Here is a 57,671-nt window from a genome sequence, read left to right as displayed (position 1 = left end):
CCGGGATGACCTGCATGGCGCCGACGGCGTTGGCCACGGAGACCTTGTCGTGCTGGAAGCCGGTCTCCTGCCAGCTCACGGCGAGGGCGAGCGCCGGGTCGACCCCGTACGAGCGCGCGGTCGAGGCGATGAGGTCGCGCACCGCGTCGCGCGAGGGCACCCCGGCGGACTCGAGCGCGGCGCGGTTCCGCGCGGCGGCCGCGACGACGTCGTCCGGGTACGTCCGCCCGGCGAACGTGGTCGCGGACTCCTGCCGCGGCGCCGCCTGCCCGCCGGCGCCCAGCCGCAGGACCTGCCCCGGGCGGATCGTGTCGCCGCCGAGGCCGTTGGCGCGGCGCAGCGCCGTCACGGTCGTGCCGTGCGCCCGCGCGACGGACCACAGCGTGTCGCCCGCGCGGACCGTGTGCGAGGGGCCCCCGGACGCGCGCGGGGCGGCGGACGCGGGGGCGGCGGCGGGGGCGGCGGCGCGGGCGCCGGCGCCGAGGCGGAGCACCTGCCCCGGCTGCAGGGTGTTCGAGCGCAGGCGGTTCGCGGCGACCAGCGCGCCGACGGTCGTGCCGCGCTCGCGGGCGATGCCCCACAGCGTGTCGCCGGCACGGACCGTGTGCGTCGCGGGGCGCGCCGGCGCGGTGGCGGCACGGCGGGCGGGCCCGCCGGAGGGCACCTGCACGACCTCGCCGGCGCGGACGTACCCGCCGCCCGCCGGCAGGCCGTTGGCCCGCACGAGGGCGTCGACGCTCGTGCCCGAGCGGGTCGCGATGCCCGAGAGCGTCTCGCCGGGCTGCACGCGGTACGAGGTCCAGCCCGGGGCCGAGGCGGTCGCGACGGCCGCGATGACCGCGGGGACCGCGACGGCGCGGGCGGTGCCGCGGGCGAGCGCGGCGGCGTCGTGCTGGGCGGGGGCGGCGTGGCGCGCCCGGGGGCGGCGCGACGGGCTGCTCGGCACGGGTGGCTCCTGTCGGTCGGTCGTCCGGTCGCGCTCGGTGCGGGTACGGAGTGCCCACGGTAGGCAGGCGGTACTCCTGCGTCCAGTGGGGCGTGCGGGACTGCTGTGACGTGGGGGACCACGGGGACCCTGGGACGGCGTGGGGGGGCGGTGACCGGGCCGGGCCCGTACGGGCGTCGCCCGCCCCCTCTGGCAGGCTGGGCGCGTGAGCGACGCAGACGAGCTCGAGCGGCTGGTCCCGGCCTGGCTGACCCTCCCCGACGTGGCCGAGGCGCTCGGCGTCGAGGTGACCCGGGTCCGCCAGCTGGTCAAGGAGGGCGCGCTGGCGGCGGTGCGCCGCGGCGAGCGCCGGGTGCTGCAGGTGCCCGCGGCCTTCGTGCAGGACGGGCAGGTGCTCAAGGGCCTGCAGGGGACGCTGACCGTCCTGGGCGACGCGGGCTACACGACGGAGGAGTCCCTGCGCTGGCTGTTCACGCCGCAGGACGACCTGCCGGGCAGCCCGGTCGACGCGCTCGTGGCCGACCGCAAGACCGAGGTGCGCCGCCGGGCCCAGGCCCTGGCGTTCTGAGGGCGGCGGGTCCGGTGCGGCGCCCGGTGCTGACCGAGCGGATGCGGGGCTTCGGCACGACCGTGTTCGCCGAGATGAGCGCGCTCGCCGTGCGCACCGGCGCGATCAACCTCGGCCAGGGGTTCCCCGACACCGACGGGCCGGCCTCGCTGCTGGAGGACGCCGTCGCGGCGATCCGCGCCGGCGCCAACCAGTACCCGCCGGGTCCCGGCGTGCCCGAGCTGCGCCGCGCGGTGGCCGCGCACCAGCAGCGCTTCTACGGCCTCGACGTCGACCCCGACGACGTGCTGGTCACCGCGGGCGCGACCGAGGCGGTCGCGGCCGCGCTGCTCGCGCTGTGCGAGCGCGGCGACGAGGTCGTCGTCCTCGAGCCCTACTACGACGCGTACGCGGCGGGGATCGCCCTGGCCGGCGCCGAGCGGCGCACGGTCCCGCTGCGCTTCCCGGGCTTCGCGCTCGACCTCGACGCCCTCCGGGCGGCGGTCACCCCGCGCACGCGGGTGCTCGTCGTGAACAGCCCGCACAACCCGACCGGCACGGTGCTGACGCGCGCCGAGCTCGAGGCGGTGGCGGCGCTGGCCCGCGAGCGCGACCTGCTCGTGCTCACCGACGAGGTGTACGAGCACCTGGTCTTCAGCGGCTCCGAGCACGTCCCGCTGGCGACGCTGCCGGGCATGGCCGAGCGGACCCTCACGGTGTCCTCGGCCGGCAAGACCTTCTCCGTCACCGGCTGGAAGGTGGGCTGGGTGCACGGCCCGCGCGAGCTGGTCGCCGCGGTCCGCACGGTCAAGCAGTTCCTCACGTACGTGGGCGCGGCGCCGTTCCAGCCGGCCGTCGCGCGCGCCCTGGGGCGCCCGGACGAGGACTACGCCCGCGAGGCGGCGGACCTCGAGCAGCGGCGGGACCTGCTCGTGGCCGGGCTGCGCGCCGCCGGCTTCGCGACCAGCGTGCCGCAGGGCACGTACTTCGTCGTCGCCGACGCGGCGCCGCTGGGCTTCGAGGACGGGTACGAGCTGTGCCGCCGGCTGCCCGAGCTCGCCGGCGTGGTGGCCGTGCCGCTCGCCCCGTTCCACGACGACCCCGCGCTCGGGCGCTCGCTCGTGCGGTTCTGCTTCTGCAAGCGGCGCGAGGTGCTGGAGGACGCCGCCACCCGGCTGGCCCGGCTCGGCGGCTGAGCCGGGCCCGGGGGCGGGTCGCTCAGGGCAGGTGGCGCGCCGGGCGGCGCACGAGCTGCCAGGCGGCGCTCACCGCGAACAGGACGGTGATGGCGGCGAACACCCACCACACGTCCTGCGCGGCGGGCAGGCTGACGCCGGCGACGCTGGCGCTGGTGCCGCCGAGGGTGGTCTTGGCTCCGTACACGGTGGTGCTCCTGTCCTGCGGTGGGAGTGGTGGAGGTGGTGGGGACGTCAGGCGGCGGCGCGCTCGGCGGCGTACTGCAGCGCCCAGCGGTCGCGGGTGCGCCCGGTGAGGCGGGCCTGCAGGCACTCGCCCCAGGCCTTGAGGAACCAGCCGGCGCGCATCCAGGCGAACGCCTCCTGCGGCAGCAGCAGCGCCGCCAGGAGGACGTCCTTCGCGTCGCGGTGCGGCACCCGCAGCGACTGCTTCACGTCGTTGGCGATGAACAGCAGCGGCACGAGGAACCAGAGCAGCTGCACGTGCAGCGAGCCGGCGAGGGCGAAGGCGAGGGTCGTGAGGAGCCAGCCGACGCGCACCGCGGCGGCGCACAGGCCGAGCAGCTGCTGCCCCCAGTCGCGCAGGGTCAGCCGGTTCACGCCGAAGGCGAGCAGGTCCTCGACCGTGCCGCCCTGCCACTTCATGCGCTGCGCCCAGAGGGCGCCGACCTCGACCATGGGGTCGGTGTAGGCGCGGACCTCGTACGACACCTTGGTCGCGTGGCCGAGGCCGCGCAGCCGGTAGGTCAGCTCGAAGTCCTCGACGTGGGACGCGTACGACCAGGGGCCGGTGTCGACGCCCTCGCCGCGGCGCTGCTCGTGGACCTCGTCGAGGGCGGAGACGCGCAGCATGCAGGCGGTGCCGGCGAGCACGCTGGTGTGCCCGCCGCGGTTCAGCGCCGTGTCGGTCCAGCGGGCGAACTCCGCCTTCTGCAGCCGGGCCCACGTGTTCTGGCGCCAGCTGCGGCCCTCCTGCGGGAGCATGGTGAAGCGCGCGGAGACCCCCGCGGTGCCCGGCTCGGCCTCCATCTGGCGCACCCACTGCGTCACGGACTCCGCCGGCAGGATCGTGTCGGCGTCGATGCAGGCGAAGTAGTCGACCTCGCCGCGCAGCATCCGCCACGCCGCGTTGAGCGCCCCGGACTTGCGGTGCGCGTTGCCCACGGTCTCCACGACGGTGACGCCGGGGACCGAGCGGGCGATCTCGACGGTGCGGTCGGAGCAGCCGTCGGCCACCACGAGGACCGCCACGAGCGGGTGGTCCTGCGCGGCGGCGGCCCGGCAGGTGGCCCCGATGGCGGCCTCCTCGTCGTGGGCCGCGATGACGACCGCCACCCGCGGCGTCGTGACGTCCTGTGACTGCGCGTTCTCCATGTGCAGGAGTCTGCGCGGCTGTCGTCACGCTGCGTGGCTTCTCGCCGCGTCGAGCACCCGGGCGACCGGTCCCGAGCACGCAACGTGACGACTAGGAGGACGCAGCGTCCGCGTCGAGGCGGTGCCAGCGACGCTCCGTGCGCCGTACCCGCTGCGCGTGCAGCAGCCGGGGCCCCGCGACCCGCAGCCGGCGGGGGAGCGGCACGCGCACCCGGCGGGTGAGCACGTCGTAGTCCGCGTCCTCCACGGCGCGCAGGATGCCGCCGTACAGCTCGAACGCCGTGCGGATGCAGTCCCGGCTCGTCGGGTGCAGCAGCGCGATCCCCGGCTCGGCGTCCCGGTAGAGCGCGCGCGTGCGCTCCACCTCGAACGCCAGCAGCTCGCGGACCCGCCGCGTGACGATGCCGAGCTCGAGGTCGACCCGGGTGACGCCGAACGCGTGCAGGTCCTCCATGGGCAGGTACACCCGCCCCCGCTGCAGGTCCTCGCCGACGTCGCGGATGAAGTTGCTCAGCTGGAACGCCTCGCCGAGCCGGCGGGCGCAGTGCTCGGCCTCGGCCTCGTACCCCGCCAGCGGCTCCAGCACGGGCACCATCTGCAGCCCGATGACCGCCGCCGAGCCGTACATGTACTTCTCGAGGTCCTCGTACGTCGGGTACTCGGTCACCGTGATGTCCATGGCCATCGAGCCGAGGAACGCCTCGAAGTGCTCCTTCGGGATGCCCCAGCGGCGCGCCGTGTCGATCGCCGCGCTGTACACCGGGTCCTCGGAGCGCCCGGTCTCCCAGTCGCGCAGGAACGCGTCCGACCACCGCAAGAGCGCGTCGGGGTCCGGGTGCTCGAAGGAGTCCACGAACTCGTCCGCGTAGCGCGCGAACCCGTACAGCGCGTGCACGTACGGCCGCTTCTCCGGCGCGAGCAGCAGCGTCGCCAGGTAGTACGTCTTGCCGTGCTCGGCGTTGAGCGCGCGGCACCTCTCGTACGACGCCCGCAGGCGCGGGTCGACGATGCCCGCGGCATCGAGCTCTCGGCTGCTCATCGCGCCGATCCTGCCGCCTCGCCCGCCCGCGGCGCCAGCCGGGCGGCTCCTGCCGCCGCGGCGGTCCGTGCCCGCGGGCAGCGGTGCCGCGGCGCACGCGCCCCGACCCGCCCACGCCGCGCGGCGTGCCGGCTGCGCGCGCCCGACGGGTGCTCGGAGCCGGCGTGTCGCGGGGTCCCGGGCACGGGGGTGCCCGGTTCGCGCACCCGACGGGTGCCCGGAGCAGGCGTGTCGCGGGGTCCCGGCCGCGACACGCCGCGCGCTGAGTGCGCGAACCGGACCGTCGGACCGGTCCGGCACGAGCGGGGCCAGGGGTGTCAGGCGGAGCGGGAGCGGTGCGCGGCGGGAGTCGCCGCCTCGCGCAGCAGGCGCAGCGTCCGGGCCCGCCGGTGGACGAGGTCCTCGTACGTGAGCCGCAGCAGCGGCAGCCCGCGCCGGACGAGGGCGTTGGCCCGCCGGCGGTCCTCCCGGAACTCGGCGCGACGGCTGTGGTGCTCGAACCCGTCCGCCTCGACGACGAGCCGCCCGTCGACCAGTGCGTCGACCCGGCCGACGCCGTCGAGGTCCACCTGCAGCTCGTACGGCAGCCGCAGCTCGAGCAGGAGGGTCCGCAGCACCGTCTCGAGCACGGACTCGCAGCGCGGGTCGACGAGGCGCGCGACCTCGCGGGCGCGACGGGCCCCGGGCCCGCTCAGGGCGGCCGCTCCGCGCAGCACGTCGTCGGGCGTCACGAGCCCGCGGTGGGCGGCGGCGTCGGCGACGGCCAGCCCGTCGAGGAACGGCAGGCGGCGCGCGCAGTCCAGGACGGTCGCCAGGGGCGTCGTCACCGGCGGGCCGTCGAGCCGGTGCTCCGGCGGGACGGTCCGGCGCACCACCTCGGCCCCGGGCAGGGCGCGCCGGCTCGTGCCCCGGCCCACCGCCACGCTCGTGCTGCGCGGCGCGGTAAGCACCGGCAGGTCGTGCCACCGCGCCGCCGAGGCGTCGCACAGGACCCCGCGCAGGCGCCGGGCGACGACGACGTCCGGGGCGGCGCCGGGCAGGGCCACGACCCAGCCGGGGTGCGCGACGAGCAGGCCGCGGTCGAGCGCCCAGGCGAGCAGGCCGGGCCCGTACCCCGCCTCGTGCAGGTCCGCCCGCCGGTCGGCTCCGCCGCGCGCGGCGAGGTGGGGGAGCAGTCGCACGCCAGGAGGGTGCGGCGGCCCCGGGTGCGCCGTCCCGGCGCCCGCTGCCCGCTGTGGACGACGGGCTGCCCAGTGCTTGTGGACGCCGCTCGTGCGCACGGCGGATGCCCGGTTCGCGCAACGGACCGTCGGCGTGTCGCGGCCGGAGGCCGTGAACACGCCGCCCCTGGAGCACCGTCGGGTGCGCGAACCGGGCACATCGTGCCCGCGCGCCGTCGACACGCCGGCCCCGGAGTGCCGTCGTGTGTGCAAACCGGGCACATCGCGCGCGCAGGCCGACGGCACGCCGCTCCCGGCGCGCGTCGTGGGTGCAAACCGGGCACGCGCGCCCGGCCGCCTCCTCAGCGCAGCGCGCGGGAGCGGTACGCGGGGTCGGGGCCGGTGATGCGCTCGGCGGCGAGCCGGCCGCTGATGAGGACCATGGGGACGCCGACGCCGGGCTGGGTGCCGGAGCCGGTGAAGACGACGTTGTCGCCCCAGACGTTCTTGGGGCGGAACGGGCCGGTCTGGCGGAAGGTGTGGGCCGCGGCGAACGGGGCGCCGGCCTCCATCCCCGCGGCCTGCCAGGTGAGGGGGGTCCAGGTGTGGACCTCCTCGAGGCTGTCGCCGAAGCCGGTCCAGCCGCGCTCCTGCATGGTGCGCAGCACGTGCTCGCGGTAGCGCGGCTCCTCGATCCGCCAGTCCAGGCCGCTGCGCGCGCCCGCCTGCAGGTTCGGGGTGGGGAAGAGGACGTAGTAGATGTGCTTGCCCTCGGGGGCGAGCGCGGGGTCCGAGTACGTCGGGTTGGTCACCAGCACCGAGGGGTCGCTCATGACCCGGCCCTCGTCGATGATCTCCCGGAACACGCCTTCCCAGGACGCGCCGAAGGAGATGTTGTGGTGCACGGCGTGGTCGTAGCGCCGGTCGGAGCCCGCGTGCAGGACGTAGCAGGACGGGGAGTAGGTCAGCCGCCGCACCTTGGCCGGCGTGAAGCCCAGCAGGTCCCGGTACGCGACGGGCAGGTCGGGGTTCAGCACGACGACGTCGCACGGGATGCGCTCGCCGTCGGTCGTGAGGACAGCGGTTGCCCGCTGGCCGCGGAGCTCGACGCGGGACACCTCGGTGCCGTACCGGATCTCGACGCCGTGCTTCTCGGCGGCACCGGCGAGGGCGCGCGGCACCGCGTGCATCCCGCCCTCGGGGAAGTAGACGCCGGCGACGGAGTCCATGTACGCGATGACCGCGTAGAGGGAGAGGGCGTCGTAGGGGGACAGGCCGGCGTACATCGCCTGGAACGAGAACACCCGCTGCGTGCGGTCGTCGCGCAGGAACTGCCCGACCTTCGGCGCCAGCCGGCGGAAGCCGCCGATGCCGGCGAGCCGCGCGAGGTTCGGGGTGACGAGGTCGAGCGGGGAGTCGATGTTGCGGTCGATGAAGTCGCGCATCTCGTAGCGGTAGACCTTCGACACGAAGTCGACGTAGCGCCGGTACCCCGCGGCCTCGTCCGGCCCGACGACGGCCTCGATCTCGGCGGCCATCCGGTCCGCGTCGGGGTGCACGTCGAGCTGCGAGCCGTCGGCGTACGTCGCCCGGTAGAGCGGCTCGACGGGCTTGAGGGCCAGCCAGTCGGACATCTCCTCGCCCACGCTGTCGAGGGCGTCGGCGATGAGGTCGGGCATGGTGAGCACCGTCGGGCCGGTGTCGAAGGCGTAGCCGCCGCGCCGGACGACGCCGGCGCGCCCGCCGGGCTCGTCCTCGCGCTCGAGCACGGTGACCCGCCGCCCGGCCCCGGCCAGGCGCAGCGCGGCCGACAGCCCGCCGAGGCCCGCCCCGACGACGACGACGTGGTCCGTGGGACCGGTGACCTGGCGCATCTGTGCCTTCCGTGCCTTCCGTGCAGGGGTCGGGCGGTCAGACCGAGCGCGCCGTGGCGGCCCCGACCAGGCCGGTGAGGACCGTGCGGGCGTCGTGCTCGAGCGCGGTGCCGTCGAGCGCGGCGTGCGCGCGGGCGGTGAGCTCCTCGATGAGCGCCTCCACCCGGGCGAGGGCGCCGGTGTCCACCAGCACCTCGCGCAGCACGGCGACCCCGTGCGCGTCGAGGTGCGGGTCGCCGAGGTGGCGCTGCACGGCCGCGGCCTGGGCCGGCGAGGCCTGCTCGAGCGCCATCGCGACGAGGACGGTGCGCTTGCCCTCGCGCAGGTCGTCGCCCGCGGGCTTGCCGGTCTCGGCGGGGTCGCCGAACACGCCGAGGACGTCGTCGCGCAGCTGGAACGCCTCGCCGAGCGGCAGGCCGTACGCGGAGTAGGCCGCGAGCTGCTCCGGCCCGGCGCCGGCGAGGGAGCCGCCGAGCACGAGGGGGTGCTCGACGCTGTACTTCGCGCTCTTGAACCGGATGACCCGGCGGGCCCGCTCGACCGAGGAGCCGTCGGTGGCCGCGCGCGCCTGCTCGAGCATGTCGAGGTACTGCCCGCCCATGAGCTGGGTGCGCATGAGGTCGAAGGTCGCCCGGCCCCGGCGCAGCTCCTCGTCGCCGAGCCCGCTGGCGACGAGGACCTCGTCGGACCAGGAGAGGAACAGGTCGCCGAGCAGGATGGCGCCGGCCTCGCCGAAGCGGTCGGCGCTGCCCACCCACGCGTTGCCGCGGTGCAGCGCGGCCAGGCGCCGGTGGGCGGCGGGCATGCCGCGGCGGGTGTCGCTGCCGTCCATCACGTCGTCGTGCACGAGCGCCGCGGCCTGGAAGAGCTCGAGCGCGGCGGCGGCCTGCACGATGCCCGTGCCGTCGGCGCCGCCCGCGCCCCGCCAGCCCCAGTAGCAGAACGCCGGGCGGAGCCGCTTGCCCCCGCTGAGCAGGGCCGTCGCCGCCTCCACGAGCGGGGCCAGGTCGACGCTGACGTCCTCCAGCGCGGCCGCCTGGCGGGCGAGGACGTCGTCCAGGGCCTTCTGCACGCGGGTGCGCAGGTCCTCCCGGTCGAGGACGGGGTCGGCGGGGCTCACCCCGCCACCGTAGAGGCTGGGCCCGCGTCCGGCAGGTCGAGCGGCCGCGGGCGCCTAGGCTGGGCGCATGGTCGCCGGCCCCGCCCTCCACCGCCCCGCCGCCCCGACGGTGCGCGACCTGCTGCGCTCGGGGCGCCGCTCCTTCTCCTTCGAGTTCTTCCCGCCGAAGACCGACGAGGGCGAGCGCCAGCTCTGGACGGCCATCCGCCGGCTCGAACCGCTGCGCCCCAGCTTCGTGTCCATCACCTACGGCGCGGGCGGCTCGACCCGCGACCGGACGGTCGCGATGACCGAGCGGGTCGCCACCGAGACGACGCTGACGCCGGTCGCGCACCTCACCGCCGTCGGGCACTCGGTCGCCGAGCTGCGCCGCGTCGTCGGCTCGCTCGCCGCCGCGGGCGTGCGCAACGTCCTCGCGCTGCGCGGCGACCCGCCCGGCGACCCGCAGGGCGAGTGGGTGCGCCACCCCGAGGGGCTCGAGTACGCCGAGGAGCTCGTGCGCCTCGTCCGCGCCTCCGGCGACTTCTGCGTCGGCGTCGCGGCCTTCCCCGAGCGGCACCCGCGCTCGCCGGACTGGGACAGCGACATCCGGCACTTCGTCCGCAAGTGCGAGGCGGGCGCGGACTACGCCATCACCCAGATGTTCTTCCGCGCCGACGACTACCTGCGCCTGCGCGACCGGGTCGCGGCGGCCGGCTGCGAGGTGCCGATCATCCCCGAGATCATGCCGGTCACGAACGTCCGGCAGATCGAGCGCATGGCGCAGCTGTCCGGCGCCGCGTTCCCGGCGGACCTCGCGGCCGCGCTGCACGCGGTCGAGGACGACCCGGCGGCCGTCCGCGCGGTCGGGGTCGAGCACGCCAGCCGGCTCTCCGAGCGGCTGCTCGCCGAGGGCGTGCCGGGGCTGCACTTCATCACCCTCAACCGGTCCACGGCGACCCTCGAGATCTACCAGCGGCTCGGGCTGGGGCGGGAGCGCGCGTGAGCCTGCAGGACGGCGTCGTCGTCACCGGCACGGGCAGCGCCTCGGCGCCCACCGACGTCGTCCGGGCCGCCCTGGGCGCCGAGTCGCGCGGCGCGGGCGTCGCGGCGGCCCTCGGCGAGGTCGTCCGCGCCGTGGAGGCCATGCGCGCCGCCCTCGCCGCGGCCGGGGTCGCCGACGCCGACCTCTCGGTCGAGAGCACGAGCGTCAACCACGAGCCCTGGGAGGAGGCCGCCCGGCCGTACGTCGCCCGGGCCGGGCTGTCCGCCACGCTCCGGGACCCCGCGGGGGCCGGGGCCCTGGTCTCGGCCGTCGTCGACGCCGGCGGCGACGCCGCGCGCCTGCACGGGCTGGAGCGCGCCCTGGACCGCCCGGAGGCCCTGCTGCCGCGGGCCCGCGAGGCCGCGGTCGCGGACGCCCGGGCCCGCGCGGAGCAGCTCGCCGGGCTGGTGGGCAGGGACCTGGGGCGCGTGCTCGCGGTCGCCGAGCACGCCGGGGGCGGACCGCGGCCGTACGGGGTCGCGACCCTCGAGCGGGGCGCCGCCGCAGCGGGCCCCGGCCCGCTGCCGTACGAGCCGGGGTCGGCCTCGGTGACGGTCGTCCTGCAGGTCCGCTGGGAGCTCGTCTGAGCCGCGAGGGCCGCGAGGCGTACCTCGACCTCTGGTCGCGGCTGCACGGCGGCTACGACCCGAGGACCTCGTTCTGGTCGTGGCGCTGGCTGACGCTCGCGTACTGGTCCGCCCGGCCCTTCGTCGCCGCCCGCGTGGCCCCGGACCTGGTGACGCTGCTGGGCGTCCTCGTCAGCGCCGGCGCCACCGGGCTCGCGGCGCTGCAGGGCCGGTGGGTCGTCGCGGCCGCCGCCGTGGTCGTCCTGTCCGCCCTGCTCGACAGCCTCGACGGGGCGGTGGCCCTGCTGACCGGGCGCACGTCCGCCTGGGGCAGCGTGCTCGACAGCGTGGTGGACCGGGTCAGCGACGGGCTCTACCTCGTGGCGCTGTGGCTGGTCGGCGCGCCGCCCGGCCTCTGCGTCGCCGCCGGCGCGCTGACCGTGCTGCAGGAGTACGCCCGCGCCCGCGCCGCGGCGAGCGGCATGCAGGACATCGGCGTGGTCACGGTGTGGGAGCGCCCGACCCGGGTCGTCGTCACGTCGCTGTTCCTCCTCGGCGCCGGGCTCTACGTGGGCGCCGCGGCGACCTGGGCGGCCCTCGGGGCCGCCGCCTGGGTCGGCCTGGGCGTGGTGGGTCTCGTGCAGCTGCTCGTCGTGGTCCGCCGCCGCCTGCGCTGACGCCCCGGGGCGCGCCTCACGGCGCCGCCGGGGCGCCGTCAGGACACCGTGAAGCACCCCTCCCGGCACCGTCACGCGCCGGAAACACGCCCTGCCTAGCGTCGAGCGCGTCGGTCCCCGCCAGCCCCTGGAGCCCGCGTTGAGCGCCCCGGTCCCCACGCACTGCCCGTACTGCGCCCTGCAGTGCGGCATGCACCTCGTGCCCCTGCCGGGCGGCGGGGCGGAGGTCGCCGCGCGGGACTTCCCGACGAACCGCGGGGGGCTGTGCCGCAAGGGCTGGACGTCGGCGGCGCTGCTCACGAGCCCCGAGCGGCTCACCACGCCCCTGGTCCGCGAGGGCGGCGACCGGCGCCGCCCGCTCGTCCCCGCCAGCTGGGACGAGGCGCTCGAGCGCGTGGTCGCCGGGATCCGCAGGGCGCAGGCGCACAAGGGCCCCGACGGCGTCGCGGTGTTCGGCGGGGGCGGCCTGACGAACGAGAAGGCGTACCAGCTCGGCAAGTTCGCCCGGGTCGCCCTCGGGACCAGCCAGGTCGACTACAACGGCCGGTTCTGCATGAGCAGCGCGGCGGCTGCGGGCACCCGCGCCTTCGGCGTCGACCGCGGGCTGCCGTTCCCCCTCGAGGACCTCGCAGCCGCCGAGGCGGTGCTCCTCGTGGGCAGCAACGCCGCGGACACCATGCCGCCGTTCCTGCAGCACCTTGCCGCCCAGCGCGAGCGCGGCACCCTCGTGGTGGTCGACCCGAGGGCCACGCCGACGGCGCAGGCCGCGGCGCTGCACCTGCAGCCGGTGCCCGGCACCGACCTCGCGCTGGCGCTGGGGATGCTCCACGTGGCCGTCGTGGACGGCCTGGTCGACGCCGCGTACGTCGCGGAGCGCACCACCGGCTGGGACGAGGTGCGCCGGCTCGTCCTCGGCGGCTACTGGCCCGAGCGGGTCGAGCGCCTCACCGGCGTCCCCGCGCCCGACCTGCGCCGCGCGGTGCACCTGCTCGCCGGCGCCCGCACCGCGATGGTCCTCACCGCCCGCGGCGCCGAGCAGCACAGCAAGGGCACCGACACGGTCAGCGCCTTCGTCGACCTCGCGCTCGCGCTGGGGCTGCCGGGGCGGCCCGGCTCCGGGTACGGCTGCCTCACCGGCCAGGGGAACGGCCAGGGCGGGCGCGAGCACGGGCAGAAGGCCGACCAGCTGCCCGGCTACCGCAGGCTCGACGACCCGGCGGCCCGCGCGCACGTGGCGGCGGTCTGGGGCGTCGAGCCCGCGTCGCTGCCCGGGCCGGGGCGCTCGGCGTACGAGCTCCTCGACGCCCTCGGGACCCCCGAGGGCCCGTCGGTGCTCCTCGTGCACGCGAGCAACGTCGTGGTCAGCGCCCCGGACGCCCGCCGGGTCGAGCAGCGGCTCGACGCGCTCGACCTGCTCGTCGTCACCGACCTCGTCCTCAGCGAGACCGCGCGGCGCGCGGACGTCGTGCTGCCGACGACGCAGTGGGCCGAGGAGGACGGCACCATGACCAACCTCGAGGGCCGGGTGCTGCGCCGCCGGCGGGCGCTCGACCCGCCGCCCGGGGTGCGCAGCGAGCTGGAGGTGCTCGCCGAGCTGGCAGCCCGGCTCGGCGCGCACCGGTTCAGCGCCGACCCGCGCCGGGTGTTCGACGAGCTGCGCCGGGCCAGCGCGGGCGGGCCCGCCGACTACGCCGGCATCACCTGGGAGCGGGTCGAGGCCGGGGACGGCGTCTTCTGGCCCTGCCCCGACGAGGACCACCCGGGGACCCCGCGCCTCTTCCTCGACCGCTTCGCGACCCCCGACGGGCGGGCCCGCTTCGTCCCCGTGCACCACCGGCCCGTCGCGGAGGACCGCGACGCCGAGCACCCGCTCTACCTGACGACCGGGCGGGTCCTCGGGCACTACCAGAGCGGGGCGCAGACCCGGCGGGTGCCCGAGCTCGCCGCCGCCGACCCGGAGGCCTTCGTGGAGCTGCACCCCGACCTCGCGCTGCGCCTCGACGTCCAGGAGGGCGAGGAGGTACGGGTCGTCGGCCGCCGCGGCGCGGCGGTGGGCCGGGCCCGGGTCACCCCGACCGTGCGCCCCGACACGGTCTTCATGCCCTTCCACTGGGGCGGCGCGGGCCGCGCGAACCTGCTCACCAACCCGGCGCTCGACCCGGTCTCGCGGATGCCCGAGTTCAAGGTGTGCGCGGTCCGCCTGGAGCGGGTCGGCGCGCACGTGCCGGCGCACGTCCCAGTGCAGGGGGCGGGGGCGTGACGCGGGTCGTCGTCGTCGGCAACGGCATGGCCGGGGCGCGGCTGGCGCAGGAGGTGCTCGCGCGCGACCCCGGCGGGCGGGTGCGCCTGACCGTGCTCGGCGCCGAGGAGCACCCCGCGTACAACCGCGTCCTGCTCTCCGACGTCGTCGCGGGCAAGGTCGTCCTCGAGGACATCGCGCTGCCGCGGGCCGAGGCGCCGCACGTGGTCGTGCGCACGGGCACGACGGTCACCGCCCTCGACCGCGACCGGCAGGTCGTCGTCGCCGGCGGCGAGGAGGTGCCGTACGACGTCCTCGTCCTCGCCACCGGGAGCCTGCCGGCCCTGCCGCCCGTGCCGGGGCTGCGCGACCCCGGCGGGGCGCTCGCGCCGGGGGCCCTCGCCTTCCGCACCGTGGACGACGGCCGGGCGCTGCTCACCGCCTCGGGCGCCGCCACGCGCGCCGTCGTCCTCGGCGGCGGGCTGCTCGGCATCGAGGCGGCCCGCGGGCTCGTCGCCCGCGGCGTGCCCGTCGAGGTCGTCCAGGCGGCGCCGCACCTCATGGACCGCCAGCTCGACCCGGACGCCGGGCGGGTCCTCGCGCGCAGCCTGGCCGACCTCGGCATCGGCGTGCGCGCCGGCGCCCGCGCGGTCGAGGTGCTGCGCGGTCCCGACGGGCGGGTCCGCGGCGTGCTGCTCGACGACGGCGCCACCGTCGAGGCCGACCTGCTGGTCCTGTCCGCCGGGGTGCGCCCGTGCACCGCCCTGGCCGAGGCCGCCGGGCTCGCCGTCGACCGGGGCGTCGTCGTCGACGACCAGCTGCGGTCGGTGACGGACCCGCGGGTCCACGCCCTGGGCGAGTGCGCGCAGCACGACGGGCGCGTGTACGGCCTCGTCGCCCCGGCCTGGGAGCAGGCCGCGGTCCTCGCCGGCGTGCTCACCGGCACCGAGCCGTCGGCGCGCTACACCGGCTCGCACGAGGTCACCCGGCTCAAGGCGTCCGGCCTGCACGTCGCGGCCATGGGGGAAGCGCTCGCCGGGGAGCACGAGGCCGAGGTCGTCCGGTTCCACGACCCGGCGCGGCGCACGTACAAGAAGCTCGTCATCCGCGACGACCGGCTCGTCGGGGCCGTCCTGCTCGGGGACCTCGCGACGGTCGGCACCCTCACCCAGCTCCTCGACCGCCGCGACCCCGTGCCCGCCGACCGGCTGTCCCTGCTGTTCGCCGGCCGAGCGCCCGCCGCACCGGCGGACGACGACCCCTCGCACCTGCCCGACCGCGCCACCGTCTGCCGCTGCAACGGGGTGACCAAGGGCGCCGTCACCGCCTGCTGGCTCGCCGGCGCCCGCAGCACCGCGGACGTCGCCGCCCGCACCCGCGCCACGACGGGCTGCGGCGGCTGCCGCGACACCGTCGACGGCCTCGTCGCCTGGCTGCGTGCCGGCGACCCCGAGAGCACCGACGCAGCACCCGCCACCCCCGCCCGAGGAGTCCCCGCATGACCCAGACCCTGGTCGTCGCCGGCGCCGGCATGGTGGGCCACCGGCTCGTCGAGGCGCTGCGCTCCCGCGACACCGCCGGCGCCTGGCGCGTCGTCGTGCTGGGCGAGGAGCCGCGCCGCCCCTACGACCGCGTGGCCCTGTCGTCGTACGCCGGCAGCTGGGACGCCGGCGCCCTCGCGCTCGGCGACGCCCTGTACGACGACCCGCTCGTCGAGCTCCGCCTCGGCACCGCCGTCGCGGCCGTGGACCGGGCGGCCCGCACGGTCACGACCCGGGCCGGGGACGTCGTCGCGTACGACGCCCTGGTCCTCGCGACCGGCTCGCGCCCCTTCGTGCCGCCCGTCGAGGGCCGGGACCTGCCGGGCGTGTTCGTCTACCGGACCGTCGAGGACCTCGACGCCCTGCGCGCCTGGGTCGCCCGGCTGCGCGCCGCCGGGCGGGCCCCCCGCGGGGCCGTCGTGGGCGGCGGGCTGCTCGGGCTCGAGGCGGCCGGGGTGCTGCGCGCGCTCGACGTGGGCACCACCGTCGTCGAGCACGCGCCGCGCCTCATGCCCCTGCAGGTCGACGAGGGCGGCGGGCACGCGCTGCGCCGGCTCGTCGAGGGCCTCGGCGTCGAGGTCCGCACCGGGGCCATGACGAGGCGGCTCCGGGCCGGCGCCGACGGTGCCGTCGCGGTCATGGAGCTCGCGGAGGAGGAGGCCGGTGCGGAACTGCCGGTCGACGTGGTCGTCGTCGCCGCGGGCGTGCGCCCCCGGGACGAGCTCGCCGCTGACAGCGCTCTCCCGCTCGGGCCGCGCGGCGGCGTCCTCGTGGACGCCGCCGGACGCACCCCGGACCCGGCCGTCTTCGCGGTGGGGGAGTGCGCGAGCGTCGAGGGGACCGTGTACGGCCTCGTCGCGCCCGGCTACTCCCTGGCCGAGGTCGTCGCGGACCGCCTGCTCGGCGGCGACGCGACGTTCCCCGGTGCGGACCTGTCGACGAAGCTCAAGCTGCTCGGCGTCGACGTGGCGAGCTTCGGCGACGCGCACGCCGCGTCGCCCGGCGCCCTGGAGCTCGTCTGGTCCGACCCGGTCGCCGGGGTCTACACCAAGCTCGTCGTGTCCGACGACGCGCGCACGCTGCTCGGCGGGGTCCTCGTCGGCGACGCCTCGGCCTACGCCTCGCTGCGCCCGCTCGTGGGGACCACGCTCGACGTCGAGCCCGCCCTCCTCGTGCTGCCAGCCCGCGAGGGCGGCGCGCCGGCGCTCGCGGTGCCCGACGAGGCGACGGTCTGCTCCTGCCACAACGTCACCCGCGGGGAGGTCGCCTGCGCCGTCCGGGAGCACGGCCTGGCCGACGTCCCCGCCGTCAAGGCCTGCACGAGGGCCGGCACCGGCTGCGGGAGCTGCGTCCCCCTGCTGCGGCGGATCCTCGACGACTGCGGCGTGGAGCAGAGCAGGGCGCTCTGCGAGCACTTCGACCTGACCCGCGCCGAGCTGTACGAGGTCGTGCGCGCCACCGGGACCTCGACCTTCTCCGAGCTCGTCGCCCGGCACGGGCGCGGGCGCGGCTGCGACGTCTGCAAGCCGACCGTCGCCTCGATCCTCGCGACCCTCGCCGGCGGGCACGTGCTCGACGGGGAGCGCGCGTCGCTGCAGGACACCAACGACCACCACCTGGCCAACCTGCAGAAGGACGGGACGTACTCGGTGGTGCCCCGGGTCCCCGGGGGCGAGATCACCCCGGAGGGGCTCATCGCCATCGGCGAGGTGGCGCGCGACTTCGGCCTGTACACGAAGATCACCGGGGGGCAGCGGATCGACCTGCTCGGCGCCCGCGTCGAGCAGCTGCCGCTGGTCTGGCGCCGGCTGGTCGACGCCGGCTTCGAGAGCGGGCACGCGTACGGCAAGGCCCTGCGGACGGTGAAGTCGTGCGTCGGCTCCACGTGGTGCCGGTACGGCGTGCAGGACTCGGTCGCGCTCGCCATCGCGCTCGAGCTGCGCTACCGGGGCCTGCGCGCCCCGCACAAGCTCAAGTCCGGGGTCTCCGGCTGCGCCCGGGAGTGCGCCGAGGCCCGCGGCAAGGACTTCGGGATCATCGCCACGGAGAACGGCTGGAACCTCTACGTGGGCGGCAACGGCGGGGCGACGCCGCGCCACGCGGAGCTGCTCGCCCAGGACCTCGACACCCCGACGCTCGTCCGCTACCTCGACCGCTTCCTCATGCTCTACGTCCGCACCGCCGACCGGCTGCAGCGCACGGCGCCGTGGATCGAGGCGATGGAGGGCGGCCTGGACCACCTGAGGGCGGTCGTCGTGGAGGACAGGCTGGGCATCGCCGCCGACCTCGAGGCGGCGATGGAGCGGCACGTGGCGTCGTACAGCGACGAGTGGAAGGACGTGCTCGACGACCCGGCGAAGCTGGCGCGCTTCGCCTCCTTCGTCAACGACCCGTCCCGTCCCGACCCCGACGTCGTCTTCGTGCGGGAGCGGGGGCAGCCGCGCCCCGCCACGGCGCAGGAACGGGCCGTCCTCGTGGCAGGCCCCCGTCTGGAGGTGGCACGATGACCGCAGTCGCCGAGAGGCTCGAGCAGGACGGGACGGAGGTGGGCTGGGTGCCCGTGTGCCCGTACGACGCCCTCGTCCCCGACCGCGGCGCGGCCGCGATCGTCGACGGCGACCAGGTCGCGCTGTTCCGCACCGCGGACGGCGCTGTCCACGCCGTGGGCAACCGCGACCCGTTCAGCGGGGCCAACGTCCTGGCCCGGGGCATCGTCGGCGGGCGCGGCGACGTGCCCACGGTCGCCTCGCCGATGTACAAGCAGGCGTTCGACCTGCGCACCGGCCGCTGCCTCGACGACGCCGCGGTCGCGCTCCCGGTGTGGCGCACGCGGGTCCGCGACGGGCTCGTCGAGGTCCTCGCCCCCGGCCGGGGCCGCCGGTGAGCGTCGCCGAGGTCCCGGCCGCCCCGGCCGCGGGGCCCCTGACGGGCTTCACGGTCGCGGTGACCGCTGCCCGGCGCCGCGACGAGCTCGCGAGCCTGCTGGAGCGGCGCGGGGCGCGGGTCGTCAGCGGGCCCGCGATCCGGCTCGTCCCGCTGGCGGACGACACCGAGCTGCACCGCGCCACGCTGCGGTGCCTCGAGGAGCCCGTCGACGTCGCCGTCGCGACCACGGGCATCGGCTTCCGCGGCTGGGTGGAGGCCGCCGACGGCTGGGGGCTCGGCGAGCGGCTGCTCGAGCGGCTCGGGGCCGCCGAGCTGCTCGCGCGCGGGCCCAAGGCGCGCGGCGCGATCCGCGCCGCCGGCCTGCGCGACGCGTGGTCCCCGGACTCCGAGTCGTCGACGGAGGTGCTCGAGCACCTGCTCGCGCGCGACCTCGAGGGCCTGCGGGTCGCCGTGCAGCTGCACGGCGAGCCGCTGCCGGACTTCGTCGAGGCGCTCGAGGCCGCCGGCGCCACCGTGGTGCAGGTGCCGGTCTACCGCTGGACGCTGCCCGAGGACGTGGCGCCGCTGCGCCGGCTCGTCGACCTCGTCGCCGCCCAGCAGGTGGACTGCGTGACGTTCACCAGCGCCCCCGCCGTCGCCTCGCTGCTGCGGGTCGCCGACGAGCGGGGGCAGCGCGACGCGGTCCTCGCGGCGCTGCGCGGGCGGGTGCTCCCGGCGTGCGTCGGCCCCGTGACCGCGGGCCCGCTCACCCGCCTGGGCGTGCCGTCGCTGCAGCCGACCCGCTCGCGGCTCGGCTCGCTGGTCCGCGAGGTCGCCGACGCGCTGCCCGCGCGCACCCGGGCCCTGCCCGTGGCCGGGCGCGAGCTCGAGGTGCGGGGCCACGCGGTGCTGCTCGACGGCGCGGCGGTCTGCCTGCCGCCCGGGCCGATGGCGGTCCTGCGCGCCCTCGCCGAGCAGCCCGGGCGGGTGCTGGCCCGCCCGGCGCTGCGCCGGGTGCTCACCGGCGACGGGGCCGACGACCACGCGGTGGAGATGGCCGTCGCGCGCATCCGCACCGGGCTCGGCGACCCGCGGATCGTGCAGACCGTCGTCAAGCGCGGCTACCGGCTCGCGCACGACCCCCGCCCGCACGGCGAGGACTGCCACGAGGAGGAGACGTGACGCAGGGCCACGTGGCGATCGTCGGGGCCGGCCCCGGCGACCCCGAGCTCATCACGCTCAAGGGCGGGGAGCTGCTCAAGCAGGCCGACGTGGTGCTCGTCGACCACCTCGCGCCGCAGGACCTCCTGCGACGGCTGCGCCCCGACGTCGAGGTGGTGCACGTGGGCAAGTACCCGCACCGCCCGTCGACGACCCAGGAGGAGATCGAAGCGCTGCTCGTCGAGCGGGCGCTCGCCGGGCTGCGCGTCGTGCGGCTCAAGGGCGGCGACCCCTTCGTCTTCGGTCGCGGCGGCGAGGAGGCGCTGGCCTGCCTCGAGCACGGCATCCCCTTCGACGTGGTGCCCGGCGTCACCAGCGCCGTCGCGGTCCCGGCCTCGGCGGGCATCCCCGTCACCCACCGCGGCGTGACGCAGGACGTGACCGTCGTCTCGGGGCACGTCGCGCCCGACGACCCCCGCTCGAGCGTGGACTGGGAGCGGCTCGGCGCCGGCACCGGCACGGTCGTCGTGCTCATGGGCGTCACCCACCTCGACCGGTTCGCCGCGGCGCTGCAGCGCGGCGGCCGCGCCGCCGGCACCCCCGCCGCGGTGGTCGAGAACGGGACGCTCCCCGGCGAGCGCACCGTCGTCGGCACCCTGGCGACGATCGCGGCGGACGTCGAGGCGGCCGGGCTGCGCCCGCCCGCGGTGCTCGTCGTCGGCGAGGTCGTCGCCCTGCGCGCCCGGCTGCGCCCGGGGAGCGCGTCGTGACCCCCGTGCTCGTCGCCGCGGCGCACGGCACCCGCGACGCGGCGGGCATCGCCGTGGTGCGCGCCCTGCTCGACCGGGTCCGCGCGCTGGCGCCCGGGGTGGACGTGCGCGAGTCGTACGTCGACGTGCTCGGGCCGAGCCTCGCCGACGTGCTCGCGGGCCTCGACGCGCCCGCGGTCGTCGTGCCGGCGCTGCTGTCCACCGGCTACCACGTCGCCAAGGACCTGCCCGAGGCCGTCGCTGGCTCGCCCGTGCCGGCCGTCGTCGCCGCGCCCCTGGGTCCGGCCCCGGAGCTGGCCGACCTCGTGCTGCGCCGGCTCCGCGAGGCCCTCGCCGCGCCCCGCACCGGGCACGCCCCGCTGCCGGACGTGCCCGTCGAGGCCGAGGGGCTCGACGCCCTCGTCCTCGCGGCCGCGGGCTCGTCGGACCCCGCGGCCGCCCGCGCCGTCGAGGCCGTCGCCGCCGCGCTCTCCGAGCGGACGGGCCTGCCGGTCTCCTGCGCGTACGCCAGCGCCGCCCGCCCGACCGTCGAGGAGGCGCTCGCCGCGCTGCCGGACCGCCGCGTCGGGGTGTGCACCTACCTGCTCGCGCCCGGGTTCTTCGCCGACCGGGTCGCGGAGTCCGCGTGCCTGTCCGGGGCCGCGGTGGTCTCGGGCCCGCTCGGAGCCGACGACGCGATCGCCCGGCTCCTCCTGCGCCGCTTCGCCGCCGCGCCCGCCCCCGCCGCCTGAGCCCCGCCCGCCGCCGACGGCGCACGACCGCTGCGGGGACGCCCGTCCCTGCGCCCCCCTCCCGCCCTGATCGTGCGCGGACGGTTCAGGCGGGGCCCACGAGGTCGGCGACGATCGCGGCGCTGAGGCCCACCAGCGGCAGCCCGCCGCCGGGGTGGGACGAGCCGCCGACGAGGAACAGCCCCGGCACCGGCGAGCGGTTCGCCGGGCGCAGGAAGGCGCCCCGGGCGCCGTTGCTCGACGTGCCGTAGATCGAGCCGCCGGGGGAGCGGGTGGCGCGCTCGAGGTCGGCCGGGGTGCGCACCTCCCGCCACAGCAGGCGCCCGCGCACGTCGAGACCGCGGCGGGCCATCGCGGCGAGGACCCGGTCGGCGTACGCGTCCGCCAGGCCCTCGGCGTCCCAGTCCACCCCGGCGCCGGGCGCGTGCCGTGGGGCGTTGACGAGCACGAACCACGCCTCGTGGTCGTCGTCCGGCCGCAGGGCGGGGTCGTCGGGTGCGCTGACGTAGACCGTCGGGTCGTCGACCGGGCGCTGCGGGCCGCGCCGCCCGAACACGGCGTCGAACTCGGCGTCGTAGTCGTCGGGGAACAGGACCGTGTGGTGGGCCAGCCCCGGGGTGCGCCCGCGCAGGGCGAGGAGCAGCACGACGCCGCTGAGCGACGGGGTGGCCCGGCGCAGGGAGCGGGCCGCGGACGGCGCGCGCACCAGGCCGCCGTACAGCTGCGCGGCGTCGACCCCCGAGACGACGACGTCCGCCGGCACGGTCCGCCCGTCGGCCAGGCGCACCCCCGCGGCCCGCCCGCCCTCGACGAGGACCTCGACGACCTCGACCCCGGCCTCGACGCGGGCCCCGCGCTCCACGGCCCGGTCGCGGACCGCGTCGCCGAGCAGCCGCAGGCCCCCGCGGACGTACCAGGAGCCGAAGACCTGCTCGACGTAGGGGACCGTCGCCAGCGCGGCCGGCGCGCGGCGCGGGTCCGACCCGGTGTAGGTGGCGTAGCGGTCGAGGAACATCCGCAGCCGCGGGTCGCGCAGGTGCTGCTCGCCGAGCCCGCGCAGCGACCGCCACGGCGCGACGGTGCGCACGGCGTCCCAGGAGCGGGCGAGCCCGGCGAGGGTGCGCCAGCCGTCGAGGGGCGACTCGAGGAACGGCTCGCGGGTGAGGTCCCAGATGCGCCCGGCCCGCTGCAGGAACGACGTCCACTGGGCGCCGGCGCCGGCCCCGAGCGCCTCGTCGAACGCCCGGGCCACCCCGCTGCGCGAGGCGTTCGGCACGTCGACCTCGGTGCCGTCGGGGAAGCGGTAGTGCGCCGTCGGGTCGACCGGCACGAGGTCGAGCACCGTCTCCAGGGCGTCGCCGGTCGTGAGGAACAGGTCGCGGTAGACCGCCGGCAGCGTCAGCAGCGAGGGGCCGGTGTCGAAGACGAACCCGTCGCGCGCGTACCGGCCGAGCTTGCCGCCCACCTCGGGCGCCTGCTCGAGGACGGTGACCGCGTGCCCGAGGGCCGCCAGCCGCGCCGCGGCGGACAGCCCGCCCATCCCCGCACCCACCACGACGACCCGAGCCACTCGCGGAGGGTAGCCGGTGCCGGCGAGCGTCACCCGTCCGGCGCAGCCTGCGGCGGTGGACCCGCGGGGACACCTCCTGCAGGCCGGGTGGTCCGGCCGACGAGGAGGTCGTCATGCGCATCGGCAGCTCGGTGCTCCTGCTCGCGGTGGGCGCCGTCCTGGCCTTCGCCGTCGCGGACCGCGTCGACGGCGTGGACCTGCAGGCGGTCGGCTGGATCGTCATGGGCGCCGGCGCGCTCGGCCTGCTGCTCACGCTGCTCACCACCGGCCGGGCGTCGCGCACCCGGATCGAGGAGCGCACCGTCCGCACCCCCGACGGGGACGTGCGCCAGCGGGACATCCGCTCCCGCTGAGCCGCGGACCCCCGCCGGGGGGCTCGGGGACCGGGGGGCGCTCAGCCGACCGGCCTGCCCTTCCAGGCCAGCCCGCCGCGCCGGCGCAGCCGCCAGGACCGGGCCGTGAGCCAGCCCAGCGCCAGCACCGACACCGGGTGGGCCAGGCTGTCCGGCCACACCCGCCCGCCGGTGCGCCGGGCGACCAGGGCGCGCCCGGCCACGGCGGCGGCGTACCCGAGCGCCCCGGCGCGGGAGCCGCGCAGCGCCGCCAGCGGCGGCACGACGTAGAGCAGGCCGAGCGCCCCGAGGGTCGCGGCCGCCGCCGGGAGGGACCCCGTCGCGGACCAGAGCGACTTGCTGTAGCCGTCGCGCAGGTCGAGCCAGCCGTCGTACATGCGGCAGGAGGCAAGCGCTGTCCCGTCCGCGACGACGCCGCGCCCCCCGGAGCGCTTCACCGCGCGCAGCAGGGCGATGTCGTCGAGGACCTGGTCGCGGACCGCGGCGTGCCCGCCCGACCAGCGGTACGCCAGCGCGTCGACCGCCAGCAGCTGGCCGTTCGCCGCCGCGAGCGAGCTCCGCGGGGAGCGCTCGGCCAGGCGCAGCGGCAGCGTCGTGAGCCAGGACCACTGCAGCAGCGGCTGGACGAGCCGCTCGGCGGGGGAGAGGGCGACCTGCCGCGGGTACGGCGACACCAGGTCCAGCCCCGTCGAGCGCAGCAGCGCCACCGTGGACGCCACCGCGTGCGGGGCGAGCACGACGTCGGCGTCGACGAAGACGAGGACGGTGCCGCGGGCCAGCCCGGCCAGCTGGTCGCACGCGTGGGGCTTGCCGAGCCACCCCGCGGGCGGGGGCGCGCCCCCGACCACCCGCAGCCGCGGGTCGCCGCCCGCGGTCCGGCGCACGACGTCGGCCGTCCCGTCCCGCGAACCGTCGTCGAGCACCAGCACCTCGAGGTCGGGCACCCCCTCCTGGGCCAGCAGCGCGGCCACGCACGGCCCCACCCGGTGCGCCTCGTCGCGCACCGGCAGCAGGACCGAGACCGGGTCCGCCACCGGCGGCGGGTCGGCAGGGGGCACCCGCAGCAGCCGCAGGTTGAGCACCGTGTGGGCGGTGAGCGCCACCGCGCCGGCGGAGGCGGCGCGGACGAGCCGGCTCACCGGCGGCGCAGCGAGCGCAGGAGCGGGACGGCGACGCAGCCCATGGCGACGGCGCCGTACAGCGCGCTCACCGGCCGCCCCATGAAGACCGCGGCGCCGAGGGCGTAGCCGGCCCAGGTCCAGAGGAACAGCGCCACCGGCTGGCGGTCGTCCGCCCCGGGGGTCCTCGGCAGGCGGTCGAGCAGGGCCATGACGACGACGGCGACGAGGACCCAGCCCGCGTAGTTCGTCAGCGGGATCCCCGGCAGCCCCGGCAGGGCGGGGTCGGGGTGCTCCCACACCCAGTGCCCCGCCTCGACCATCTGCGGGTCGAGGTAGAGGTCCCACGACGCCAGCGCCAGGCCGCCGACGAGCGGCACCCACCGGCGGGCCAGCCGCCGGGCCACGACGAAGGCCGGGTAGGCGAACATCAGCCACGCCAGCGGCACCAGCAGCGGCACCCCGGCCAGCTGCGGGCCGAGGGTGCCGGCGTACTCGTACCGCCCGAAGGGGAAACCGGTTGCCACGCTGAGGACCTCGGCGGACAGGGAGACCCCGACCACGACCGCGACGAGCCGCGCCGCCCAGGCCGCCCCGTGCTCGACCGCGGCGTGCGCCGTCGACGCCGCCGCGAACAGCAGCACCGTGACGATCGTCACCAGCCGCAGCGGCTCGCCGTCGAGCAGCGGGTACGCGACCTGCGCCAGCACCACCGCGGCGGCCAGGGCCCACGGCAGGGCGCGCAGCAGGGGGCGCGGCGGCGCCGCCACGTCGTGGACCGTCACCCCCCGGAGTCTAGGCGGGGCCCACCCGGAGCGCCGCCGGGCACGGCCTCACCGCAGCGGCTCCCGCCCGCCGAAGGTCCCGTCCGCGTCGAGGACCGCGAACCGGGCGAAGAGCTCCTCGGCGTACCAGCCCACCTCCGCGGTGCGCCGCACCGCCTCGAGGTGCGCCGGGCGCCCGTACGCGAAGCCCGACAGCGCCCGCCCGCTGTCCCACAGCGAGAACGTGCCCTGCAGCCCCAGCGGCGCCTCCCCGACCCCCACGGCCAGGCGCAGGCCGGGGGAGCGGTGCAGGTCCGCCGACACCGGCGGCACCGCCCGCCAGAACGTCAGCGCCCGCCGGGCCACCAGCCGCGCCCGCGTCACCGCCGCCACCGGCCCCTCGTGGCGCCCGCCGCGCGGCTCGCCGAACGGGGTCCGCCCGGCCCAGGTGCCGCGCGAGGCCAGCGGCCGCATCGCCACGCGCAGCGACTCCTCGGCCATCGCGCCCCACGCCCGCACGGTCCGCGAGCGCTCGAAGGCCCCCGCGTCCGCGGCGGAGTCCCACGCCACCAGCAGGCCCCAGTGCCGCGGGTCCGCGTCGCGCACCGTGAACGTGCGCCCGTCGCCGGTGCCCAGCAGCTTCGCGAAGCGCGCGCCCGGCGCGCGGCGCACCGGCCGGCGGTCCAGGGCCATGCGCGCCACGGCCCGGGGGACAGCGCTCGCCGGGACGCCCCACAGGTGCAGCGTGACGAGCTCGGGCGGGTCGGTGCTCAGCGGGCTCAGCGGGAGGTCCTTCCTCGCGGGGTCCCGCCAGGCTAGGCGCTCACAGGTGCAGCAGCATCCGGGTGTTGCCCAGGGTGTTGGGCTTGACCCGCTCCAGGTCGAGGAACTCCGCCACGCCCTCGTCGTAGGACTGCAGGAGCTGCTCGTAGACGTCCGGCGCCACCGGCGCCCCCTCGATCGGGCGGAAGCCGCGGCTGCCGAAGAACGCGGTCTGGAAGGTGAGGCAGAACAGCCGGCGCACCCCGAGCTCGCGGCCCAGCTCGACGAGCCGGTCCAGCAGGGCGCCGCCCACGCCGTGCCCGCGCACCGCCGGGTCCACGGCCAGGGAGCGGACCTCCGCGAGGTCCTCCCACAGCACGTGCAGCGCGCCGCAGCCGACCACCTCGCCGCCGAGCTCGGCCACCCAGAAGTCCTGCACGTCCTCGTACAGGGTCACCGTCGCCTTGCTCAGCAGGATCCGGTCCGCCGTGTAGGTGTCGATGAGCCGGCGGACGGTCCGCACGTCCGCCGTGCGGGCGCGGCGCAGGGTGGGGGCGTCGGGCACGGCCCGATGCTCCCACCCCGCGCCGGCGTCAGTGCGCGCCCCCGCAGCACTCGTGCGGGTGCTCCACCTCCAGCGGCCGCAGCCGCCCGCCCCGCACCCGCTCGACGAGCAGGACGACCTCGCCGCCGCGGGCCCGCGGCCGGACGAAGCCGGCCGTCGCCACCACGTCCTCGGGCCCCACCCGCGTGCCCGAGCCGGCCACCCGGTCGACCGCGCAGCGCCGGACCAGCTCGGCCACGGGCAGGTCGCCGGTGAGCGCCCCCTGCCCCGGGAAGCGCACCAGGCGGCCCCCGCGGAGCGCGCGCGCCTCGGCCAGCGCGCCCTCCGCCGCCGCGGCGACGTCCCCCGGGCCCGCGCGCAGGCCGCCGTCCGCCACCGCGGCGCCCCCGGTCGACGCGGCCAGCGCCCCCACCTGCCCGGCGGTCAGCGGGGCGGCGAGGCGCGCCGTGACGGCCGTACGGGCGGGGGAGAGCCCGTCGAGCACGTGGGTCGCGACGAGGTCCGGCTCGAGCCCCAGCGCGGCCAGCGCCTGGAGCGCGTCGTGCTCCGCGGCGTGCCCGCTGGCGCGGGTGCCGCCCCGGGGAGCCGGGACGACACCCGCCCAGTGGCCGCTCAGAGGACGTCCACGAAGACCGGGTTGGCGTAGAACCACAGGTCCGACCACGGGTCCGCGTCGCCCGGCACGTCCTGCACCGGGCCGCCGTCCGCGGTCAGCCGGTTGCCGTCCGAGCCGCGCAGGCGCAGGTAGAACGGGCCGTCCACGTCGCGGAAGACGTACTTCACGCGGAAGGTGCCGCGCCGGCGCGAGGGCACCTCGAAGGTGTCGACGAGCTGCGTGCCCGGCGCCGTCATGGTGTCGCGGTCCACCGCCGGGCCGGTCACCGGGCCGGCGATGAGGTCGACCTTGGCCAGGCGGGGGATCTCCCCGGAGAAGTTCGGCCCGCCGGCCAGGTGCACGGTCGCGGTGACCTCGACGTCGTCGCCGCGGCGCACGTACGTCCGCCCGCCCAGCGTCACGCCGCGCCGGTCGCCCTCGCCGAGCGAGCGCACCCGCAGGTCCAGCCCGTCGATGACCCGGCCGTGCACGGCGAGGACCTCGCCGGCCTGCAGGCCGCGCATGAGGTCGACGTACGCCCGCGAGCGCGACCCGACGACCGTGCTGGAGTAGAAGCCCGGCCAGAAGTCGCCGCGCACCTGCGGGGTGCCGGTCTCGACCGGCGCGCCCTTCTGCCCGTACTGCTCGAAGTCGAGCGGGCCCTGCACGCGGGTGTCGAGGTGCACCTGGTGCGAGTCCGACGTCGCGGTCACCCACCAGCCGCGGCCCTCGGCGAGCAGCGAGTCCCAGACGCCGCCGAGCTTGGCCGTCATCCAGTCGAAGCCGCCGTAGGTCCGGTACGGGTTCTCGTCCTCGGTCGGGTCGTAGCCCGGAAAGCTGTCCGGCGAGGGGGCGCCGCCGTAGTAGCCGCGGTCGTCGCCGAGGCCGCCCTGCTCCACGGGGATGCCCGCCGCCTGGTGCCCCGGCGCGCCCTCCATGCCGATCGCCACGCCCGGCGCGCTGTCGCGCCAGCCGCGCAGCTCGTGCGGGCTGTCGATGCCGCGGCGGGCCGGGTGGTTGGCGAGCATGAGCGCGATCGGGACGCGGCCGGAGAGCACCTGCGCCTCCAGGAAGCGCAGCGCCTCCAGCGCGTACGGCTCGCCCTCGGACGACGTCGAGCGCGCGATGACGCCGGTGTCGGCGAGGATCCCGCCGTCGTACGCCCCCTCGAACGCCTTGAGGACCTCCACCGTGCGCCGGCCCGGGGGCAGGAACACGGTCGCGTGCTCGGCGCCGGGGATGTTCCACTCCAGGCCCTGGTAGACGAGGACGTCCTTGAAGGCCCGGCGGGCCGCCTCGATCTCCGGGGTGATCTGGTCGATCGACAGCTTCTGGTGCGCGACGCCGCCGTGGTCGGTCATGACGACCCAGTCGAGGCCGTACCGGCGGGCCTGCGCGACCTGCGTGGCGACCTCGTACATCGCGTCGGGGGAGTACGTGGTGTGGATGTGGTGGTCGCCGGCGAGGTAGCGCCGCGGGCCCCACGCGTTCGTCGTGCGCACCTGCGCCTCGGCCGCGCTCGCGGGGGCGGCGGCACCGGGGCCCGCGACGACGGCGGCCGCTCCCGTGGCGCCCACGCCGGCGAGGAACCGCCGGCGCGAGACCGACAGCGGGCGGTCGTCGGCGGGGTCGGCCCAGTCCGGCGCCCCCTGCCCCGCGCCGTGGTGGTGGTGCTCGTGGTGGTGGTCGTGGTCGTGCTCGTGCCCGTGGGGCATTCCGGTGCCTCCGCTGCTCGCGTCCTGCTCGTCCGGGGTCGCGCGGGGCGCCCCCTCGCGGCTCGTGGCCGGGGGTGCTCGCGCGCGCCCCGACCGTGCCGGGGCCCCGGGGCGCGGGGGCGGCGGGCGGGGGTCCGGCGGGGGGCGGGCGGGTGAAGCCTCGGGGCCGGGGCCCGCGTTGACGCGGCGGGCGGCGGGGAGGTTTACTCTCGTCCTGTTCGAACAGATGTTCGGGCAGGTGCCCTCCGGGGGCGCGGTCGTTCGACCCCCGCACCCCTGGAGGGTACGCAACCGCCGCTCCGGGCGGGCGTGGGGAAGCGCCCGCCCGGAGCGGTGGCGACCCGTCGCGGCGCCTTCCCCCGCCGCTGCCGGGTCCGGACGGGAGGGCGGCTGCGCGCCGCCCTCGGGTGCACGACAGGGGAGGCGGCATGACCCGGCGCTACGACGAGCAGGTGGACGTGCGACGCCGCGACGACGAGCCCGCGCAGTTCCTGTGGCGCGGCCGGCTCTACGTCGTGCGCGACGTCCTCGACCACTGGGTCGAGGTCGGCACGTGGTGGAGCGGGGCCGGGGCGCGGGCGCTGCTGGGCACCGACGTGGCCGGCGCCGACGGCGGGACCGGGGCGCCGCCCCTCGGCGGGCTCGCCGTCGACGACGCCGAGCGCGAGGTGTGGCGGGTGGAGGCCAGCGCGGGGCGCGCGGCCGGCAGCGGCGTCTACGACCTGTGCCTCGACGGGGCCTCCGGGTCCTGGACGCTCGCCCGAGCGATGGACTGAGGCGCCGACGATGAGCACCGGCACCCGCACCCCCCTCGCCCGCTCCGCCCGCTCCGCCCGCTCCGAGCGGGCCGCCCGGTCCGCCCGCGGCGCCGAGCCCGTGCCCACCCGCCCGCCCGCCCGCCCCTACGGCGCGCCGGTCCCCGTCGCCGCCCTCGACCTGCTGCGCCTGGCCCACCGCGGCGCCGCCGCCGCGGCGCTCGCCGACGACGACGCCGAGCGCTACGCGGGGGCCCACCTCGCCGCGCTGCGCGGTGCCGCGGCCGTGCTCGCCGTGCGCGCCCGCCCGGCCGGGCGGCGCTCCTCCCCGCGCAGTGCCTGGGTGCTGCTCGCCGACGCCGCGCCCGAGCTCGGGGAGTGGGCGGCGTTCTTCGCCGCCGGCGCCGGCAAGCGGGCCGCCGCCGAGGCCGGGCTGCGCCGCGCCGTGAGCACCCGCGAGGCCGACGACCTGCTGCGCGACGTCGAGGCGTTCCTGGCCCTCGTGGAGACGACGCTCGGGCTCACCGTCCAGCCGGCCCTGCCGTCGCCGCCCCACGAGCACCGCGGGGGCGGGCCCGCGTGAGCGACCCGTTCGTCCACCTGCACGTCGCGTCCGGCTACTCGCTGCGGTACGGCGCCTCGCTGCCCCACGTCCTCGTGGGCCGCGCGGCCGACCTCGGCCAGGACGCGCTCGCCCTCACCGACCGCGACGGCACCTACGGCGCGGTGAAGTTCGTCAAGGCCTGCCAGGCCGCGGGGGTCCGCCCGATCCTCGGCGTCGACCTCGCGGTGGAGCCCACCGGGCTGCTCCAGGGGGTCCACCCCGCGCTGCGCGGCGCGGCGGGCGCCGCCGCGGCGCGGCGCACCCCCGCGCGCGGGGGCGCCTCGGTCGACCCGCGCCACCCGCGGGTCACCCTGCTCGCCACGAGCGGGCCCGGCTGGGCGGCGCTGTGCCGGCTGGTGTCCGCGACGCACCTGCGCGGCGAGCGGGGCCGGCCGGTGAGCACCCTCGACCTCGTCGCCGAGCACGTGGACCTGGCGGGGGAGGGCGGGCTCGTCGTCCTGCTCGGCCCGCAGTCCGAGCCCGCCCGCGCCCTCGCCGCCCGCCGGCCCGACCTCGCCCGCGCGGTGCTGCGCCGCTGGCGCGAGGCCACCGGCCCCGGCGACCTGCAGCTCGAGGTGGTCTCGCACCGCGGCGACGGCGACACCGTGCGCGCCGCCCGGGTCCTCGGCCTCGCCCGCGAGGAGGGGCTCGGCGCGGTGCTCTCCAACGCGGTGCGCTACGCCGACCGCTCCGACGCCCCCACCGCCGACGTCCTCGACGCGGCCCGCCGGCTCGTCGCCCTCGACGTGCGCCACGTCGACCGGCGCACCGCCGAGGGCTACCTCAAGGGCGGCAAGGAGATGGCCCTCGTCGCCGACGAGGTGGCGCGCGCGGCCGGGCTCGACGGCTCCGGCCCGTCCGGCGGGGCCGCGCAGCTGCTGGCCGGCACCCGCCGCCTGGCCGAGCGCTGCGCGGTCGACCCGCGCCGCGACCTCGGCATCGGGGAGGTCCGCTTCCCCGAGCTCGACGTGGTCAGCGGCGCGGTGCTCGAGGACGGGCGGCGGGTGCCGGCCGACGTCCTGCTGCGCCGGCGCTGCGAGGAGGCCGTGCCGACCCGCTACCCCGGGGCGTCGGACGGGCAGCGGCGGGCGGTGCAGGGCCGGCTCGACGACGAGCTCGAGGTCGTGCGGCGCCTGGGCTACCCGTCGTACTTCCTCACCGTCGCCGACGTCGTCGACCTCATCAAGGGCATGGGCGTGCGCTGCGCCGCCCGCGGCTCGGGCGCGGGCAGCCTCGTCAACTACCTGCTCGGCGTCTCCGGCGTCGACCCGCTGGCGCACGGCCTGCTCATGGAGCGCTTCCTGTCCCCGCTGCGCGCGCAGCTGCCCGACATCGACGTCGACGTCGAGTCCGCCCGGCGCACCGAGATCTACGAGCGCATCCTCGAGCGCTACGGCGGCGACCGCTGCACCTGCGTGTCGATGATGGACACCTACCGGGTGCGCCACGCCATCCGCGACGTCGGCGCCGCGCTCGGCCTGCCCCCGGGCGAGGTCGACGCGCTCGCCAAGGCGTTCCCGCACATCCGCGCCCGCGACGCGCGCCTCGCCCTCGCCGAGCTGCCGGAGCTGCGGGCCTCGGGCATCGGCGCGGCCCGCCTCGACCTGCTCTTCCGGCTCGTCGAGCGCCTCGACGGCCTGCCCCGGCACGTCGCGCTGCACCCCTGCGGGGTCCTGCTGTCCGACACCACGCTGCTCGACCGCACCCCCGTCGAGGCCAGCTGGATGGGCTTCCCCATGAGCCAGTTCGACAAGGACGACGTCGAGGACCTCGGCCTGCTCAAGCTCGACGTGCTCGGGGTGCGCATGCAGTCGGCGATGGCGCACGCCGCGGCCGAGGTCGCCCGGGTCGACGGCGTCGAGGTCGACCTCGACGCCGTGCCGCTCGACGACCCCGCGACGTACCGGCTCATCCAGTCCACCCGCACCCTCGGGTGCTTCCAGATCGAGTCGCCCGGCCAGCGCGAGCTCGTCGGCAAGTTCGCCCCCGAGACCTTCGGCGACCTCATCACCGACATCTCGCTGTTCCGGCCCGGCCCGGTCAAGAGCGACATGGTGACGCCGTTCCTCATGGCCCGGCAGGGGTGGCGCGACGCGGAGTACCTCCACGAGGACCTGCGCCCCGCCCTCGAGGAGACGTGCGGCGTCGTCGTCTTCCACGAGCAGGTGCTGCGCATCGTCGAGGCCCTCACCGGCTGCACCCTCGCCGAGGCCGACGAGGCCCGCCGCGCCCTCGGCTCGCCGGAGACCCAGCCCGAGGTCGAGGCGTGGTTCCGCCCGCTCGCCCGCGACCGCGGCTACGACCGGGCCGTCGTCGACCGGGTGTGGGAGGTGCTCAAGGCCTTCGCGTCCTTCGGCTTCTGCAAGGCCCACGCCGCCGCCTTCGCCCTGCCCACCTACCAGTCGGCCTGGCTCAAGGCGCACCACACCGCCGCGTTCCTCGCCGGGGTGCTCACCCACGACCCCGGGATGTACCCCAAGCGGCTCATCCTCGACGACGCACGCCAGTTCGGCATCGCCGTGCTCGGCCTCGACGTCAACCGCTCCGGGGCCGGCTACCACGTGGAGCGCGTCGCGCCCTACGACGAGCCGCCGCCGGTCGTCCTCGGCCGCGCGCCGCGCCAGGCACCCGAGCCGGGGCTGCCCGACGCGCGGGCGCACGGCATCCGCCTGGGCCTGTCCGACGTCAAGGGCATCTCCGAGGCCGAGGTCGCGCGCATCCTCGCCGGGCGCCCGTACGGCTCCCTCGCCGACTTCTGGCACCGCACCGGCACGTCCCGGCCCGTCGTCGAGCGGCTCGTCGTCGCCGGCGCGTTCGACGGGCTCTACGGCATCGGCACCTCCCTCGGCGCGGGGCTGGCGCTGCCCGCCGGCACGGGGGGCGGGGACGGGCAGGGCGGGGGGAGCGGGAACGGGGACGACGACGTGCTCCTCGCCATGCCGCCCGCCCCGGCCCGGCGCCGCCGGGGGCAGGTGACCCGCCGCGACCTGCTCCTGCAGGTCGCCGAGCTCGACCGCTGGTCCCGCGCGACCGCGCGCGCCGCCCGCGGGGCCTCGCGGCGCCGGGGGCGCGGGGCGCCCGGCGGTGGTGCCGCTGCGGGTTCCGGTGCTGCGAGCGCTGGCGGTGCTCCCGGGGCGGGGGCCCCGGGGGCCCCGGGTGCTGCGGGCGCCGGGCCCGACCCGGCGGCCGACGCCGCCGCGGCGCGGGCCGGCGCGCTCGCCCGCGCGGCGGTCGACGCCGAGCTCGTCACCACCCGCGAGCGGGGGCGCCCCGGCGCTGACGCGCACCGGCTCGCCGCCCGCCAGTCGCGGGCGCCGCGCGCGGTGGAGCCCGAGCCCGTGCAGCTCGCCCTCGAGCTGGGCGACGCCCCCGACGAGGCGCAGCCCAGCGGGCTGCCCGAGATGAGCGGGGCCGACCGGGTCCGCGCCGAGCTCGAGGTGCTCGGGCTCGACGTCAGCCGGCACGTCGTCGACTTCTACCGCCCGTTCCTCGACGAGCTCGGCACGACCCGCGCGCCGGAGATGCGCCACCGCCGCAGCGGGTCCGACCTGCTCGTCGCCGGCGTCAAGGTGGCCACCCAGACCCCGCCGATCCGCTCCGGGCGCCGCGTCGTCTTCGTGACGCTCGACGACGCGACGGGCCCGGTCGACGCCACCTTCTTCGAGGACGCCCAGGGCCCCTACGCCGCGACGGTCTTCCACTCCTGGCTGCTCGTCGTGCGGGGGGTGCTGCGCCGCACCGGCCCGCGCGGGGTCTCGATGCGGGCCACCGGCTGCTGGGAGCTGCCGGCGCTCTTCGCCGCCTGGCAGGAGGGCGGCATGGAGGCGGTCATGGGGCTCACGCACGGCCTGCGCGCGCCGGTGTCCGGCGTCACCGAGCAGGCCGTCGCCGGCGCGGCCGAGAGCCGGGCGAGCCGGCCGGTGATGGCCCGCCCGCCGGTGGGCGGCTCGGCGGAGGTGTACGAGCCGCGCGAGTTCGGCGGCGACGACCCCGCGGGGGCCCCGCAGCGCCGCGCCGGCGGGATGGGCCCGGCGCTCGGCGGGCGGCGGGTCCTCGTGCACGCCAGCGGGTTCCGCCAGTCGCCCTACGCCGACGTCAAGCCGGCCGGCGGCGACTCCAAGAGCGCCCCGCGCAAGCTCTGGCACTCGAGCCCGGGCAGCTCCGGTGCGTGAGCCGCTCGGCCCGGCCCCGGCCTCACTAGGGTGGGCCCCGCCCGCAGCCGTCGTCGTCCGCGCCCCCCGGGGCCGGCGAGCCCCCCGAGGAGACCACCCGTGGTCGAGCGCCCGTCCGCCCGTCCAGGCCCCGCCGGCGGGGCCGGCGAGCGCTCCCGGGCCCGCAGCGCGCTGCGCACCGCCCTCGTGGAGGGCGCGCTGCGCGAGGCCGTCGCCCGCCAGGGCGAGGCCCTCGGCCGCGAGGCCCTCGACGTGCTCGACGTGGGCGGCGGCACCGGCGGCTCGGCGGTGCCCCTCGCCCTCGCCGGGCACCGCACGACCGTCGTGGACCCCAGCCCCGATGCCCTCGCCGCGCTCGAGCGCCGCGCGGCCGAGGCCGGCGTCAGCGACCGGGTCCGCGCCGTGCAGGGCGACACGAGCGGGCTGCTCGGCGTCGTCGACGCGGCGTCGGCCGACGTCGTCGTCTGCCACGGCGTGCTCGAGCACGTCGACGACCCGCAGGAGGCGGTCGGGCACCTCGTGCGCGCCCTGCGCCCCGTCGGCACGCTCAGCCTGCTCGCGGCCAACCGCACCGCCGTCGTGCTCGCGCGCGCCCTCGCCGGGCACTTCGGCGAGGCCCGCCACGCCCTCGACGACCCCGACGGGCGCTGGGGGAGCGGCGACCCGGTCCCGCGCCGGTTCACGCCGGGCGAGCTCAGCGGGCTCGTCGAGGCCGCCGGCCTGCGGGTGGAGCGGGTGCACGGGGTCCGCGTGCTCACCGACCTCGTACCGGGGGCGCTCGTCGACGCCGAGCCGGGGGCCGCGGACGCCCTGCTCGCCCTCGAGGCCGCCGCGTCGTCCCACCCCGCCCTCGCCGCGATCGCCACGCAGCTGCACGTCCTCGCCGTCCGCGGCTAGCACCCGCCCCGGCGCGGGCCGGCCCGCGGTCCCGCACCCGCCGGGGGGCGGGTCGTGAGCCGGCGCCAGCTCGAGCGGTCCGGTGCCGGCACCCGGCGCCCCGCCGGGGCCGGGGCGCCCGACGACACCGGCTGCACGGTGCTGCACGTCGACATGGACGCCTTCTACGCGTCGGTGTCGCTGCGCGAGCGCCCCGACCTGCACGGGCTGCCGGTCATCGTCGGCGGCGGCGACAGCCGGGGCGTGGTCCTCTCCGCGACGTACGAGGCGCGCGCCCACGGCGTCCACTCGGCGATGCCGATGTCGCGCGCCCGCCGGCTGTGCCCGTCGGCGGTGGTGCTGCGGCCCGACCCCGAGGAGTACGCCCGGGTCTCCGCGGGCGTCATGGAGGTGTTCCGCGCGGTGACGCCGCTCGTCGAGCCGCTCTCGCTCGACGAGGCGTTCCTCGACGTGGCCGGCGCCCTGCGCCGCTGGGGCAGCCCCGCGGTGCTGGGCCAGCGCATCCGCGACCGCATCGCCGACGAGCAGGGCATCACCTGCTCGGTGGGCGTCGCCTCGACGAAGTTCGTGGCCAAGCTCGCCTCGACCCGCAGCAAGCCCGACGGGCTCCTCGTCGTGCCCCGCGACGAGGTCGTGGAGTTCCTCCACCCGCTGCCCGTGGGCGCGCTGTGGGGGGTGGGCCCCGCGACCGAGGCGACGCTCCTGCGCTTCGGGCTGCGCACGGTCGGGGAGGTCGCCCACACCCCCGTGCGCACCCTGCAGCGGGTGCTCGGCCCGACCGCCGGCGCGCACCTGCACGCGCTGTCCTGGGGCCGCGACGAGCGGCGCGTCGTCGCCCAGGAGCCCGAGCGCAGCGTCGGCGCGGAGGAGACCTTCGCCCGCGACGTCGACGACCCCGAGGTGGTGCGCCGCGAGCTGCTGCGCCTGTCCGAGCGGGTCGCCGCCCGGCTGCGCGCGGGCGGGCAGCAGGGGCGGACCGTCACGCTGAAGGTCCGGTTCGCGGACTTCACGACGATCACCCGGGCCAGGACCTTGCGCGAGGCCACCGACGTCGGCCGGGTCGTCTACGCCACGGCCCGCCAGCTGTACGACGCCCTCGGCCTCGACCGCGCCCGGCTCCGCCTGGTCGGGGTGCGGGTCGAGGGCCTCTCCGACACCGAGCGCACCCCCCGCCAGCTCGTGCTCGACGAGCGCGCCGAGGGGTGGCGCGAGGCCGAGCTGGCGGTCGACCGGGCGGTGCTGCGCTTCGGCGCCGGGGCGGTCCGCCCGGCCGCGCTCGTCGACCGGCGGGGCGCCGCGACGGAACCGCGCGCGACACGCCGGGGCGGGGGGTGAGGAGGGTCTCCGCGGGGAACTGCTCACCCGTCCGGGTCACCGCCCGGGCACTCCCGCGACCGCGAGGGCGTTGGAGTTCACAGGCCGGGTTTCGTGCGACCCGATCGACGCATATCCTGAGGCCCAGCCCGCGCCACCAGCGCGGATCGTCCTGCGAGGAGGACATCGTGCCGCTCTCCGAGCACGAGCAGCGACTGCTCGAGCAGATGGAGCGAGCGCTGCAAGCCGAGGACCCGAAGTTCGCCTCATCGCTGCGCGGCGCGGACCCCCGCACCCACCACCGCCGCCGGGTCCTCAAGGCGTCCGTCGGCTTCCTCGCGGGCATCGCCCTGCTCCTCACCGGTGTCATCGTCGACGGCCTGCTGCTCGTCAGCGTCCTCGGCTTCCTCGTCATGCTCGCCTCGGCCTTCTTCGCGCTGTCGAGCCTGCGCCAGATCCCCGGCCCCGGTGACCTCACCGTCCCCGGCAGCGCGACCGCCAGCGGCCCCGCACCCCGGGCCCGCCGCGCCAAGCAGCGCTCCGGCAGCGGCTCCTTCATGGGCCGCCTCGAGGAGCGCTGGAACAAGCGCCGCGACGAGGGCGGTCGCTGACCAGCCCCACCTCGTACGTCCCCGACGCCCGCGTCCCCTCCAGGGGCCGCGGGCGTCGGCGTACCCGGACCGGCCGGACGAGCCAGGCGCTCGACTCCGGCTCCTCGGTGACTCCGGCTCCTCGACTCCCGCTCCTCGGCGACTCGCTGGCCGTCGACTCCCGCCACCAGTCGACCCCCCTGCTGCCGGCTCCCGCTCGCCCCCCCGCCCATCGCGTGCCAGCCGCCCGACGCCAGGCTCGCCGCCCCGGAGCCTCACGTCCGATGTGCGCACCCAGCGCACGGCGTGTCGCGGGCCCCGCCGCGCGACACGCCGCTCCCAGCCGCAGCGTTGCGGGTGCACAGCGGACAGGAGCCCCGCGGTCCCGACCGACGTCCCGCTCCCGCGGCACTGTTGTGGGTGCTCACCGGACGAGGGGTTCGCGGTCCGGGTCGGCGCGCCGCTCCGGGCGACCGTCGGCTCCGGGCGACCGTCGTGGGTGCGGACCGGACAGCAGGCCCCGGGAGGCCCCCGGGTCCCACCGGCAGCCCCACCCCCGCCGCCCCCGTCGCACCGCCCTGCGCGCACCCCGGGCAGCAGGCCCCGCCGCCAGCGGTCAGCGGCGGGCGGGGAGGGGGCGGGCGCGCAGGGAGTCCAGGCCGGTGCGGGCGCTGCGGGTGAGGGAGGCGGGCAGGAGGCGGGCGCGCCAGGAGCCGCGGCGGCCGGAGCGCTCGACGAGGGCGTCCTCGACGGCCTCGACGTCGGCGCGCAGGTCGCCGACGTCGCCGACGTCGCGGGCGTACGCCAGGCGCTCGGCCGCGCGCGCGACGCGGGCCGCGGCGGCGGCGGGCGCCTCGCCGAGGCGGCCCTGGTGGGCGAGGTCCTCCGCCACGCGGCGCGGCGTGGCGGCGGCGGGGGGCAGGGTGGCGCCGTGGTCGACGGCGGTGTCGAGCAGCTCGGCCCAGGCGGCCGCGGCGAGCGCGGCCGGGGTCGTGGCGCGCGACCAGCGCCGGTGGCGCACGGCGGCGCGGGCCAGGGCCGGGGAGAGCAGGGCGAGCGCGGCCAGCGCCAGCGCGCCCAGCCCGCGCCACGGCACGTCGGGGCCGCCGCCCCCGCCGGAGCCGGAAGAGCCCTCCACGGCGAGCGGGTCGACCGAGCGGTCCGCGCCGCCCTGGCTGCCGGGCACGGCCGCGGTCGGCGCCGGCGTCGGGGCGCTCGGGGTGGGCGTCGCGGCCTCGGGCGCCTCGGGCTGCGCCCAGTCGAAGCCGAAGCCGGTGCGCGCGGCAGGGGTCGGCTCGAAGGGCACCCAGCCGACGCCCTCGAAGTACAGCTCCGGCCACGCGTGCGCGTCGTGAGAGCCGACGGAGTAGCCCCCGCCCTCGACCCGCTGGCCCGGGGTGAACCCCACCGCCACCCGCGCCGGGATGCCCAGGCTGCGCGCCATGACCGCCATGGCCGAGGCGAAGTGCACGCAGAAGCCCCGGCGGTCGGCGAGGAACGCCTCGAGCGCCTCCACGCCGTTGCCGTCGGGCGCCTCCTCGTCGTACGTGAAGACGTCCGGGTCGCGGAACCACTCCTGCAGCGCGAGGGCCTGGTCGTACGGGGTCTCCGCGCCGCGGGTGCGCTCGCGGGCCGCCTCGAGGACGGGCTCGGGCACGCCGTCGGGCAGGGCGAGGAACCGGTCGAGGCCCTCCGTGCGCCCGGCGTCGCGCAGCTGCTCGGCGGTGGGGACGACGTCGAGGCTGCGGACCCGGTAGTCGAGGTCCTCCGTGGTGATGTCCGTGGAGAAGACGTTGAACGTCTCCTCGTCCCAGAGCCAGTGCCCCTCGACGTCGACCTGCTGCGCCGGGTAGGGCAGCGGCAGCCACCGGGTGCGGTAGTCGAGCACCTCGACGTCCGTGGTGACGCCCGCGGTGGCGACGCCGCTGCGCAGCCCGACCGGCTCGGCGAGGCCCCGCTGCACCGTCTGGTCGTCGTCGACCTCGAGCTCGGTGGGCGCCCACGTGCGGCCGGTGAAGTCGTCGAGGACGACGAGGCGCAGGTAGCCCGGCGACTCGTCGGTCGTCCGGTAGCGGATGAGCTCGCGGTCCTCGGGCCGGTTGAGGTCGGCGCCGAGGTCGATGAGCGGGTTGGACACGTCGACGGTGGTGCCGCCGCTCCCGCCGCCGCCGCCGCCGGGGCCGAGGGTCCCGTCGAGCAGGCCCGAGGTCAGGCCCGGCAGCAGCGCCGGCACGGCGACCGCCGCGGCGAGGCTCGCCGCGCCGACCCGGCGCCCGACCACGCCGAGCGGGCGGGCGCTCTCGTACGCGCTGCGCCCGGTCCCGTCGACCTGCCGGCCCCAGCGGGTGACCCGCTCGCGGTTGTCGAGCATGAGCAGGAGCAGCCAGCCGGCCGCGCCGAGGCAGAAGGGCACCCAGCCCACGCCCTCGACGGTGACCGCCGGCGGGACGACCCACAGCGCGCCGAGGGCGAGGCCGGCCAGCGCCGGGCGCCGCAGGGTCACCGCGAGCGTGTCCACGACGACCGCGAGCAGGCCCACCCCGCCCGCGGCGAGCAGCAGCAGCCCGGGCTCCGGGGGGACGGGGGCGGCGTACTCGCCGAGGAGCACCCCGCCCTGCTCGAGGAGGTCGCGCAGCGCCCCCAGCGCGGCCGGGGTGGGCAGCACCCAGAGCAGGGCCTGCTGCCCGGCGAACCAGCCGACGAGCAGGAGCAGCAGCCCGAGCAGGCCCGCGACGGGGACGAGCGTGCGCGGCAGGAGCAGGTGGCGGGCCGCGCCGGCGCCGGCCGCCACCGCCGCGACGGCGAGCACGGTCGGCACCACCCAGGCACCGGAGCCGTACAGCGCGTGCAGGCAGGTGGCCGCCAGCAGCGTGGCGAGGGCGGAGGCGGCGGTGAGGCGGGTGCGGTGGGTCATGCCGTCACCCGCTCCCCGGCGGTCGCCGCGCCGGACGGGCCGGCGGCGAGCGGCCAGAGCGCCGCGAGGTCGTCGCCGCGCCCGAGGCGCAGGACCCGCCAGCCCTCGGCGGCGAGCAGGGCGGCGGTCCGCCCGACCGGGTCGTCCGGGGCCGCGACCGGGCGCGCCGGCGGTCGCGCCGGCGCGCGCTCGGACCACGTCTCGACGTCGAGCAGCACGGCCACGGCGGCGCCGCGCCCGGCGTGCCGGCGCGCGAGCTCGCCGGCCTCGTGCGGCTCGAGGGCCCCGAGGACGGCGACGAGCAGCGCGTCGGAGGCGCCGCCGAGCGCCGGCAGCAGGGCCCCGAGCCCGGGGCCCCCGCCGGGGGAGAGCACGGCGAGGGCGTCGAGGAGCAGCCCCTCGGCCTCGACGGCGGCGACGTCGGACGAGCCGGGCAGGCCGTGCCCGCCGCCGACGAGCGGGCCGTCCTGGGTGGCGACCCGCAGCTGGTAGCCGGCCCGGGCCAGGTGCACCCCGACCGACGCGGCCGCGGACACCGCCGCCTCGAGGGAGGAGGTGGAGGGCAGGCTCCCGCTGCCGCGGTGGGCCCGGGCCCGTGCGTCGAGCAGCACGCTGGCCCGCGCCTGCCACGGCTGCTCCTCGCGCCGGACCACGAGCTCGCCGTAGCGGGCGGTGGAGCGCCAGTGCACCCGGTGCAGCGGGTCGCCGTGCCGGTACTCGCGGGTCGTGACGTCGTCGTCGCCGGCCGCGGCGAGCGAGCGCGCGCGGCTGGTGCCGGAGCCGCTCCACTCCCCGCCGAGCCCGGTGCGCGGCAGGGGCGTGACGACCGGGGTGACGGTCACCCCGTCGCGCGCGGTGAACGAGCGGCGCAGCTCGCACAGCCCGAAGGGGTCGGCGAGGCGCAGCCGCAGCGGGCCCACGGCGTAGCGGCCGCGGGCCGCGGCGCGCACGGCGTACGCGACGGCCCGGCGGCCCTGCGGCTCGACCCGGTCCAGCACGAAGCGCGGGCGCGCGCCGAGGGCGCCGGGCACGGTGTCCTCGACGAGGAGCAGCCCCGTGGGCAGGCGCGAGAGGTTGTCCAGGCGCAGCAGCACCCGGCCCTCCTGCTCCACCGCGATGCGCGGCGGGGAGACCTCGCGGGCGCAGGAGAGGCGGTAGCGCGTGCGCGAGACCGCCCAGGCCGAGAGCAGCGGCAGCACGAGGAGCAGGACGCCCACGCGCAGCAGGTCGTCCTGACCGACGAGCACGGCCGCGACGGCGCACGCGGCGCCGGCCGCGAGGACGGCGCGGCCCCTGGTGGTGAGCGCGCGCAGCGCCCGGCGGGCCGCGCTCACCGCGCGGCGGGCCCCGGGACGGGCAGCCGGGCGAGCAGGTCGGCGACGACCTGCTCGGGGCCGCGGCGGGCCATCTGCGCCTCGACCGTCGGCAGCAGCCGGTGGGCCAGCACGGGCCCGGCGAGCTCCTGCACGTCGTCGGGCAGCACGTAGTCGCGGTCCTCCAGCGCCGCGCTCGCGCGCGCCGCGCGCACCAGCTGCAGCGTGGAGCGCGGGCTGGCGCCGAGGCGCAGGTCGGGGTGGGTGCGCGTGGCGGCGACGAGGTCGACCACGTACTGGCGCACGGCGGGGGAGACGTGCACCGAGCGCACCGCCTCGACGAGCTTGACGACGTCGCGCGCGTCGGCGACGGGCTCCAGGTCGTCGAGCGGGTTGGCGGCGCCGTGGCTGTCGAGCATGGCGAGCTCGGCGGACGCCGACGGGTAGCCCATGGAGACCCGGACCATGAAGCGGTCGCGCTGCGCCTCGGGCAGCGGGTAGGTCCCCTCCATCTCGATGGGGTTCTGCGTCGCGATGACCATGAAGGGCGAGGCGAGCGGGTACGTCGTGCCGTCGACGGTGACCTGGCGCTCCTCCATGGACTCGAGCAGCGCGCTCTGCGTCTTGGGGCTGGCGCGGTTGATCTCGTCGCCGACGACGATGTTCGCGAACACCGCGCCCGGCTTGAACTCGAAGTCGCGCCGCTCCTGGTCGAAGATGCTCACGCCGGTCACGTCGCTCGGCAGCAGGTCCGGCGTGAACTGGATGCGCCGCACCGAGCAGTCCACCGAGCGCGCCAGCGCCTTGGCCAGCATCGTCTTGCCGACGCCGGGCACGTCCTCGATGAGCAGGTGCCCCTCGGCGAGCATCACCGTGAGGGCGAGCTTGACGACGTCGGGCTTGCCCTCGATGACCTGCTCCACGGCCCCGCGGATGCGCGCGGCGGTCGACGTGAGGCCCTCGAGGGGAGTGCCCGCGGGGCCGTCCGTGCCCTCGAGGCCGATGGTGCTGCCGGTCACGCGTCCTCCCGTGGTCACCGACGGCGCGCTCACCACCGGCACTGCCCTCCAGTGTCACAGACGCCGACGGGCGCTGCGAACGCTTCCGCAGCGGGCCGGCGGGCCCCCCGGCGTGACGTCCCGGCGGCGCGCGGGGTTCCCCGGGGGAGGGGCGTGGGGGCCCGTGGGGCGCGAGGTGGTTGCCGGTGGAGCGGAGTGGGGTAACGTGGGGGACAGCGGAGCGGCCGGGCGCGGGTCCGGCCGCGTGCCGGGGAGGGGGTGGGCGCGGTGGCGACCCTCTTCCTCGGGACGTACGCCCCGCGCCTGGACGAGAAGGGCCGGCTGATCCTCCCCGCGAAGTACCGGGAGGCGTTCGCGGAGGGACTGGTGGTGACGAAGGGCCAGGAGCGCTGCCTCTACGTGTGGCCGGTCGAGGAGTTCGCCCGCGTCACCGAGCAGCTGCGCGCCGCCCCGGTCACGAGCAAGGGCGCGCGCGACTACATGCGCGTGTTCTTCGCCGGCGCCTCCGACGAGGTCCCCGACCGGCAGGGCCGCATCACCGTGCCGCCCGCGCTGCGCGAGTACGCCGGGCTCACCCGCGACTGCGTCGTCATCGGCGCCAACACCCGGATGGAGGTCTGGGACGCCGCCACCTGGGAGGCGTACCTGGGCGAGCAGGAGGAGACCTTCTCCTCCCTGTCCGAGGAGGTGCTGCCCGGCCTGGCCTGAGCGGGCGCGCCCGCGCGCGCCGTACGACGAGGTCTCCTCCCGACCCCGGACCCGACCGGCCCCGCCGGTGCCCCGCCCCTGGCGCCCCTTCCCCGGCGCCAGGACGGGCCCCGGACGAGCCGGTGGTGCACCGCCCCTGGCGCCCCTTCCCCGGCGCCAGGACGGGCCGCGGTGCGGAGCCGGTGGGGGACCTGGCCGTACGGCGCGCGGGGCGCCCCGGTGGGCGCGGTGGTCGGGCGGGCGGCTGGCGGGCAGCGGCGCGGGAGCGGGGACGGCGAGGGGGGAGCGGTGGACGAGCGGCCGACGCACGAGCGGCACGTGCCGGTGCTCCTCGGGCGCTGCCTGGAGCTCCTGGCCCCCGCCCTCGACGCCCCCGGCGCCGTCGCGGTCGACGCGACCCTGGGGCTGGCCGGGCACGCCGAGGCGCTGCTGCGCGCGCACCCGGGGCTGCGCCTCGTCGGGCTGGACCGCGACCCGCAGGCCCTGGGGCTCGCCCGCGCGCGCCTCGCGCCCGCCGCCGACCGGGTCGACCTCGTGCACGCGGTGTACGACGAGCTGCCGGACGTCCTCGACGACCTCGGCCTGGGGCGGGAGGGGTCGGTCGCCGGAGTCCTGTTCGACCTCGGCGTGTCGTCGCTGCAGCTGGACGAGGGCGGGCGAGGCTTCGCCTATGCCCACGACGCGCCCCTCGACATGCGCATGGACCAGTCCCGGGGGCGCACCGCGGCGGAGGTCGTCAACACCTACCCGCCGGGGGAGCTCGTGCGCGTGCTGCGGACGTACGGCGAGGAGCGCTTCGCCCAGCGGATCGTGGGCGCCATCGTGCGCGAGCGCGAGCGCGAGCCGTTCACGACCTCGGCGCGCCTCGCCGAGCTCGTCCGGTCCTCGATCCCCGCGGCCACCCGCCGGACCGGGGGGCACCCGGCCAAGCGCACCTTCCAGGCCCTGCGGATCGAGGTGAACGCCGAGCTCGAGGTGCTCGAGCGCGCGGTGCCCGCGGCGGTCGACGCCCTGGCCGTCGGGGGGCGCGTCGTCGTGATGTCGTACCACTCGCTGGAGGACCGCGTGGCCAAGCGCGTGCTCACCGCCGACGCGGCGAGCACCGCGCCGCCGGGGCTCCCCGTGGAGCTGCCCGAGCACCGGCCGCTGCTGCGCCCGCTGACCCGCGGCGCGGAGGCGGCGACCGAGGAGGAGGTCGCCGCCAACCCGCGCGCCGCCTCGGTGCGCCTGCGCGCCGCCGAGCGGCTGCGCCCCGGCGCCTCGCGCGCGCACCGCGCCCAGGGCGCCGCCGCGCCCCGACGACCGACCCGCACGAGCACCACAGGGAGGGGCCGATGAGCACCGCCGACCTGCCCGCCGGCCGCCCTGCGCGCCGGTACGCCGCGCGCGGGGCCACCGCCGCGCGCACCGGCGCCGCAGCCGCCGGGGCCCCCGCCCCCGCCGCGGCTCCCGGCCCGCGCTCCGCCGCCACGGGCACCGCCGCCCGCGCGACGACGGGCCCGGCCCGCGGCCGCGGCGCCACCGCGCTCGCCGGCGCCCCGGCCGCGCGCGCCGACGCGCTGGGGCGCGCTGCGCTGCGCCTGGTCCCCCCGCCGCGGCGCCGGGCGGCGCGCCTGCCCTTCGCGCTGCTCGTCGCCGGGCTGCTCACCGGCGGGCTGCTCTGCCTCCTCATGCTCAACACGGCGCTGGCGCAGGGCGCCTTCGTCGCCGACGACCTGCGGACCACGTCGGAGTCCCTCGCCGACCGCGAGGAGGCGCTCGCGCAGGAGCTCGCCCAGCTGGAGTCGCCGGCGAGCCTGGCGCAGCGGGCCTCCGCGCTCGGCATGGTGCCCAGCGGGGCGCCGGCGTTCATCGACCCGACGACCGGGCGGGTGCTCGGCGTGCCGGAGCCCGCCGAGGCGCCGCCCGCCCCGCCGCGCTCGACGGGGGCGGACCGCGGCCAGGAGCAGCGGGCGGCCCAGCGCGGCGGCGGGGCGCAGGACGAGCAGCAGGACGAGCAGCAGGGCGAGCAGCAGGGGGAGGGCCGCCGGTGAGCGACCGCGAGCTGCCCCCGCCCCGGCGCCGGGCGCCCCACCCGCGCCCCGGCGCGCGCCGCCGACCCGGGCCGGCCCCCGCGCGCGGCCCCCGGCCCGCGCCGCGCCCCCCGGCGACGCTGCGCCTCGCCGACGGGCGCGCGCGCCTGCGTGCGGCGATGCTCGTCGTCGCGATCGTCCTGACCCTCTTCCTGGGCCGCCTCGTGCAGCTGCAGGGGCTCGACGCGTCGGCGTACGCCGCGGCGGCGGAGAAGAACCGGCTGCGCGAGGTCACCCTCATCGCCCAGCGCGGCAGCATCACCGACACGCACGGCGTCCCGCTGGCGACCAGCGTCGAGGCGGTGCGGGTCACCGCCGACCAGCAGCAGATCGCGGAGAGCAGCTCCACCCCGCGCGCGATCGCCGAGGCGGTGTCGCCGATCCTGGGCATCGACGTCGACGACCTCACCGAGCGCCTGACGGGCGAGCGGCGCTACGTCGTCGTCGCGTCCGCGGTGACGCCCGAGCAGTGGGACCGGGTCACCCGGTCGATGCCGCTGCGGGCTCGCGACGGCAGCGTGCTGCGCGACGAGGACGGGCAGGTCCGCACCGGCCGCCCGGTCGGCCTCTACGGCGGCAGCACGACGCGGCGGACGTACCCGAGCGGGGACCTGGCCGGCAACGTGCTCGGCTTCCTCAGCGGCGACGGGCGCCCGCTCGGCGGCGTGGAGCTGGCCCTGGCCGACGAGCTCGACGGGCGGGACGGGCACACGACGTACGAGCGCAGCCCGGACGGGCGCGAGATCCCCCTGGGGCAGAGCGTCAGCGAGGACCCGGTGCCCGGCGACGACGTCGTGCTCACCATCGACCGGGACGTGCAGTGGGTCGCGCAGGACGCGCTCGCCCGCAAGGTCGAGGAGACGGGGGCCCTCAGCGGCCAGGCCGTCGTCATGACCGTCGACGGCGACATCCTCGCCATGGCGACCGCCCCGACGCTCGACCCTGCCGACCCCGGCGGCACCCCCGAGGAGGCGCGCGGCAACAGCGCGCTGCAGGACGCGTACGAGCCGGGCAGCGTCGGCAAGCTCCTCACCGCCGCCGCGGTGGTCGAGGAGGGCGCGGTCACCCCCGAGACGGCGCTGACGATCCCGAACCGGCTCGCCCGCGGCGGCGACAGCTTCAAGGACTTCGAGGACCACGGCACGGTCGGGATGACGTACGCCGGGACGATCGCCCGCTCGAGCAACATCGGGCAGATCCTCGCCGCCGAGCGGATGGGCTTCTCCGAGCTGCTGCCGTACTTCCGCGGCTTCGGCCTCGGCGAGCCGGTCGGCCTCGGGCTGCCGGAGCAGCCCGGCTACCTGCCGCCGGAGGAGACCTGGTCGGCGACGACGCCGTACACGCTGACCTTCGGCCAGGGCTACTCGGTCAACGCGGTGCAGATGACCGCGGCCGTGGCCGGCGTGGTCGGCGGCGGCACGCGGGTGCACCCCCGGCTCGTCGAGCGGGTCGTCGCCCCCGACGGCACCGTGCGCGAGAACCCGGTGCGCGAGGGCGAGCGGGTCGTGAGCGAGGAGACCTCCGACGCGGTCGTGCGGATGATGGAGGCCGTCGTCGGCGAGGACGGCACGGCCCCGGCGACCGCCATCGCGGGGTACCGCACCGCCGGCAAGACCGGCACCGCGAACCGGTTCGACGAGGAGGCCGGCGGCTACTCCGGCTGGACCATGTCGTACGTCCAGGTGGCGCCCGCGGACGACCCGCAGCTCGTCGTCTACGTCGCCCTGCAGCGGCCCCGCAGCGGCAGCGGCGGCGGCTCCACGGCGGGCCCCGTGGTCAAGGAGGTCATGGAGTTCGCGCTGCAGAGCCAGCGCGTGCCCCCCACCGGCGAGGAGCCGCCCGCGGTCCGGGTCTACACGGACTGACGGGTAGCCTCACCGCCGTGCCGAGCCCCCTCCGCTCCCGCCCGGCCGACGCGGGCCTGCTGCCGCGCCGGACCGTCGGCGAGGCCTGCGCGCTGCTCGGGGCCGAGGCCCCCGCGGGCGCCGAGCGGCCCGTCACCGGCGTCACCCTCGACAGCCGCGCCGTGCGCCCCGGGGACCTCTACGCCGCGCTGCCCGGCGCCCGCGTGCACGGCGCCCGCTTCGCCGGCGACGCGCTCGCCGCCGGCGCCGTCGCCGTGCTGACCGACCCCGAGGGGGCGGCGCTCGCCGGTCCCGGGGCGCCGCTGGTCGTCGTGCCCGACCCGCGCGGGCGCCTCGGCGCGCTCGCCGCCTGGGTGTACGGCGAGCCGGCCGCGGCCCTGCGCACCGTGGGCATCACCGGCACCAACGGCAAGACGACGACGGCGTACCTCGTCGAGGCGGCGCTGGGCGGCGCCGGCCTCACCACCGGTGTCGTGGGCACGGTGGAGACCCGGGTGGGGGACCGGGTGCTGCCGAGCGCGCGCACGACCCCGGAGGCGCCGGACCTGCAGGCGCTGCTCGCCGTCATGCGCGAGGAGCGCGTCGACGCCCTCGCCATGGAGGTGTCGAGCCACGCGCTCGTCCTCGGCCGGGTGGACGGGGTCGTCTACGACGTCGCGGTGTTCACCAACCTCAGCCAGGACCACCTCGACTTCCACGCGTCGATGGAGGACTACTTCGCGGCCAAGGCGTCGCTCTTCACCCCCGCCCGGTGCCGCCGCGCGGTGGTCGACGTCGACGACCCGTACGGCGCCCGGCTCGCCGCGCAGGCGCGGGTGCCGGTGGCGACCGTGTCGCCGTCGGGCGACCCCCGGGCGCAGTGGCGGGTGGTCGACGCCCGGCCGGGGGCGCGCACCGCGTTCCGCCTGCTCGGCCCGGACGGCGCGGAGCTGGCGCTCGAGGCCCCGCTGCCCGGCGCCTTCAACGTCGCGAACACCGCGCTGGCCGCGGTCGCCGCGCTGGCCCTCGGCGCCGACCCTAAGGGCGTCGCCGCCGGGCTCGCGGCGAGCCGCGGCGTGCCCGGGCGCATGGAGCGGGTCGACGGCCCGCAGGGCGGGCCGCTCGCGGTGGTGGACTACGCGCACACCCCCGACGCCGTGGCCGCGGCGCTCTCGGCGCTGCGCCCGGTGGTGCCGGGCACGCTCGCCGTGGTGCTGGGCGCCGGTGGCGACCGCGACCGCGGCAAGCGCGGGCCGATGGGCGCCGCGGCGGCGCAGCACGCCGACCTCGTCGTCGTCACCGACGACAACCCCCGCTCCGAGGACCCCGCGGCGGTGCGCGCCGCCGTCCTGGCCGGGGCGCGCGCGACCGGTCGCGCGCAGGTCGAGGAGGTCGCCGACCGGCGCGCGGCGGTGCGCCGCGCGCTGCGGGGGCTGCGGTCGGGCGACGGGGTCCTCGTCGCCGGCAAGGGCCACGAGCAGGGGCAGGAGGTGGCCGGCGTCGTGACCCCCTTCGACGACCGCGCCGTGCTGCGCGAGGAGCTGGCCACGGCCGTCGCGGGAGCCGCCCGGTGATCCCCCTGACCCTGGCCGAGGTCGCCGCGGCGACCGGCGGGGCGCTGCACGACGCCCCCGACCCCGGGGCCCGCGTGCTCGGACCCGTCGTCGTCGACTCGCGGCAGGTCGCGCCGGGCGCCCTCTTCGTCGCGGTGCCGGGCGAGCGGGCCGACGGGCACGACTTCGCCGCCGCCGCGGTCGCGGGCGGTGCCGCGGGCGTCCTCGCCACGCGCCCGGTCGGGGTGCCCGCCGTCGTCGTCGACGACGCGGTCGCCGCCCTCGGCCGGCTCGCCCGGGCGGTGCTCGAGCGCCTGCCCGACCTGCTCGTCGTCGGCGTCACCGGCTCCTCGGGCAAGACGAGCACCAAGGACCTGCTCGCCGCCGTGCTCGAGCCGCTCGGGGAGACGGTCGCGCCCGAGGGGTCGTACAACAACGAGCTCGGCGTCCCGCTGACCGTGCTGCGCGCCACCCCCACCACCCGCCACCTCGTCCTGGAGATGGGCGCGCGCGGCGAGGGGCACGTCGCGCAGCTGTGCCGCACCGCCCCGCCCCGCATCGGCGTCGTGCTCAACGTGGGCAGCGCGCACGTGGGCGAGTTCGGCGGGCGCGAGGCCATCGCGCGGGCCAAGGGCGAGCTCGTCGAGGCGCTGCCGCCGGCCGAGCAGGGCGGCGTGGCCGTGCTCAACGCCGACGACCACCTCGTGGTGGGCATGGCCCCGCGCACCGCGGCGCGGGTCGTGCGCACGGGGCTCGCGGACACCGCCGACGTGCGGGCGCTCGACGCGGGGCTGGGCGAGGGGGGCCGGGCCCGGTTCGTGCTGGCCGCGCGCGGCGGGACCGCGCCGGTGCAGCTGCGCCTGGTCGGCGAGCACCACGTCGGCAACGCGCTGGCCGCCGCGGCGGTCGCGCTCGAGGCCGGCGCCACGGTGCAGGGCACGGCCGAGGCGCTCTCGGGCGCCGCGCCGCGCAGCCGCTGGCGCATGGAGGTCACCGAGGCGCCGGGCGGGTTCACCGTCGTCAACGACGCGTACAACGCCAACCCCGAGTCGGTCCGCGCCGCGCTCAAGGCGCTCGTCGGCATGGCCGGCGGGCGGCGCACGTGGGCCGTGCTCGGCGAGATGCGCGAGCTCGGGGCCGCCTCGGCGGAGGAGCACGACGCGGTCGGGCGCCTCGCCGTGCGGCTCGACGTCAGCAGGCTGGTCGTGGTGGGCGACGGCGCCCGGCCCATGCACCTGGGAGCGAGCCTCGAGGGCTCGTGGGGAGAGGAGTCGGTCTTCGTGCCGGACGTCGCGCACGCCGTCGCGCTGCTGCGGGAGGAGGTCGCGCCCGGCGACGTCGTGCTCGTCAAGGCCTCGCGCGCCGCCGGGCTGGAGCGGGTGGCCGAGGCGCTGCTCGCCGACGGCGCCCCCGCGGCGCCCGGGGCGGGGGCCGGCGCGTGAGGCTGGTCCTCACCGCCGCCATCGTCGCCCTGCTCGTCGGGCTGCTCGGCACGCCGCTGCTCATCCGGCTGCTCAAGCGGCGCGGCTACAGCCAGGCGATCCGCGACGTCTCCGAGGGCAACTTCCCGGACCACGGCTCCAAGCGCGGCACGCCCTCGATGGGCGGCATCACCATGGTGCTCGGCGTGCTCCTGGGCTACGCGGTCGCGCACCTCTACACCCGCACCCCGCCGACCGCCTCGGCGCTGCTCGTGCTCCTGCTCATGACGGGCATGGCCTTCGTCGGCTTCTGCGACGACTACATCAAGATCTTCAAGCAGCGCAGCCTCGGCCTGCGGGCCTCCACGAAGTTCGGCGGCCAGACGCTCGTCGCGGTCGCCTTCGCGGTGCTCGCCCTGCGCTTCCCGAACGCCGACGGGGTGACGCCGGCCTCGGACAGCATCTCCTTCGTCCGCGACACCGGGCTGGAGCTCACCGCCGTCGGCTTCGTGCTGTGGGCGGTCCTGCTCATCGCCGGCACGACCAACGCGGTGAACCTCACCGACGGCCTCGACGGCCTGGCCACGGGCGCGGCGGTCATGGTCTTCGGCTCGTACGTGCTCATCGGGGTCTGGCAGGTCGGGCAGAGCTGCGCGTCGGCGGACCCCGCGGCGAACTGCTACGTCGTGCGCGACCCGCTCGACCTGGCGGTGGTGGCGGCGGCCTTCATGGGGGCCTGCTTTGGGTTCCTCTGGTGGAACGCCTCGCCGGCGAAGATCTTCATGGGCGACACGGGGTCGCTGTCCATCGGCGGCACGCTCGCCGGGCTGGCCGTCTTCACCCGCACCGAGCTGCTCCTCGCGCTGCTCGGCGGCCTCTTCGTCCTCATCACCCTGTCGGTGATCATCCAGGTGGGCAGCTTCAAGCTCACCGGCCGGCGGGTGTTCCGCATGGCACCGCTGCAGCACCACTTCGAGCTCGTCGGCTGGGGCGAGGTCACCATCGTCATCCGGTTCTGGATCATCGCCGGGCTCTGCGCCGCGCTCGGCCTCGCCACCTTCTACGCCGAGTGGCTGGGCGGGCTGTGACGCTGCGCCTCGACGGGCGCCGGGTGCTCGTCACCGGGCTCGGCGTCTCCGGCCTGCCCGCGGCCCGCGCCCTGCTGCGCCTCGGCGCCGACGTCGTCGCGGTCGACGGGGCCGACGGCCCTGCCCAGCGCGACGCCGCGGTGCAGCTCGCCGGCGCCGACGTGCGCCTCGGGGACGCGGACGACCCGCGCCACCTCGAGGGCGCGGAGCTCGTCGTGACCTCGCCGGGCTGGCGCCCGACCCAGCCGCTGCTGGCCGGGGCCGCCCGCCGCGGGGTGCCCGTGTGGGGCGAGGTCGAGCTCGCCTGGCGGCTGCGCGGCGAGGGCGCGGCGCCGTGGCTCGCGGTCACCGGCACCAACGGCAAGACGACCGCGGTGCGCATGCTCGCCTCGGTGCTCGCGGCGGCCGGGCGGCGCACCGTGGCGGTCGGCAACGTGGGCGCGCCGCTCGTCGACGCCGTCCTCGACGGCGCGTACGACGTGCTCGCGGTGGAGCTGTCGAGCTACCAGCTGCACTGGACCTCGACGGTCGCGGTGCAGGCCGGGGCGGTGCTCAACGTGGCGCCGGACCACCTCGACTGGCACGGCGGGCTCGCCGCGTACGCCGCCGACAAGGGGCTGGTCTACCGCGGCGCCGAGCGGGCCTGCGTCTACAACGCCGCCGACCCGGTCACCGAGCAGCTGGTCCGCGACGCCGACGTCGCCGAGGGCGCGCGCGCCGTGGGCACCACGCTCTGCCCGCCCGCCCCGGCGCAGCTCGGCCTCGTCGAGGACCTGCTCGTCGACCGCGCCTTCGACGACGACGGCGGGCGGCCCGACCCCGGCGCGGCCGTCGAGCTGGCCACGACCGCCGACGTGGTGCCGCTCGCGCCGCACGTGCTCGAGGACGCCCTCGCCGCGGCCGCCCTGGCCCGGGCCCACGGCGTCCCCGCCGCGGCCGTGCGCGACGGCCTGCGGGCCTTCCGCCCCGACGCCCACCGCATCGCCCACGTGGCCGACCTCGACGGGGTGGCGTACGTCGACGACTCCAAGGCGACCAACGCCCACGCGGCGCAGGCGAGCCTGCGGGCGTACGACCCGGTGGTCTGGGTCGCCGGCGGCCTGGCCAAGGGCGCGACCTTCGACGAGCTCGTGCGCGCCGCGGCCCCGCGCCTGCGCGGGGTGGTGCTCCTCGGCCGCGACCGCGAGGCGCTGCACGAGCCGCTGCGCCGACACGCGCCCCAGGTCCCCGTGATCGTGGTGGAGCGCACCGACACTGGGGCCATGGATGACGTCGTGAGCGCCGCGGCCGGGCTCGCCCGCCCCGGCGACACCGTCCTGCTGGCCCCCGCGTGCGCGTCGATGGACATGTTCCGCGACTACGGCGCGCGCGGCGACGCCTTCGCCGACGCCGTGCTGCGGCGCGCCGCGAGCGGCGGGCCCGCGCCGCGGTGAGCGCGACCACCACGACCCGCCCGCCGGCGCCGCCGCGCGAGGAGGGCCGCCCCCCGCTGCGCGAGCTGCTCGAGCGCCCGCTCACCTCGTACTACGTGGTGCTGGGGGCCACGGTCATGCTCTGCGCGCTCGGCCTGGTCATGGTGCTCAGCGCGTCGATCGTGACCTCGTACGAGGAGAGCGGCTCGTCCTTCACGATCTTCAGCCGCCAGCTCATGTGGGTGGTCGCCGGCGCGCCGCTGCTCTGGGCCGCCTCGCGGCTGCCGGTCGTGGTGCTGCGGCGGCTGACGTACCTCCTGCTGCTCGGCACGCTCGTCCTGCTGGCGCTGACCCAGACCCCGCTCGGCGTCTCGGTCAACGGCAACCGCAACTGGATCGACGTGGGCGGCCCGTTCCGCCTGCAGCCCTCCGAGCTCGCCAAGCTCGCGCTCGCCGTCTGGGGCGCCGACCTGCTCGCGCGCAAGCACCGGCTGCTCGTGCAGTGGAAGCACCTGCTCGTGCCGCTCGTGCCCGTGTCGGTGCTCGTGCTCGGCCTCGTGCTGCTCGGGCGCGACCTCGGCACGAGCCTGGTGCTCATGGCGATCACCGGGGCGCTGCTCTTCTTCGCCGGCGCCCCGATGCGCCTCTTCGGCCTGCTCGGCGGCGCGGCGCTCGCGCTCGTCGTCGCGCTGACCGTGTCGAGCGACAACCGCCGCGCGCGCCTGCTGAGCTTCGCCGACCCCAGCGCGGACCCGCTCGGCGCGGGCTGGCAGCTGCTGCACAGCAAGTACGCCCTCGGCTCCGGCGGCTGGTTCGGCCTCGGCCTGGGCGCCTCGCGCGAGAAGTGGAACTGGCTGCCCGAGCAGCAGACCGACTTCATCTTCGCCGTCATCGGCGAGGAGCTGGGGCTCGTGGGCACGGTGGTGGTCCTCGCGCTCTTCGCCGCCCTGGCCTACGGGGGCCTGCGCATCGCGCTGCGCACGGACGACCTCTTCGTGCGCCTCTGCGCGGCGGCGATCACCTCGTGGATCCTCGTGCAGGCGATGGTCAACGTGGGCGCCGTGCTCGGCGTGCTGCCGATCGCCGGCATCCCGCTGCCCCTCGTCTCGTACGGCGGCTCGGCCCTGCTGCCGACGATGGTCGCGCTCGGCATCCTGCTCTCGTTCGCCCGCCAGGAGCGCGGCGCCGCCGAGGCGCTCGCCGCGCGCGGGCCGAGCCCGCTGCGCCGGGCCGCGTGGGCGGTCCGCGGGGCGCTGCCGGCCCGCCTGCCGCGCCCGCGCCTGCGCCGCGGGGCGCGCGCGTGACGGGCCCCCTGCGGGTGGTGCTCGCCGGCGGCGGCACCGCCGGGCACATCGAGCCCGCGCTCTCGCTCGCGGACGCCCTGCGCCGCCACGACCCCGCCACCGGCGTGACCGCCCTCGGCACCGAGCGCGGCCTCGAGGTGCGGCTGGTGCCGCAGCGCGGGTACGACCTCGCGCTCATCCCGCCCGTGCCGGTGCCGCGGCGCCCGACGCTCGACCTGGCGCGGCTGCCGGGGCGCCTGCGCGGCGCGGTGCGCGACACCACCGCCGTGCTCGAGCGGGTCGGCGCCGACGTCGTCGTGGGCTTCGGCGGCTACGTCGCCGCCCCCGCGTACCTCGCCGCGCGCCGGCGCGGGACGCCGGTCGTGGTGCACGAGGCGAACGTGCGCCCGGGCCTGGCGAACCGCCTCGGCGCGCGCTGGGCCGCCGCGGTGGCCTGCGCGGTGCCGGGGACGCCCCTGCCGGGGGCGGTGCACGTGGGCATGCCGCTGCGCCGCTCGGTGACCACCCTCGACCGCCCCGCCGTGCGCGCCGAGGCCCGGGCGCACTTCGGCCTCGAGCCGGACCGCCCGACCCTGCTCGTCTTCGGCGGCTCCCAGGGGGCCCGGCGGGTCAACGAGGCCGTGGCGGCCGCCGCCCCGGCGCTCGGGCGGGCCGGCGTGCAGGTGCTGCACGCGGCGGGGATGCAGAACGAGGTCGTCGTGGAGCGCGGCCCGGGCGCGCCGCCGTACGTCGTCGTGCCGTACCTCGAGCGGATGGACCTCGCGTACGCCGCCGCCGACCTGGCCGTCTGCCGCGCCGGCGCGATGACGGTGGCGGAGCTGTGCGCCGTCGGGCTGCCCGCGCTCTACGTGCCGCTGCCCATCGGCAACGGCGAGCAGCGGCTCAACGCGGCGCCGGCCGTGCGGGCCGGGGGAGCGCTGCTCGTGGAGGACGAGCACCTCACGGGCCCGCGGGTCGCGGACGAGGTGCTGCCGCTGCTCGGCGACCCGGAGCGGCTGCGGGCCATGGGCGCGGCCGCGGCGGCCTTCGGCCGGCGCGACGGCGACGAGCAGCTCGCGCGGCTCGTCCGGGCCGCTGCGCAGGGCGACGGGGCGCTGCGGGAGGGTGGGGCACCGTGACGGCCGTACCCGCCCCCGAGACCATCCCGCCCGCCGACAGGCTCGGGCGCGTCCACTTCGTCGGGATCGGCGGTGCCGGCATGTCCGGGATCGCGCGCATCCTGCTGGCCCGTGGCCTGCCGGTGTCGGGCAGCGACGCCAAGGAGTCGCGGAGCCTCGCCGCGCTGCGGGCGCTCGGCGCGCGCGTGCACGTCGGCCACGACGCCGCGCACGTCGCCGACGCCGACACCGTGGTCGTCAGCTCGGCGATCCGCGAGTCCAACCCCGAGCTCGCCGCCGCGCGCGAGCGGGGCCTGCTCGTGCTGCCCCGCGCCGCGGCGCTCGCGGCGGTCATGCAGGGCCGGCGGGCCGTCGCCGTGGCCGGCACGCACGGCAAGACGACGACGACCTCGCTGCTCACCGTGGCGCTGCAGCACTGCGGGGCCGACCCGTCGTTCGCCATCGGCGGGCACCTCAACGAGTCGGGCGCGAACGCGCACAACGGCTCGGGCGACGTGTTCGTCGCCGAGGCCGACGAGAGCGATGGCTCGTTCCTGCTCTACACGCCCTCGGGCGCCGTCGTCACCAACGTCGAGCCCGACCACCTCGACCACTACGGCACGGCCGAGGCGGTCACCGCGGCGTTCGACGCCTTCGCCGCGCGGATCGTCCCCGACGGCTTCCTCGTCGCCTGCGCCGACGACCCGGGCTCCGCGGCGCTGGCCGCCCGGGTGCGCGAGCGCGGCGGCGTGGCCGTGCGGACGTACGGCGAGAGCGAGGACGCGGACCTGCGGGTCGACGGCCTCGTCCTGGAGGGCTCGGGCTCGCGCTTCGAGGCCGTGGCCCGCGGGCGGCGCCTCGGCCCGGTCGCGCTGCAGGTGCCCGGGCGGCACAACGCCCTGAACGCCGCCGCCGCCCTGACCGCGGGGCTCCTGCTCGGGCAGCCCGCCAGCGACCTGCGCGAGGGCCTCGAGGGGTTCACCGGCACCCGCCGCCGCTCGGAGCTCAAGGGCACCGCGCGCGGCGTGCGCGTCTACGACGACTACGCGCACCACCCCACCGAGGTCGAGGCGGTCCTGCGGGCCTTCCGCGGCGTCGTGGGGGCCGGGCGGCTCGTCGTGACCTTCCAGCCGCACCGCTACAGCCGCACCGAGGCGTTCCGCGAGGACTTCGGCCGCGCCCTCGGGCTCGCCGACGAGGTGGTCGTCATGGAGGTGTACGGCGCGGGCGAGGACCCGGTCCCCGGCGTCAGCGGCGCGACCGTCGCCGCAGCGGTGCCGCTGCCCGGCGACGCCGTGGTGTTCGAGCCGTCCTGGTCGGCGGTCGCCGGCGAGCTCGCCCGGCGCGCCCGCCCCGGCGACGTGGTGCTCACCCTCGGCGCGGGCGACGTGACGATGATCGGCCCGGAGGTCCTCGGGCAGCTGCGGGGGGACGCGGGATGAGCCCGGGGGAGGCCCGATGAGCACGACGCTGCGCCGCACCCGGGGCGAGGCGCGCCCCGGCGCACGGACGCTGCCCCCGCCCCCGCCGCGGCGGCGGGGACCCTGGCGCGCCCTGCTCGCGGTGCTCCTGCTCGCCGCTCTCGTCGCCGGCGGCCTCTGGGTCGTCCGCTCGAGCACCCTGCTGGGCGTGGACCGGGTGACGGTCACCGGCGCGACCTCGGTGCCCGTGGCGCAGGTGCTCGACCGCGTCGGCGTGCGCGTCGGCACCCCGCTCGCCACCGTCGACACCGGCGCCGTCGCGGCGCGCGTGGCCGGCATCCGGCGGGTCGAGGCCGTCGAGGTGCACCGGCGCTGGCCCGGCACGCTCGCCGTCGTGCTCACCGAGCGCGTCCCCCTCGCCGTCGAGCAGGTGCGCGGGCGCCAGGGCGGCTGGGCCGTCGTGGACCGCGAGGGCGTCGCCCTCGAGCGCGCGGACGAGCCCCCCGCGGGCCTGCCGGTGGTCGGCACGGAGGGCGAGCGCGCCGCAGAGGCCCGCCGCACCGCCCTGGCCGTCCTCGACGGCCTGCCCGCCCCGCTGCTGCGCCAGGTCCGCTCCGCCGCCGCCACCGGCCCCGACGACGTGACCCTCGAGCTGACCGGCGACCGCACCGCCGTCTGGGGCAGCGCCGACCGCGGCGAGCGCAAGGCCGTCGTCCTCGGCGCCCTGCTCAAGGTCGAGGCCGAGGTCTACGACGTCAGCGCGCCCGACGCCCCCACCACCCGCACCGACCGCTGACGCCCGCTCTCCGGCCGCGGTGACCACGCGGAGCAGCCGTCGTGGTGCTCCGCGGGGCGGTGAGGCCTCGTCTCGAGCGCGTCGACCACGTGAGGCAGGCGCACGGGTGCCGGCCCAGGCTCGTCGGCCTGGGTAGGCACCTCGCAGCCTGGTCCCGTCGGCGCCCGCCCTGCCGGTCGCGCTGGACCGTCGGGCCGCCTCGGGTTGACCACGTGAGGCAGGCGTACGGGTGCCGGCCCAGGCTCGTCGGCCCCGTGAGGCAGGCGTACGGGTGCCTCACGTGGTCGACAGCGGGACGCCCCCGGAGCCGGCCGGCCCGGCCGGGCGTCCCGGGCCGGTGCCCCGGGACGGGCGCCGAGGGCGCCGCACGGGTCGCGGACGGCGCCACGGCGGGCGCCGCGCCGCGGACCCTCGACCAGCGCTCGAGACTCGCCGGGGCGACGCGCCGGTGGGAGCGGCTCCGCGTTGACCCGGGGTGAGCGCGCCGCGTAGTTTCCTCCCAGCGCGCAGGCTGACATAACTATAAGTGTCTACCTGAGGGTGAGGGTCGGCCCCGTGGTCCGGGCGGGGTCGGCGGCGAGGACGTTCGAGAGAGGCACGCACGTGGCAGCACCGCAGAACTACCTGGCGGTCATCAAGGTCGTCGGGATCGGCGGGGGCGGGGTCAACGCCGTCAACCGCATGATCGAGGTGGGCCTCAAGGGCGTGGAGTTCATCGCCGTCAACACCGACGCCCAGGCGCTGCTCATGAGCGACGCCGACGTCAAGCTCGACGTCGGGCGCGAGCTCACCCGCGGCCTCGGCGCCGGCGCCGACCCCGAGGTGGGCCGCAAGGCCGCCGAGGACCACGCGGAGGAGATCGAGGAGGTCCTGCGCGGGGCCGACATGGTCTTCGTCACCGCTGGCGAGGGCGGCGGCACCGGGACCGGCGGCGCACCGGTCGTGGCCCGCATCGCGCGCAGCCTCGGCGCGCTGACGATCGGCGTCGTCACCCGCCCGTTCACCTTCGAGGGGCGGCGCCGCGCCGTCTCCGCCGAGTCCGGCATCGACGAGCTGCGCGACGAGGTCGACACCCTCATCGTCATCCCCAACGACCGGCTGCTGT

General features: G+C 77.9%; 49 protein-coding genes (2 of these 49 only partly in view). 32 read left to right on the top strand and 17 right to left on the bottom strand.

The genetic code is table 11. From position 1 onward, the window contains the following. Positions 1 to 946 carry the 5' portion of a LysM peptidoglycan-binding domain-containing protein gene (locus tag D5H78_RS06240; RefSeq protein ID WP_119949574.1) on the bottom strand. The gene continues 236 nt to the left of window position 1, outside the view, so only the first 946 of its 1,182 coding nucleotides appear in the window; it begins with the start codon at positions 944 to 946; its stop codon lies beyond the left edge, outside the window. Between the two features lie 205 nt (positions 947 to 1,151). Between D5H78_RS06240 and D5H78_RS06235 the strand changes: the two genes are divergently transcribed. Together D5H78_RS06235 and D5H78_RS06230 are read left to right on the top strand one after the other, a co-directional pair. Next, a complete protein-coding gene (locus tag D5H78_RS06235; RefSeq protein WP_119949573.1) occupies positions 1,152 to 1,514 on the top strand; it encodes an Rv2175c family DNA-binding protein in 363 nt (120 codons plus the stop codon). 26 nt (positions 1,515 to 1,540) lie between these two features. Continuing rightward, a complete protein-coding gene (locus tag D5H78_RS06230) occupies positions 1,541 to 2,689 on the top strand; it encodes a pyridoxal phosphate-dependent aminotransferase (RefSeq protein ID WP_218566298.1) in 1,149 nt (382 codons plus the stop codon). Between the two features lie 22 nt (positions 2,690 to 2,711). Here the strand turns inward: D5H78_RS06230 and D5H78_RS19245 are convergent, their stop codons facing one another. From D5H78_RS19245 to D5H78_RS06205, 6 genes are all read right to left on the bottom strand, one after another. Next, positions 2,712 to 2,876 carry a hypothetical protein gene (locus tag D5H78_RS19245; RefSeq protein WP_165865623.1) on the bottom strand — a complete coding sequence of 55 codons (165 nt, stop codon included), beginning with the start codon at positions 2,874 to 2,876 and terminating at the stop codon, positions 2,712 to 2,714. A gap of 47 nt (positions 2,877 to 2,923) precedes the next feature. Further along, a complete protein-coding gene (locus D5H78_RS06225; protein WP_119949571.1) occupies positions 2,924 to 4,063 on the bottom strand; it encodes a glycosyltransferase family 2 protein in 1,140 nt (379 codons plus the stop codon). Positions 4,064 to 4,154: 91 nt separating this feature from the next. Next, positions 4,155 to 5,102, bottom strand: a complete 948-nt coding sequence (locus D5H78_RS06220; protein ID WP_119949570.1) for a phytoene/squalene synthase family protein — start codon at positions 5,100 to 5,102, stop codon at positions 4,155 to 4,157. A gap of 317 nt (positions 5,103 to 5,419) precedes the next feature. Beyond that, positions 5,420 to 6,283, bottom strand: coding sequence for a PDDEXK family nuclease (locus tag D5H78_RS06215; protein ID WP_119949569.1), 864 nt, complete (start codon positions 6,281 to 6,283; stop codon positions 5,420 to 5,422). Between the two features lie 341 nt (positions 6,284 to 6,624). Next, on the bottom strand, positions 6,625 to 8,136 hold the full coding sequence (gene crtI / locus D5H78_RS06210; RefSeq protein WP_119949568.1) for a phytoene desaturase family protein: 1,512 nt from the start codon (positions 8,134 to 8,136) through the stop codon (positions 6,625 to 6,627). Between the two features lie 37 nt (positions 8,137 to 8,173). After that, entirely contained in the window at positions 8,174 to 9,256 is a 1,083-nt protein-coding gene (locus D5H78_RS06205) for a polyprenyl synthetase family protein (RefSeq protein ID WP_119949567.1), read from the bottom strand. A 67-nt stretch (positions 9,257 to 9,323) separates the two neighbouring features. Here D5H78_RS06205 and metF point away from each other — a divergent pair, with 67 nt between their 5' ends. The 10 genes from metF (at position 9,324) to D5H78_RS06155 (ending at position 20,830) form a co-directional block, all read left to right on the top strand. Continuing rightward, positions 9,324 to 10,241 (top strand): methylenetetrahydrofolate reductase [NAD(P)H], encoded by a 918-nt coding sequence (metF, locus tag D5H78_RS06200; protein WP_119949566.1) that lies wholly within the window; start codon positions 9,324 to 9,326, stop codon positions 10,239 to 10,241. Then, positions 10,238 to 10,867 (top strand): SIMPL domain-containing protein, encoded by a 630-nt coding sequence (locus D5H78_RS06195; RefSeq protein WP_119949565.1) that lies wholly within the window; start codon positions 10,238 to 10,240, stop codon positions 10,865 to 10,867. Before metF ends, D5H78_RS06195 begins: the two co-directional genes overlap by 4 nt. A 134-nt stretch (positions 10,868 to 11,001) precedes the next feature. Then, on the top strand, positions 11,002 to 11,523 hold the full coding sequence (locus D5H78_RS06190) for a CDP-alcohol phosphatidyltransferase family protein (RefSeq protein WP_218566297.1): 522 nt from the start codon (positions 11,002 to 11,004) through the stop codon (positions 11,521 to 11,523). A gap of 139 nt (positions 11,524 to 11,662) precedes the next feature. Next, positions 11,663 to 13,783: a molybdopterin oxidoreductase family protein gene (locus tag D5H78_RS06185; RefSeq protein ID WP_119949563.1), complete on the top strand. Its 2,121-nt coding sequence runs from the start codon at positions 11,663 to 11,665 to the stop codon at positions 13,781 to 13,783. Further along, a complete protein-coding gene (locus tag D5H78_RS06180; protein ID WP_119949562.1) occupies positions 13,780 to 15,264 on the top strand; it encodes an FAD-dependent oxidoreductase in 1,485 nt (494 codons plus the stop codon). Before D5H78_RS06185 ends, D5H78_RS06180 begins: the two co-directional genes overlap by 4 nt. Then, complete coding sequence (nirB, locus tag D5H78_RS06175) at positions 15,261 to 17,810, top strand: nitrite reductase large subunit NirB (protein WP_119949561.1); 2,550 nt, start codon at positions 15,261 to 15,263, stop codon at positions 17,808 to 17,810. Before D5H78_RS06180 ends, nirB begins: the two co-directional genes overlap by 4 nt. Next, positions 17,807 to 18,187, top strand: a complete 381-nt coding sequence (gene nirD / locus D5H78_RS06170; protein WP_119949560.1) for a nitrite reductase small subunit NirD — start codon at positions 17,807 to 17,809, stop codon at positions 18,185 to 18,187. The genes nirB and nirD overlap by 4 nt, the downstream gene beginning before the upstream one ends. Continuing rightward, entirely contained in the window at positions 18,184 to 19,350 is a 1,167-nt protein-coding gene (locus tag D5H78_RS06165) for a uroporphyrinogen-III synthase (RefSeq protein ID WP_177891142.1), read from the top strand. Before nirD ends, D5H78_RS06165 begins: the two co-directional genes overlap by 4 nt. After that, positions 19,347 to 20,099, top strand: a complete 753-nt coding sequence (gene cobA / locus D5H78_RS06160; protein ID WP_119949558.1) for a uroporphyrinogen-III C-methyltransferase — start codon at positions 19,347 to 19,349, stop codon at positions 20,097 to 20,099. The genes D5H78_RS06165 and cobA overlap by 4 nt, the downstream gene beginning before the upstream one ends. Further along, a complete protein-coding gene (locus tag D5H78_RS06155; protein WP_119949557.1) occupies positions 20,096 to 20,830 on the top strand; it encodes a sirohydrochlorin chelatase in 735 nt (244 codons plus the stop codon). The genes cobA and D5H78_RS06155 overlap by 4 nt, the downstream gene beginning before the upstream one ends. Positions 20,831 to 20,915: 85 nt before the next feature. Here the strand turns inward: D5H78_RS06155 and D5H78_RS06150 are convergent, their stop codons facing one another. Then, complete coding sequence (locus tag D5H78_RS06150; protein ID WP_119949556.1) at positions 20,916 to 22,400, bottom strand: phytoene desaturase family protein; 1,485 nt, start codon at positions 22,398 to 22,400, stop codon at positions 20,916 to 20,918. 113 nt (positions 22,401 to 22,513) lie between these two features. On the opposite strand from D5H78_RS06150, the gene D5H78_RS06145 reads away from it, so the two are divergent. After that, positions 22,514 to 22,753, top strand: coding sequence for a DUF6458 family protein (locus D5H78_RS06145; protein WP_119949555.1), 240 nt, complete (start codon positions 22,514 to 22,516; stop codon positions 22,751 to 22,753). Between the two features lie 41 nt (positions 22,754 to 22,794). Here D5H78_RS06145 and D5H78_RS06140 read toward each other — a convergent pair whose 3' ends face one another. The 6 genes from D5H78_RS06140 to D5H78_RS06115 form a co-directional block, all read right to left on the bottom strand. Then, positions 22,795 to 23,892, bottom strand: coding sequence for a glycosyltransferase family 2 protein (locus D5H78_RS06140; RefSeq protein ID WP_119949554.1), 1,098 nt, complete (start codon positions 23,890 to 23,892; stop codon positions 22,795 to 22,797). After that, complete coding sequence (locus tag D5H78_RS06135) at positions 23,889 to 24,656, bottom strand: carotenoid biosynthesis protein (RefSeq protein WP_218566296.1); 768 nt, start codon at positions 24,654 to 24,656, stop codon at positions 23,889 to 23,891. The genes D5H78_RS06140 and D5H78_RS06135 overlap by 4 nt, the downstream gene beginning before the upstream one ends. 48 nt (positions 24,657 to 24,704) lie before the next feature. Next, the gene (locus D5H78_RS06130) at positions 24,705 to 25,328 is read right to left on the bottom strand and encodes a hypothetical protein (RefSeq protein WP_218566295.1); all 624 of its coding nucleotides are present in this window, start codon (positions 25,326 to 25,328) and stop codon (positions 24,705 to 24,707) included. 130 nt (positions 25,329 to 25,458) lie between these two features. Then, entirely contained in the window at positions 25,459 to 25,962 is a 504-nt protein-coding gene (locus tag D5H78_RS06125; protein ID WP_218566294.1) for an amino-acid N-acetyltransferase, read from the bottom strand. A 28-nt stretch (positions 25,963 to 25,990) separates the two neighbouring features. Beyond that, positions 25,991 to 26,614, bottom strand: coding sequence for a hypothetical protein (locus D5H78_RS06120; RefSeq protein WP_133412008.1), 624 nt, complete (start codon positions 26,612 to 26,614; stop codon positions 25,991 to 25,993). Then, complete coding sequence (locus D5H78_RS06115; RefSeq protein WP_119949550.1) at positions 26,575 to 28,272, bottom strand: PHP domain-containing protein; 1,698 nt, start codon at positions 28,270 to 28,272, stop codon at positions 26,575 to 26,577. Before D5H78_RS06115 ends, D5H78_RS06120 begins: the two co-directional genes overlap by 40 nt. Before the next feature lie 428 nt (positions 28,273 to 28,700). On the opposite strand from D5H78_RS06115, the gene D5H78_RS06110 reads away from it, so the two are divergent. The 6 genes from D5H78_RS06110 to D5H78_RS06085 all read left to right on the top strand — a co-directional run bounded on the left by D5H78_RS06110 (position 28,701) and on the right by D5H78_RS06085 (position 36,625). Further along, positions 28,701 to 29,048: a DUF6504 family protein gene (locus tag D5H78_RS06110; RefSeq protein ID WP_119949549.1), complete on the top strand. Its 348-nt coding sequence runs from the start codon at positions 28,701 to 28,703 to the stop codon at positions 29,046 to 29,048. A 10-nt stretch (positions 29,049 to 29,058) separates the two neighbouring features. Beyond that, complete coding sequence (locus D5H78_RS06105; RefSeq protein ID WP_165865622.1) at positions 29,059 to 29,610, top strand: SAV_6107 family HEPN domain-containing protein; 552 nt, start codon at positions 29,059 to 29,061, stop codon at positions 29,608 to 29,610. Continuing rightward, positions 29,607 to 33,803, top strand: coding sequence for a DNA polymerase III subunit alpha (locus D5H78_RS06100; RefSeq protein ID WP_119949548.1), 4,197 nt, complete (start codon positions 29,607 to 29,609; stop codon positions 33,801 to 33,803). The genes D5H78_RS06105 and D5H78_RS06100 overlap by 4 nt, the downstream gene beginning before the upstream one ends. 99 nt (positions 33,804 to 33,902) lie before the next feature. Continuing rightward, a complete protein-coding gene (locus D5H78_RS06095) occupies positions 33,903 to 34,700 on the top strand; it encodes a methyltransferase domain-containing protein (protein ID WP_218566293.1) in 798 nt (265 codons plus the stop codon). A gap of 54 nt (positions 34,701 to 34,754) precedes the next feature. After that, positions 34,755 to 36,035 (top strand): DNA polymerase IV, encoded by a 1,281-nt coding sequence (locus D5H78_RS06090; protein WP_119949546.1) that lies wholly within the window; start codon positions 34,755 to 34,757, stop codon positions 36,033 to 36,035. 167 nt (positions 36,036 to 36,202) lie between these two features. Beyond that, positions 36,203 to 36,625 (top strand): DUF3040 domain-containing protein, encoded by a 423-nt coding sequence (locus D5H78_RS06085; protein ID WP_119949545.1) that lies wholly within the window; start codon positions 36,203 to 36,205, stop codon positions 36,623 to 36,625. 595 nt (positions 36,626 to 37,220) lie between these two features. Here the strand turns inward: D5H78_RS06085 and D5H78_RS06080 are convergent. The 3 genes from D5H78_RS06080 to D5H78_RS06070 are packed head-to-tail and all read right to left on the bottom strand — an operon-like array spanning position 37,221 to position 41,835. Further along, the gene (locus D5H78_RS06080) at positions 37,221 to 39,518 is read right to left on the bottom strand and encodes a transglutaminase TgpA family protein (RefSeq protein WP_119949544.1); all 2,298 of its coding nucleotides are present in this window, start codon (positions 39,516 to 39,518) and stop codon (positions 37,221 to 37,223) included. Further along, positions 39,515 to 40,852, bottom strand: a complete 1,338-nt coding sequence (locus D5H78_RS06075; RefSeq protein ID WP_119949543.1) for a DUF58 domain-containing protein — start codon at positions 40,850 to 40,852, stop codon at positions 39,515 to 39,517. Before D5H78_RS06075 ends, D5H78_RS06080 begins: the two co-directional genes overlap by 4 nt. Then, complete coding sequence (locus D5H78_RS06070; protein ID WP_119949907.1) at positions 40,849 to 41,835, bottom strand: AAA family ATPase; 987 nt, start codon at positions 41,833 to 41,835, stop codon at positions 40,849 to 40,851. Before D5H78_RS06070 ends, D5H78_RS06075 begins: the two co-directional genes overlap by 4 nt. A 282-nt stretch (positions 41,836 to 42,117) precedes the next feature. On the opposite strand from D5H78_RS06070, the gene mraZ reads away from it, so the two are divergent. From mraZ to ftsZ, 13 genes are all read left to right on the top strand, one after another. Next, on the top strand, positions 42,118 to 42,558 hold the full coding sequence (gene mraZ, locus D5H78_RS06065) for a division/cell wall cluster transcriptional repressor MraZ (RefSeq protein WP_119949906.1): 441 nt from the start codon (positions 42,118 to 42,120) through the stop codon (positions 42,556 to 42,558). A 288-nt stretch (positions 42,559 to 42,846) separates the two neighbouring features. Continuing rightward, on the top strand, positions 42,847 to 43,896 hold the full coding sequence (gene rsmH, locus D5H78_RS06060; RefSeq protein ID WP_119949905.1) for a 16S rRNA (cytosine(1402)-N(4))-methyltransferase RsmH: 1,050 nt from the start codon (positions 42,847 to 42,849) through the stop codon (positions 43,894 to 43,896). Further along, positions 43,893 to 44,591, top strand: a complete 699-nt coding sequence (gene ftsL, locus D5H78_RS06055; protein ID WP_119949542.1) for a cell division protein FtsL — start codon at positions 43,893 to 43,895, stop codon at positions 44,589 to 44,591. The genes rsmH and ftsL overlap by 4 nt, the downstream gene beginning before the upstream one ends. Beyond that, positions 44,588 to 46,495 carry a peptidoglycan D,D-transpeptidase FtsI family protein gene (locus D5H78_RS06050; RefSeq protein ID WP_119949541.1) on the top strand — a complete coding sequence of 636 codons (1,908 nt, stop codon included), beginning with the start codon at positions 44,588 to 44,590 and terminating at the stop codon, positions 46,493 to 46,495. Before ftsL ends, D5H78_RS06050 begins: the two co-directional genes overlap by 4 nt. 17 nt (positions 46,496 to 46,512) lie before the next feature. Beyond that, positions 46,513 to 48,048: a UDP-N-acetylmuramoyl-L-alanyl-D-glutamate--2,6-diaminopimelate ligase gene (locus D5H78_RS06045; protein ID WP_119949540.1), complete on the top strand. Its 1,536-nt coding sequence runs from the start codon at positions 46,513 to 46,515 to the stop codon at positions 48,046 to 48,048. Next, positions 48,045 to 49,469, top strand: a complete 1,425-nt coding sequence (locus D5H78_RS06040) for a UDP-N-acetylmuramoyl-tripeptide--D-alanyl-D-alanine ligase (protein WP_119949539.1) — start codon at positions 48,045 to 48,047, stop codon at positions 49,467 to 49,469. Before D5H78_RS06045 ends, D5H78_RS06040 begins: the two co-directional genes overlap by 4 nt. Beyond that, positions 49,466 to 50,536: a phospho-N-acetylmuramoyl-pentapeptide-transferase gene (mraY, locus tag D5H78_RS06035; RefSeq protein ID WP_119949538.1), complete on the top strand. Its 1,071-nt coding sequence runs from the start codon at positions 49,466 to 49,468 to the stop codon at positions 50,534 to 50,536. Before D5H78_RS06040 ends, mraY begins: the two co-directional genes overlap by 4 nt. Then, the gene (gene murD / locus D5H78_RS06030; protein WP_245941608.1) at positions 50,533 to 51,969 is read left to right on the top strand and encodes a UDP-N-acetylmuramoyl-L-alanine--D-glutamate ligase; all 1,437 of its coding nucleotides are present in this window, start codon (positions 50,533 to 50,535) and stop codon (positions 51,967 to 51,969) included. The genes mraY and murD overlap by 4 nt, the downstream gene beginning before the upstream one ends. Next, positions 51,966 to 53,252, top strand: a complete 1,287-nt coding sequence (gene ftsW, locus D5H78_RS06025) for a putative lipid II flippase FtsW (RefSeq protein ID WP_218566291.1) — start codon at positions 51,966 to 51,968, stop codon at positions 53,250 to 53,252. Before murD ends, ftsW begins: the two co-directional genes overlap by 4 nt. Positions 53,253 to 53,260: 8 nt before the next feature. Next, positions 53,261 to 54,370, top strand: a complete 1,110-nt coding sequence (murG, locus tag D5H78_RS06020; RefSeq protein WP_119949903.1) for an undecaprenyldiphospho-muramoylpentapeptide beta-N-acetylglucosaminyltransferase — start codon at positions 53,261 to 53,263, stop codon at positions 54,368 to 54,370. After that, positions 54,367 to 55,791, top strand: coding sequence for a UDP-N-acetylmuramate--L-alanine ligase (murC, locus tag D5H78_RS06015; RefSeq protein WP_218566289.1), 1,425 nt, complete (start codon positions 54,367 to 54,369; stop codon positions 55,789 to 55,791). Before murG ends, murC begins: the two co-directional genes overlap by 4 nt. Before the next feature lie 16 nt (positions 55,792 to 55,807). Continuing rightward, the gene (locus tag D5H78_RS06010; RefSeq protein WP_119949536.1) at positions 55,808 to 56,566 is read left to right on the top strand and encodes a cell division protein FtsQ/DivIB; all 759 of its coding nucleotides are present in this window, start codon (positions 55,808 to 55,810) and stop codon (positions 56,564 to 56,566) included. A 603-nt stretch (positions 56,567 to 57,169) separates the two neighbouring features. Beyond that, positions 57,170 to 57,671, top strand: partial view of a cell division protein FtsZ gene (ftsZ, locus tag D5H78_RS06000; RefSeq protein ID WP_119949534.1) — the start only. It continues 752 nt past the right edge of the window; 502 of the gene's 1,254 nt are visible here — the first part of the coding sequence; its start codon is at positions 57,170 to 57,172; the stop codon falls past the right edge of the window.

This window comes from Vallicoccus soli, from assembly GCF_003594885.1.
Lineage (GTDB): Bacteria > Actinomycetota > Actinomycetes > Motilibacterales > Motilibacteraceae > Vallicoccus > Vallicoccus soli.
This window is presented reverse-complemented; position numbering and strand designations above follow the sequence as displayed.

Coding starts and splice junctions, on each gene's coding strand:
- D5H78_RS06225 (WP_119949571.1), bottom strand. CDS start 4,063: ATGGAGAACGCGCAGTCACAGGACGTCACGACGCCGCGGGTGGCGGTC.
- D5H78_RS06220 (WP_119949570.1), bottom strand. CDS start 5,102: ATGAGCAGCCGAGAGCTCGATGCCGCGGGCATCGTCGACCCGCGCCTG.
- crtI (WP_119949568.1), bottom strand. CDS start 8,136: ATGCGCCAGGTCACCGGTCCCACGGACCACGTCGTCGTCGTCGGGGCG.
- metF (WP_119949566.1), top strand. CDS start 9,324: ATGGTCGCCGGCCCCGCCCTCCACCGCCCCGCCGCCCCGACGGTGCGC.
- nirB (WP_119949561.1), top strand. CDS start 15,261: ATGACCCAGACCCTGGTCGTCGCCGGCGCCGGCATGGTGGGCCACCGG.
- nirD (WP_119949560.1), top strand. CDS start 17,807: ATGACCGCAGTCGCCGAGAGGCTCGAGCAGGACGGGACGGAGGTGGGC.
- D5H78_RS06145 (WP_119949555.1), top strand. CDS start 22,514: ATGCGCATCGGCAGCTCGGTGCTCCTGCTCGCGGTGGGCGCCGTCCTG.
- D5H78_RS06130 (WP_218566295.1), bottom strand. CDS start 25,328: ATGGCCCTGGACCGCCGGCCGGTGCGCCGCGCGCCGGGCGCGCGCTTC.
- D5H78_RS06115 (WP_119949550.1), bottom strand. CDS start 28,272: ATGCCCCACGGGCACGAGCACGACCACGACCACCACCACGAGCACCAC.
- D5H78_RS06110 (WP_119949549.1), top strand. CDS start 28,701: ATGACCCGGCGCTACGACGAGCAGGTGGACGTGCGACGCCGCGACGAC.
- D5H78_RS06105 (WP_165865622.1), top strand. CDS start 29,059: ATGAGCACCGGCACCCGCACCCCCCTCGCCCGCTCCGCCCGCTCCGCC.
- D5H78_RS06080 (WP_119949544.1), bottom strand. CDS start 39,518: ATGACCCACCGCACCCGCCTCACCGCCGCCTCCGCCCTCGCCACGCTG.
- ftsL (WP_119949542.1), top strand. CDS start 43,893: ATGAGCACCGCCGACCTGCCCGCCGGCCGCCCTGCGCGCCGGTACGCC.
- D5H78_RS06010 (WP_119949536.1), top strand. CDS start 55,808: ATGAGCACGACGCTGCGCCGCACCCGGGGCGAGGCGCGCCCCGGCGCA.